Source organism: Methylobacterium terricola (assembly GCF_006151805.1).
Classification (GTDB): domain Bacteria; phylum Pseudomonadota; class Alphaproteobacteria; order Rhizobiales; family Beijerinckiaceae; genus Methylobacterium; species Methylobacterium terricola.
On sequence record NZ_VDDA01000012.1, the window covers coordinates 1 to 57,007 of the forward strand.

Sequence of the window (57,007 nt, forward strand, 5' to 3'; positions counted from 1 at the left end):
TCAACCGTTACATCGCCGAGCACAACGGCAGGCCGAAGCCCTTCGTCTGGACCAAGCCGGCCGCCGCCATCCTCGATGCCGTCAACGGCAACGCTGCACCATCCGTTTGAGTCAAGGCACTAGATAGCGATCAAGGCCCTCCGCTAGACGGTCAGCCGGCAGGCCGCGTCAGAAGCGTTCGCCACCCTGCCGGAAGTGGAACGCCCGCTTCGGGACGGAGGCCCAAGCCCGCTTCCCACCCATAGCAGCGGTAACCGCTCATGTATCGGCGGTCTCACCGAGCGGCCGCGCTCACCATCGGCACCTCGCTCAACCGCGCGGTGAACCGCGGGGAGCGCAATGCATAGCGGCAGGGCGCAAGAACCCTGCCACTATACCGATCAACTCTTTGTGCTCAAATACAGCGCAACGTCCCGTCTGGCATGCGGACTGCGGGGTGGCCCTTTGTCCGCAAGCACCAATTCTGGCGCTGGCCGCCGAATACACATTGCCCCCGATAGTTGCGGTGGCCGTTAGGGCCGCACCCACCAAGTGCAGACGCCGGGGTAGGCATCATCGACGCCACAGTCGAGAGAGCGAAGCCCCCAAGAACTAGCACAGACAATTTCTTCACAGTCGGCTCCCTACGTTCCGCTTCGAGGATTGGCGGATTATCATTCGTAGCGCGGCAAAACGATTGAAGTCTATGGTTGAAATTGTGTCTAATTGTAAATCTATCCAGCAATCGCACTGACCGTCGGCACGTCGCTAAGTCTAGTTGTGAACCGCGGCGAGCGCATCTCGAACTTCGTCGACCAGGGGCGCTTCTCGACCAGCCCCGCCCGTGCCGGCACGACAGCGCCGCGGCCGAACCGGCTGTTGCAGGTATCCATCGCGGCCATCAGCGCACCGGACAGCGGGCGCCGAACAGTGGGCGGGGCGCTCCATCCAGCGGCACGAGATCCTTCGTGACCAGCCCCGCCTTGCTGTAGCGCCTTGGCTGCAGCTCCTGCTCCTTCTAGGCCTACAGCCGCCGCACTGGCAGGGTCCAGGCCAGCACGGCGTTTGCGATGGCAAAGAGCGCTATGGTCGAGAAGGCAGCAGAGAAGCCGCCCTGAATGTGTGTCACCGCCGAAACGCGCGACGCTTCTGACAAACTCGTCAGAGCGGCGGGACCGTGTCGAACGGCGTCGGCGAAGACATCAGCAATCGCAGCATCCCGGCCTAACGTGACGAACAGCACGGCCATCGCGACGGTGACACCGATGGCCGAGCCAACCGACCGCGACAGTTGCACGGACGCAGACGCAGCCCCCAGCAAGGCGGGTGGAGCCTGGGACTGCATTGTGATCTGAGCAACCGGCATGGCCGAGCCTTGGAACACCGCCACGACCGCCAGCATCGTCGGAAGACCCCACGGGCCGAATACAGCCCCGACTGGACCCATCCCGAACGCCACGAGCAGCAAGCCTATCGCCGCTGCGGTCTGACCCACAGCGGGAAAGATGGCGACACGCCCAGTTCGTGAGACCAGCCGCCCCGTGATGAGCGACCCCACCCCGACCGTCGCCGTAAGCGGCAGCATCATCAGCCCGATCTCTCCGGCCGATGCGCCGTCCACCGCTCGCAGGTGGATCGGCAGGATCGTCGCTTCGCTCACCAGCAACGCACCGGAGCAGGCTGCCATGGCGTTCGCTCGCCACATGGCCGGGCGACGCAGCAAGTCGAGTGGGAACAGCGGTTGCGCCGCTCGCCGCTCCTGCCGCTCTAGCAGCACGAGACAGACCAGGGACATCCCGATCCCGAGCAGCGTCGCAGGTTCAACGCGCTGCAGTTGCTCTAGCGCCAACAGGAGCGGCACCACCGATCCGGCGAACAGGAACAGGCCCGGCCAGTCGAATTTCCCGCGCTCGCCGCTGCCCTGGCGGCCGGGTAGCTGCACCAACAGCGCCATTGCCAGTAGACCAAGCGGCAGGTTCACCAGAAAGACCGAAGGCCATCCGAACGCCTGCGTCAGCGCCCCGCCTGCCACCGGACCGAATGTCGAGGAAGCCACGATCACCGCGGCCATAAACCCTTGGGCTCGGCCGAGTTGATGGCGCGCGATGTTCTCGGCCAGCACTGCTTGGCTCAGCACCATCAAGCCGCCGCCGCCGAAGCCCTGCAGAATGCGGGCGCCAACCAGCGTCAGAAGGCTATGAGCTAAGGCGCACAGCACGGACGCCGTGACGAACAGCGCCAAAGCCAGCAGCAGCATGCGTCGCCGCCCGAGAGCATCCCCCAGCCGGCCGTAGACGGGTGCAGCAACGGTGCTGGCCACCAAGTAGGATGCAACCACCCAGGAGACCCGCTCCACGTCGCCGAACTCGCTCGCCATCGCAGGCAGCGCCGCCGTGATGATGGTGCCGTCAACCACAGCTACGAATGTCGGGAGCAGGATTGGCGGAAACACTCGCCGGAGTGGCAAATTCATCGGTGCCATTCTTAGATCGGACCAGCTGGAAAGGGGCTGGCGGTGGCGGTTGAAGAGAGCGGTACACGGATGTGGCAGGCGGAGATATGGCCCCGCTGCTCGCCGCCGTTGCACGCACATCAAGACCTGATTGCGCGCGGGTAGCGGGAGTTGCCGATCATCGCGGTGGAGTGTGTGGCTTCGGCCGGGTATGGGAACGAGCGCGCCGCCAGGATGCATCCCGGGGGTAACCGGGTCGGCGTGATGCAAACTGATAGGTCGCACGACCTCGGCGGATCGGTCGCCGAACTACGACCGCACCCCACTGCTCCAAAAGGCGAAGGGTAGGAAACCGTGGCTGTGAGTATGGGGCGTGCCGTCGTGCCCGTGGGCACCATCGGCGGCATCATGATGATGCTGCTCGGCGTGCTGTTCTTCGCCTTGAACGACACGATGGGCAAATGGCTGCTCGGCACCTACGCGGTTGGTCAGCTCATGCTCGTGCGCAGCATCTCCGGCCTGTGCGTGATGGCGCCTGCTATTCACCGGGTCAGGCTCGGCGGGTTCCGCGATGCACCGCGCCCGGGGTTGCAGCTCGTGCGAGCAGGCTTCTCTACACTGGAAGCATCCCTTTTCTTCTGGGGGGTCAGTACGCTGCCGCTGGCCGAGGTCATGACCTACTACATGGCCGGCCCGATCTACGTGACGGCCCTCTCACCCCTGCTGCTGGGCGAGCATGTGGGCTGGCGTCGCTGGGGCGCCATCGGGATTGGCTTCTGCGGGGTTGCCCTTGCTCTCCACCCCTCCCCGGGGTCGCTGTCCGTGGGAGCGGTGTGCGCCCTCACCGGCAGCTTCTTCTACGCGCTGTTCCTCATCACCACCCGCAAGCTCGCGGCTGTGCCCGGCACCGTACTGATGACGGGCCAACTCGTGTCGTCCCTGATTTTCGGGGCGGCTCTTGTGATGGCCTATGGGTGGACCTCAATAGGACCCACGGACTTCGCGCTGATGCTGCTGCTGGGCGTAGGATCACTACTGGGCAATTTATGTGTGAACCAATCCCTTAGGTTGGCACCTGCAACGACGGTCGTGCCGTATCAGTACACGTTGATCCTGTGGGGGATGCTATTCGGCTACGTCTTCTTCGGCGAGATGATCGGCCCGCTCACAATGGCTGGCGCCGGCATTATCATTGCCAGCGGCCTCTTCATCTTCCTGCGGGAGCAGCAATTGGGACGGAGATCGAAGGCTCGTGATGTACCAACTGAGCTAGTGATCGCGAAGCTGCACGATCTCGACTGAGTGAAAGCAGCTCATTGCCTCTGCCCGCGTAGCCAGTGTCCGAACCGCGCGCGGCGCCGAGCACGTCCGTGATGACAGGGGTGCGGGTAGTCAAGTACACGTTCATCGACGATGGCGGCCAACGTCACGCGAATGGGAGGAACTGTCGATGCAGGGAATGATGCGCGCGATTGCGGCCGTCGCCCTCTGTACCATCCCCTTGGCAGCTCGGGCCGAGTACCGCGTGCGTGAGATCGGCAGCTTCCATATTGGCGGGCACGAGGTCGTGCTCGAAGGGCTGCCAAAGTCGCAGATAAGCTTCACTGCGGGCATGGCACCAATCACTGTCGATCCGAATGGCCAGTTCGAGACCGGACAGATGTACGTGCAGTACGTCAAGCTTGCAGAGCCCTCCGCGCCGCTGCCGATCCTGCTATGGCATGGGGGCGGGCTGTCAGGGGTAACTTGGGAGACGAAACCCGACGGCAAGCCGGGCTGGCAGCAGTTCTTCCTCGAGCACGGCTACGACACCTACGTCTCAGACGCTGTCGAGCGAGGGCGCGCCTCGTGGTCGCGCTACCCGGAGATCTACACCTCTCCCCCGCTCTTCCGCACAAAACGCGAGGGCTGGGACATCTTCCGCATTGGCCCCGCCGACGGCTGGGCACAGGAGCCGAACGCACGCCAAGCGTTTGAAGGCACGCAGTTCCCGATCTCAGACTATGATCAGTTCGCCAAACAGGCGATACCGCGCTGGGCGACGAACGACGCGGCGACACAAGCCGCCTACGACGCCTACGTGCGCAAGGTCTGCCCCTGCGTGATCGTGGTGCACAGCCAGGGCGGCAATTTCGGCTACACCGCCGCGCTTCACAACCCGGACTTGGTCAAGGCTCTCGTGCTCGTCGAGCCATCCGGCGCGCCCGACCCCGCGAAGGCGGACGCAAGCGCGGTGAAGGGCATCCCGCACCTCGTGGTGTGGGGCGACTACCTCGATCGGGTGCCATTCTGGACGCCGCTGGTGAAGGCGAACGCCGCGTGGCGCGACGCGGTGAACAAGGCCGGGGGACACGTCGAGTGGCTCGAGCTACCTAAGGCCGGCCATCACGGCAACACGCACATGCTAATGATGGATCGGAACTCGGACGCGGTTGCCGCGCGCGTCTCCGATTGGCTCGGCCAGCAGAAGCTGACGCGGTGACGATGCCGCGGCTCCGCAGCGATTCGGCGGCCCGCCGGTCCGCAGCCGTCTCCTCGTGCCGCTGCTCGGCGGTCTTCTCGGGTACCTTCCGCGCCGGCCACCGGCGCTTTGGGTCGAGGCCGGCGGCGCGGCTCGACTCTCCTCATGGGCGGGCCGCACCTGCCGCTCGCCCACCACCGTCAGGGATTGCCGGGCTGAGCGGGGCCGACAGTGTCCGCCGCATAGGCGTCCCGCGATCCGAGCGGCCGCGGCCGCCCGGTCGTACTGTCCAGTGCCGTCTGCCGCTCCAGCTCCGAATTCAGCTCTGCGCCGATCAGCACGATGGCCACCGACAGCCACATCCACGTCATGAAGCCCACCCCGGCTCCAAGCGATCCGTAGGTTCGGTTGTAGCTGTCGAAGCTCGACACGTACCAGGAGAACAGCACGGAGGTGCAGACCCACAGCAGCGCCGCCAGAACGGCGCCCCAGGTCACCCAGCGCCACTTCGCCTCCCGCCGGCTGGGACCGTAACGGTAGATCAGGGAGAGTCCCGCGCCGACCACGATCAACAGCAGCGGCCAGCGCGCCACTCTCAGGACCGTGTCGGCCAGCGGACCGAGCCCGACTTCGCCGAGCACCACCGGCAGGACGACCACGATGCCGATGGCGGCCACCACGAAAACGATGCCGCTGAACGTGAACAGCAGCGATGTGGAATAGAGCTGCAGCAGCGTGCGCTTCTCCCGCTCCTTGTAGATGACGTTCAGCGCGTCGAAGAGATACATCACTCCGGAGTTCGCGCTCCAGAACGCGATGAGGAAGCTGACGACGGACGCTGAGCTGAGGGCGCCCGTGCTCTTCTGGGCGATGCGGGTCATCTCGTCGGTGAGCAGCGCCAACACGCCGGCGGGGAGGATGCCGGTCAGCAACGTGAGATGCTGGCTGATCGCGCGGGGATCCGAGAGCAGGCCGTAAAGCGAGACGACGGTCGCGATGCCGGGGAAGGCCGCCAGCAGGGTGAAGAAGGAGACGCCGCCCGCCGTCGCGAGCACGCGGTCCTGCGGCATCGACCAGAACACCCGCGCCAGGATGTCGAGCCAGCCGCGCGCCGGGATCTGCTCGGGTCGGGCCGCGGTGCGGCCCCGGTCGGGCTCGCGGGCACGTCGGATGGTGCGGGCGAGCGAGATGTCGTCGTGGGGACGCGTGCTGCGTGAGCGCCAGTCCTCGCCGTCGTCGTCCTGCCTCATGGGATGCCCTCCCTGGTGGAGTGGCCCGCGAAGGGTCGCCGTCGATCAATCAGTGCACCGCCTTCGCTCTGGTGGGCATGCAACGGAGATGGAGGGGCTACCCCACGGGCGGCCCTATCATGCTCCAAGATGCACTTGGCAGGCGAGCGGCCGCCTCAGGGCTTGCCGGAATTCTTCCTGCTCGGATCGTCCGCCGGATTTACGTGATCGGCCCGAACGGACCCACCCCGGACACCTGTGCCGTTGCAGGTTCAGCCGACGTCCAGAAAGAGTAGGGCAACTTGGACGGCAGGAACACGAAGCCACCCTGCTCCATCGGTTTCCCGCGCGCCTTGTCGACGGTCTCACCCATGGCATGAATCAGCGAGCCCGAGAGCAGCGTCACGCTCTCGTCGGTCGCGTGCGTGGGAGGGGCACCGCAGGCCCCTCCCACGAAGCAATCATCGTGGTGTCGGCGACTCGCCGGGCTTCAGGTGGCGGTCCTCGCCGTCAGGGCCGCTTTGCGACACATGGGAGTGAAGCCGGTCGAGGTGATCGAAGACGTGCTCGAAAGCCCGCGTAACCGCCTCCTCGAACGAGCCGTCACCCCTGCCCTGTGCGGCTTTGGGGGCGCTGAGGAGTTGCTGATGCTTCTCGGTTTCGCTCGACACGGCATGCTCCTGCCGGTGAGATACCGACTTGGACGGCAAGCCCTTGCCATCGGCTCCGGTTCCTGTCGCATCGTTGCAGACCCCGCCGAGAAACAAAGTCGCGGCTCGTAAAGTGCAATCCCGGCACCGTCGTGAATGGTGGATCGTCGTACGGCGACCTCGACAGGGTCGCGACCGATCCCCATAGCTTCATCGGCCAATGCGACGCCTAGGTATGCGATGCGGTTCCTGTTTGCGGCCCTGCCTGTCCTAATGTGCTCGCCGGCTATGGCGCAGGAAGTGCCGAAGGCGATGCGAGGGGTCTGGGCCGCGTCCGGCAACGACTGCGAAGCCTACTATTAGAGCCGCGATACTCCCCCGACCGGCGACAACCTTATCGTAATCACGAGCGGTGAGGTCCGAGGGCGCTCGGCCGCGCCGGTTTCTTGCGCCAGTGCAGCAGCTTTTCAAACTGACGGGTCTGGGTTCGAGGGCGTGAAGATGAACTATCGTCTCCGCAACGGACACATCCTCGCGGAGACGATTGGCGATGCTCGCGCCTCCGGGCTGTTCCTTAGATGCGCCGATTAGCGCACCGCGCCTTGAGCATTCCGCAAGCTGAACTCTTGGAAGCGGGTAAGGGCGCGGGTCGTCGCATCGGCCGTATCCGCCGCCGTTCCGCTGCCCTGGACGTTAACGGTGATGTTCTGCGGCATGTTGAGCGTTCTGGACGATGAGTTGTCGGTGTTGCTGACGCCTAGCGGGCCGGCGTCAGCCCCATGGCGAGCGGTGAAGTCCAACTTGCCCAGAGCGCGACTGAGACGGCTGTAATGCCCGTCGTCGGCCGCCACGACCTGTTCGTCACTGAGGTTCGTGGCCTGCCCGATCGGGCGACCGTTTGAGAGGCGCCCCACGCTGTCGAGGTTCGGCAGCCACCGCCGCGCGTGAGCCGCCCGGCCGCCCTCTTCTCCCGGCCCAAACCGCTCGCTCTCGCGTACGCCATGGATAGCATCATCGATCGACGGATTGTTGCGCAAGATCGCCCCGCCGCGAGCTGTCCGGCGGTGATCGTACATCTCGTCTCCCGGCTTCGCGTCGTGCTCCGCCACCCACGCCTTAGTCTGCCAGCGAACATCGTAGGGATCGCCACCTTGACGCTGGATCTAGCGCGCAATTCGAGGCCAGCGATCCTTGTCCCACTGCCACAAGCCGGTGTGCCCGCCCTTCACGTTGTTTGCGGCTCTGGGGTTGAACCCGCGTTCGGTCTGCATTGAGCCGACAACCGCGGCAATCGCGTTGTCGCTGTAGCCGGCTGTGCGAAGCTCATCGATGATGGCCCTAGCGTTTTCGCTCCGGCCGATCTTCCCCAGGCTCACAGATCCTTGCTTGCCGGTCTGGTAGCCGTGCCGAATACTCGGCGGCTTGTTGCCGGTGATCCAATCCTTAGCCCGGCCGAGCGCACGGGCGATCCGCCCCTGACGGTAGGGCTCAAGAGCACCCTTGCCCGTCGCGCCGCCAGCACCAGCCTCAGGAACGGGCGAGGTCCAATCGGGCATACCGCCGCCAGTCCAATCGCTCTCGCGGAACCCACTCTTGATGCCAGCGCCTACAGCTGCCGCTACCTTATCCAGCCCGACAAGCTGAATAAGCTTCACGATGTAATCATAATCTCGCTTAACCGTATTGCCCAGGTCCGTGAACGTCTCCTTAAGTTCTTTCATCAGACGAGGCAGTCCGCCCGACTCATTGAAATTGGAAACCATCGTTTCAAACATCAGCTTATAGATGTCGAATAGTGGGCCATAAAAAGCCTTGGCTCCCCTTTCCGCAACTTCTAGACCTTTGCCGACTTGTGTCCAGAAGGCATCGATTTGCGGACCATACCTGACAACCGTATCCGAGAGGTAGTCCATCACCTTTTTAATGATAGGATAAAACGTCTCCAGCGTCCGCGCCGACAAAATCTCAAGCGTCGAAGTCAATCGACGCCAGAAATTCATCAGTTCGGCGCTGCGCTTGCCTAGATCGCCCTGATTTAGGCCGAGTGACCGGGACGTGTGGTCATATTCCTCTTTGAACCGCTTGAGTTGGTCTCCGTGATCGCGGATCGCGCGGAAACTTTCCTCGTCAATCCCAAGCGATTGAGCGTAGGTGAAACCGATGTGATACGGCTTCTTGCGGAAGACCTCTCCAAGATCGCGAAAAATGTCCGTCGTCTCTCGAAGCTTGCCGTTCTCCCGAGTTGCAACACCAAGGCTTTTAACCAAGCCCTCGTAGCCCGGATTTGCTCTCATTTGGCGCGCGAACGCCTCGACAGAGGCTTTGGCACCTTCGTAAGTCCCTCCAAGCTGTGAAACGGCGTAGGCAAGCCCCTTGAGGTTCTGCACCGTCGTGCCGGCCTTCTGAGAGGCGTAGGACAGCCCCTCAAATGAACCCGCCAACTTGATCGCCGCCACCGCCGCGGCAGCCGCCATCGCTGCCAATGCTTCCGATACAGCCTCAATAGCTTTGCTGGCACCAGCAAGGGCGGTCATCATCTTTTTCTGACTGGCTTCATCGGTTTTGAACTCGATTGAGAACATAAATTGCTTTAGAATATCGTCAGCCATTTCAGTATTCCTCTAAATCGTTCTGCTAATTGACGGGGGTCTCACCAAGCGAGATGCCGCGCTGGGCCTGCAAAATTGGAATGCCTTTAGTCGAGCTTGTCGCAACACATGTCGCGATCGTGTACCATTCATTTCCTCTTGTATCCCCAATATGGTCAGTGAACAGGACTTTATAGAACCCATCCATCGTAACATCGGGTATAAGAGAGTTGTTTTTCTCCGCCGTGTATCCCGGATCAAATACTTGCTTTTCGATGCTTTTCTGATCTATGTGGACCAGGGCGCCGATTTTGATGCGCGGGTTCAGCAGGGTTCAAACGACAATCCCGCCAATGGTTTGCTGGGGTCTGCCGACCATGCCGGTTCTGCTATTGAGGACGATGGCGTCGCCCGGAAGCGTGCCGGTGTTCTTCACCATCTGAAACACACCGTTCTGGATGCTCGGCGTGCATTGCGTCGCGAAAGCGATGCTCCTTAGCCTGTCCGCTGCCATACCGGTCAGAACGGCGCCGCGAATGAACCGCTTAGCCCCAAGGTCGGCTATGTGGCCGAGGGTGACGCCGTGTTCTTGGAATGCCTTGAAGCACTCCATCACCTGATCTTTATAGGTGTGGCCGGAGGCGAGGGCCTTGTTGACCACGCCATAATTCAAGGCGGTTCCCGCATCCGAGGCGAGAGTGAACACGAAGCTATCAACAAGGCTCTCTTTGCCGGTTATGGTCTGAATGATTTCACCCTTAAAAATCAGACCCTCATTTCCCTCATACCCGGCAGACAAACTGACCTTGCCAAGCTCTATCTGAAATTTGGCTTCGCTTGCCTGAGACAGATTATAGACCGTGATGCGCGCACTGTTTGGCGTCATCGCTTCGCCGTGCCTTATGTCAAATTTGAAACGGAGTGCCCTCTGGTCTTTCGCGTCGATCGTAATCGTATCGCCGCCCTTCTCAAAAGAAAGCGTTGCGCTGCAAAGGTACTGGCGTGTCATGCGGCCTGTCCATCATCTGGGGGCTGCGGACCAAGGAAGGCGTCGCGCAGCACCCCGCGTTCGCGGATCACCCTGAGGGCGGCGTAGAGGGCATCGGCGAAGACGTGCGCGTCCGGCACGGCGGCGGCGGGGAATAGCTCGCACTTCACGGTGGCGATCTCGGCCACGGCGGTGCCCGCCCGCACGGCGACTACCATCGGCTCGCCGTCATCGCTCTCGGCGTGGAGCAACACCACCTCAAGCCAGCCAACCTCGCCCATCACGCAGATCTGCGACATGGTTCGGCCGGACAGACGGGAGGGGAATTGCAGTACGTCGGTCATCTGCGATCCATGAATGAGGTTGCCGGCCGCGGGAACGAGACTTCGCCCCGCCGGCTGTCGCTGTTACTTGTCGCGCCACTGAACGACTTGGCGCAGCCCGGGAGTGCCGTACCCGGGATCTCTCACTACAGGGCCGCGCTGGCGTCGCCGTCGAGACGGCGCATCAGGTCCGACCACAGGGCGGTGTGTTCCTGGCGCTCCGCGTCAGAGCCGACAGCCGGCATACCCATTCCACCGCCAGCCCCGAGCTTCGCGGTGGTGGGCAGAACCTGGGGCTGGTAGCCGGTCGTGCCGGCTTGGAGAATGCCGTGAACGATGTTGCTAGCCACCTTAGCCCGGTGATGAACCCGCTCTGCCTCCTCGCCCCGGATCGCGATGGCCTCGGCGACGACGCGGACCACTTCACGCTTGGCCGTGGCTACCTCGGTCTCGGCGGCTGCGAGGATGGCCCGCTTTTCCTCCAGGACGGCCGCCAGCTGGCGCGCGGCCTGACGGGCGGATTCGGGCAGCCACCCGGGCCTTGTCGCCCTCCAGGCGGGCTGCCAGGGCTGCGGGATCGGGTGCAAGGTCGGGAACGGCGCCCACGCCACCGGCCGCGGACCACGCTGCGATCCGGGCGGCCAGATCGTCGCCGCCGCGCACCTCGGTCGTCATGGTAACAGCGGCGCGGCCTTCCGCCTCGGCCTCGACGCGCTTGGCGTGGCTCACCGCCGTCTCAGCGCCGTCCAGATCCCGGCGGGCCTGATCCCTGATCCGGATCGCATCGGCCAGCCGAGCGCGGGGGCCTGCCTCGTCGGGGATCGGCGGCAGAGGCGGGAGCGTAGCCACGACAGGGTTGGCCGCCGGCCGTTGCGCTGCCTGATGCCGCTCAGCCATGAGCTTCTGCACTTCGGCCGCGGTTTGCGGACCGGTGTCAGTCGCCCGCGCCGCGAGACGGGCGCTAGGAGGCGCAGCATTGGCCGTGGAGGGCATCGGGCCGGATTGTAGCCCTGAGGCGTGACAAGCCGCTCCTGAGCCCGCTCTGGGGCCACTACGGGCATAGCAGCCGCAGGACCGGAGATACCGGCAGCGCGAGCACGCTCCGCAACAAGGGCGTCCACCTCGGCATGGCTCTGCGGAGCGCGACCGGCGGGTGCGAAGGTGTGAATGGCGGCGCTCATCATTTCGTCCCCCGGCGATAGAAGGCGTCAGCAGCGGCTTGGGTCTCGGCCAGTTGCTTGCGCTGGCGCTGTACGCTGTCGTTCCAGGATCGATCGAAGCTTATTGTATAGGCTAGTCGCGCGGCGCGGGCAGTGAAGGCGCGGTCCTCCACGCGCTGTTGAAGGTTGTCTAGGTGCCGGCCCAGGCGGTTCATTGCGGCAAGGGCGCCCTGCGCGGCTGTGACAGCATCGTTCACCTTGCGATCAAGCGTTCGGGTAGCTCGTGAGGACATATCGGTTTCCCTCAGTTGGCGGCTGTAGTCGCGCTCTTGGCGACCTCGTCTAGGACTGCTTCAGCAAAACCAGGCTCGTTGCCTCCGCCGATCAGGAAGCCGGCCACTACGAACAAGGCGAGGGTCGCGGTCACGTCAGGATCAGCGGGCAGGCCGACGCGCTCCAGCACACCCTTGGCAGCAGCCTCGGCGCCGGCCAGCGGTCGATTGAGCAGGGGATTGGTGAGCTCGACCGCGGCGAAGGCTTCGCGGGCGGTGTCGGTATCGGGGATCACGTTTCGCTGCTCCAATTCAAATCTATCCAGCGAGCCTCGCCCACATGGATGGGTCGTAATCACTCTGGACACCAATAGTCACACAGACTCCAGCCACGGCGTTCGCGACGTCGTCGTGCGCGCCTTTAATTTGCGGATGATCGATGATGTCTCGGCCAGTACCGCGGGTCGTGCGCCGTTCCAGCGATGTCAGCTGAGCCTCAAGCTTCGGCACATCGAGCAGCCGGCAGCGCGCGCTGTTCAGGATCGGCAGCAACTCGCGATAGAGGTCAGACTTGCTCTTCTCGCTCGGCTCATATGTGACCCCGTGCGCCGCGAACCGATCCCGGACCCAAGCCGCCCCGTACCGGTCGCCCGTGATCCTGTGGATGCGATAGGTCTTGCAGAGCGCGGCAAACTCCGCTGTCACTGCATCGGGCGAGCCGCGCACCTCGCGGACTGCGTCGAGCACCACCAGATCGCCGTCCACGTGCGCGATTGCCATTGCATGGCTGTCGGCGCCGCCGCCCGACACGTCGACGAAGGCCGCGTAATGCGTCCCGTGGACCGGCCGTACCTCGCGCACACCCTTAGGCACGCAGGCCTGCACCGTCTCAATGAAAACAAAGGCTTCGCTGTCGGTCCGGAACCGCGCACCCCACTCGGCTGCTGCCGCCACCGGATCGTCCCGATAGGCTTCCTCTTCCTCAGCGAGCACCGTCTCGCTCTTGTGCATCGCCTGGGTCGGCGCCTGGATCACCAGCACCCGAGGGTTGCCCCCGGCGCCGTAGTTCTTCCGGTAGAGGTCCCAGAGTGCCCCACGCCTCGCGTAAGGGCTCGACAGGACGAACAGAGGGCCGCCGAGCGTGCCAAGGCCGGGGCGAAGGGCGCGCAACACCTCCGTGTCGGGATTGGCGCCGTCGACGCTCCAGAAGGCGATTTCGTCCGCTACGGCCGCCACAGGCGTCGGGCCGCGCGTGGTCTTGAAGCTCGCCGTCATCACCTGGATGTCGATGCGGTTCGTAAGCCGGATCGTGTCCGCGATGGGATCGCCTTCCAGGTACTCACGGCAGGCAGGCGACTCCTGAAACACGCCGAGGATGTAGTTCAGGCACTCCTTGGCCGTGTCCTTGGCAGCAGCCATCACGGGGACACGCCCGCGCTGTCCGGGAGCGAAATCGTCCGTGTAGTCGATGCAGCGGGCGAAGTAGGCCGCCGCCGCCGCCATCGCGCGGGTCTTGCCGGCGCGCCGTCCGCAAACCGCGACGATCTCCTTGCAGGGCTTGTCCGGCTCGCGGTCGCGGCCACCGGTCAGCTCACGGAAGATCTCGCGCTCGGCATCGGTCAACGCCTCGCCCTGACTGGCGATCAGCACGACGCGCCAAGCCGCCCAGGACGGCCCTGGAAGCACGGTGCCGAACATCTCGGGATCGGCCAGCGCCTCGCGCATGCTGGTCAGCCGACGCATTGCTCAGGCCTTCCTGGCCGCGTTGCGCTCGTCCCACGTCGAGCCGCGCGCCGCCTTCGGAGGCCCCATCCTTCTGGCCTGGCGGTCCATCCGGTCGCCGATCTGGCCAAGGGCTTCCAGGTCGACATTCTGGCCGCTGGCCAGCGTCGCGTGCAGCTTGGCCAGTTCGACTGCCAACCCGGCGTAGGCGCGAGCTGCCTCGCGCTGAGTGACGGACATGGCAGCCCGGCCGCCCCGCTCGGCCTCAACCTCGTCCAGCACGGATTTGTAGTGCCGCGCCGCCTCGGTGCTGCCCGGCACGGTCACGAAGAACGGCCGACTGCCGTTTGCGAGCGCAGAGCGCTGCTTAGGAGACCGATTGATGGCAGGGGGAGATTGGAACGACATGCAACCGCTCGGAAGTGACCGAGCCAATATAGTCGCTTTAGATCATAATTTCTAGATAGTACAATGTTATGCTATGTTGTCTTTAGTTATGCCTGACCGGCAATGCTTGATGCCGGCTAGTTGGCCAGTCGTGCCAGCACTCGCGAAACCTGCGTCGTGGTCCAAGTGTCGCCGCCCCGGCTGGTCGGGATGCGCTTCTCGGTGAGGGCGCGGGCGATGGCCGTGGCGGACGTGATGCCGGCGGCGCGCAGTTCGGCAATCGTCGGAGCAAGGTCAGCGGTCCGCGCTCGCGCCTTAGCCGTCTGGGCGGCCCTCCCGGCCTCGCTGACGGCCTTCGGCACGGTGGTGCCCCGGTTGCCTCCGAGCTTAGTCCCGCGGGCCTTGGCGGCCGCCAGGGCCGCCTTGGTGCGAGCGCTGATAAGCCCCGCCTCCAACTCGGCCACAGCGACCATCTGGTTGAGCATGAACCGACCGGCCGGTCCTTCGATCTGTGGGAGATCGGCGAAGCGCACCTCAACACCGCTCTCAAGCAGCCGGGACAAGAAGGCTACAGAGCGGGTGAGCCGATCCACCTTGGCCACGACGAGCGGGACGCGATGCAGACGGGCCGCTGCAAGCGCGGTGTCCAGTGCTGGCCGCGCGTCGTTGCGACCGCTCTCCACCTCGACGTGCTCGGCCAGGATCTTCCAGTCGCCTCCGTTGAGGTAGCGGGCGACGGCCTCACGCTGCGCCTCGATGCCGAGGCCGGACTTGCCCTGACGGTCGGTGCTCACGCGCAGGTAGGAGACAAAACCGCCGGCCGCCATCTCGCCCTCACACCCAAGTCAACGTCCGTTGACTGAGTTGTAATGGTCTCAGCGCGGTTGGCAAGCGCTTGGGGCAATGATCGGCGCAGATTTTTTCAGCGGCGAAGGCTGTGCCTCCTGTCGTCCTTCGACCACTGTCCCAGTGCCCGTGCTCGACAGGGGATCGCTCCGCAAGTTTCCAAAAGCTCGTCCAGCCGTAACCACGCGGTGTGGTAACTAGATACCGTCTGTCGGTCATCATGAAGGCATCTGACCGGCTTCGCTGAGCACCCGCGAGCGGAGCGGATAAGTACTCGAAATAGGTGCCCACACGCAGATGAAACAGAAATAATTGGATGTCTCATTCCCTCCATGCGTAGCAGGTTGCGAGAACAACAAGTGGCCGGCGCGGCTGTGTGCTTGAAGCTGCAGATCCGCACGCACCGCAGCCGGACGCAACATACGAAGCAATAACCCCGCAACCAACCTTAACCATAAGCCCGCGTCAGAGCAGCCGGGCAACGGCTGTCGATGATGAGGGGAACGACGATGATCAAGACCATGCGCAACACCATGACTGCTTCGGACTGCATCATTGCCTTCGGCGTGATGACTGGCCTCGCGGTCATGCTGGTGGAGTACGCTCGTATGCTGGCTCTGCCGGCGCACTTCGTGTGAGGGGACCGCGACCGCAGGAGGGGATGCCGCGGCAACCGTCAGGGCTGAACCTCTCCGGTGGTCACGAGGCGGGCTGAACTTTCCTCGAGGGGGCTTGTTGCCGACCCACACACGCGCGAGCCGGAGATCTCGATGCCCACGACCATCACAGCCGATTTCAAATCGCGCCGGGACGCCGAGATGGCGGTCGAGCACATCGTCCAGGAGCACGACCTGGACCGTAAGGCTGTCAGCATCGGACCGGCATCGAGCGAGAACACGGCCGGGACGGAAGCGGCAAGAGCGGATGTCGAGGACGGCCACCTGAAATCTGACACTGACGGCGAGCCCGCGCTGCGCGGGAAGGTCCGGGTTTCGGTTCAGGTCGACGATGCGAACGCGGACAAGGTCATGGATTCGATAGAAACCTTCCACGGGGAGAAGGTCGCCTAAGGGGACGGCTGCCGCAACCGTTCCATGCAGGGCGTCCTTGGTATGGTGCGACAGCCCCACAATGTGTCTCGGGTGTGGGCTTTAGCCCAGTGCCCACGACATACCGAGGACGCCCAAACCACGGCGCACGGCGCACCACGGCGCACATTCCCATATAAGGTGCATAGGCGCACACATACGCGCGTACGCAATACCCCTCGTTGGGAATGTGCGCCGTGGTGCGCCGTGCGCCGTGGTGGTCGAAGGAGGTCAAAGCGGCCCCCAGAACCTGTTGCCCTGCCAATCCTTGGGCTTACGCACCCATCCCAAGCGTTCGAGGGTGGACGCGATCCGGCGCTGATCCGCTGTGCCGACCTTCGGCGTCTCGATGAAGAGAGCGCAGCGCGCCACCTCCATCACGCTAACGCGGTCCTTGCCATCAAGGTAGCGACGGACCGGCTCTTCCCACGCATCAGCTTCAAAGCGGCTTTCCTGCTCCGGTCGGATGTGCTCGGCCTCGAATGCCTCGTCGGGCCACCATCGGGTGCCGGAGCGGTAGCGGCGTACCGCCTCGGCGAAGAGTTGATCTCGGTCCCGGGCTAATGCGTCGGTATCGACACGCCCGACTTTCACCGGCCAGTACCGGCGCCCGCCCGTCTCGTCGCGCAGGTACGTGCTCTTGTTCGTCGTCCCAACAAACACGCACTGGCGCGGCTGGATCACCTCCTTGCGGCCGTAGCTCGGGCGGTAGCGCTCGACAGGCCGGCTGATGAAGGCCTTTAGCGCCGCATCCTCGGCCTTCGACATGGCCGACATCTCGGCGATCTCGATCAGCCACTTGCCCGGCAGGTGCTGCGACACGTCCTTGCCGGCCGTGACGTCGGGCAGGCTGTCCGAGAACCACTCTCCTCCCAGGATGGCGCACGCCGTCGATTTCCGGGCGCCCTGCGGGCCTTCAAGCACCATCATGTAATCGGCCTTGCAGCCGGGCTCGAAAATCCGCGCGACCATGGCGATCAGGAACATCGCACCGATTCCGGCAGTGTACGGCGTCTCCTCTGCGCCGAGGTAGGTCGACAGCCACCCCGACAGGCGCTCCCGTCCGTCCCAGGACAGGCCTTCGAGGTGCTGCCGAACTGGATGGAAGGCTCGCTCGACGGCGCGGTAATCGACGGCCTGGTGCGTGATCTCCTTGCCCAATCGCGGTAGGCCTGCCTTCTGCAGCCACTCCTGCACCTGGCTAATGTCTGTGTCAGTGGCGAGCCGCATCGGCATCGCCCCGCCCGGCGGGGAGCCACATCCCGGCACGACACGACTGATCATCGTGGCGCACTGCATCTGGTCGTAGCTGAAGACCTCAGCGAGTTCGGGTGCAGAGCGCAACGCCGCCATGGCGTTCGCTAGGACAGGCAGAGCCTCGCCCTTGTCATTCCGCAGGCAGGCCTGTCGCCAATCCGCGTCGTTCGCGGCCGCAGCAGGCGGCTCGAAGAACTTCTGAACCACCGTTTCCGGTCTGTACCCGAGCCATTCCGCTACCTTCTTTGCGACGGGCTCGCCGAACTTGTCGGCCAGCATCGGGAAGCCCCCAGCCGTCGAACCTTTTGCGTAGGCTCGAGCAGCGTCCTTAGCGGCTGTCTCTTTTGCAGCCACGTCCTCGGAGCCTCCCACGTCAGCGACCGCACCGACGAAGTGGCCGATGTCGGTTTCACTCCAGTCCAGCCGGGCCAGGAAGCCGCCAAGCGCCAGGGCGGCCTTGTGGCGCGAACCCGTCCCCGGCCAGTGACGGGCGAGTAGGCACCCTGCCGCGATCGCCGCGACGCGCTTCAGCAGTGCCGGCCCGTCAAACTCCGCGGGGTCTCCGCTCCGGCTCCACTCGACTGGCTCGCCGCTGGCGTGAAGGGACCCCGGAAAGACCGTCTGTGCGCTCTTCCCGCCGCCGCAGCGCAGCTCGACCAGCATCTCTCCCGTTTCAGGGTCCTCGTAGGCGTGCGTGGCCTTCTGGCTCGTCTCGCCAAGCCGGGTTACGAACAGGTAGTGCGAATCGGGCTTCGACCTACGCCCGAAGATCGCGCCCGTCTCTGGCAGGAGGAGCGGCGCGAGCGCGATGGCTTCTGGGCAGTCGAGGTCGACATCCGTCAGCCCATTCGATGTCGGCCCTAGCACGACGCCGATGTTCTGTGGGGCGCCGTTGAAGTACCGCGGAGCGTCGGCCTCGCGAATGACGCGCTTGCCCCATCCGGTGCCCACCGGCCCCTTTTTCTGGAACGGGACGGGGACCGGGTTCCAGTTGCGCCGGCAGTACTGAAGCGCCGTCTCAAGCGGAGTACCCATCAGGCATCTCCTGCCATCTGCTCGCGCAGGGCGCTCTCGAACTCCGGCAGGTTTGCGATCGAGCCTGATGCCCACCCGTAGATGTTTGCGGCGACGGCGTCGGACACATCCGTGTCCAGCCCATCACGTCCGATTGCGAAAGCACGTACCCGCACGTCCTGAACGACGTGGCGGATCGCGACGTACCAGCGGTAGCCCGCCGGAGTCTCGGAGCCGCGCCCAGTCAGCCTCAGGGTCTCGACCTCCGCGGCTGAGGCGAGACGCACCCGGTACGTCCGATCCGGCCGGCGCTCAAAGAATCGGCGATCTGCGGCCAGTGTCGGCTCGTTTTTCTCACAAAAGCGATCGAAGCGGCGCCGATCAGCGCGAGAGAGGTTCGCATTCATTAGCGCCTCCCGGTCGTAGCGAACGCCAGCTCGGCAACGGCGCGAGCGCGTTCGGGTGAAAAATCAAAGCGGGCGAGTAGGCGCCGCATCTGGATTTCGCGGGGGCTGTACGGTATATCCCAGGTGTCAGCTGCCGAGCAGACAATTCCCAGGACCCTCGCCGCGCCCACGGCGGGGGTTCTGACGCTATAGGCTATGCTTGTTACGCGGCCTCCTGCTGCGAGGATTGGCGAATTTCGAAATCTTGAATATCGGCCAAGCGCCAGTAGCGGCGGCCGTTGATCCGGATGGGCTTGGGGAAATCCAGCTTGGGATCTTTCTCCCAGCGCCACAGGGTCATGTCGCTGATCGCGTACCGCTGACGCACGTGAGACGCCGGCAGCATCTCGCCGGTTTGGCTCGTCTTAGGAAGTGGCATCACGTCGCTCCGTGTTAGGGGACGTCCGCCATATTGGTACGCTGTTCGGCTAAGTCATTGCAGAACAATGCCGAATTGCATTATTCGATTTTCGCTACATTATTCTACACGGCCTAACTCGGCTTTTTCCGCTCCGATTTATAGAGATTAGAGACGCGCAGCCTGCGGCTTTTGTCGCCTCCGCTGCCTTTAATCTTCTCCAAAATATGCTGGGTAGCACCATACGCGGTATTCGCTTTCCCGGTCGCCAGTAAATCATCGATCAACGGGAATAGCGCACGATCAAGGGGACCATAGCCCGTGTCCTCAGGACGGCCTCTGCGAACTGGCTGATCCCGTGTCGTGTCGTTATGAGCTATGGGTACGAACCTTGGCGGAGCATGTGCAGCGTCAATCCGAAGGGCTGCCTGTGCTGACTGCGGCACAAGCTCTTTATAGTTCGGGTCTTGGCACAGCCACTCGACCGCTGATCGCCGCGCGACCTCAAGCGGGACAACTCGCTCCGTCCCTTGCTTGACAATGGAAAATACGGTTTTCGGATGATATTTCTCTTCAAGGAGAGGTGTCACATCTCCATAGAGCCATGACTCGCCGCGCTTTGCTGCGTCGGTCATCGCGCGGTAGATTTGATCGTGAAACACATTCTCTCTGAAAGCGTTCGACAGCGTCTGTCGCCCTGCGATGAGTAGGCGCTCTTTGGCGTTGTGTATGGCAAGCAGATCTACCAAAACGAATATGTGGTCATGCTCTCTTGTCAGCCAGGAGTCCCAATATTCTTTGCCAGAAGCGTCGTCATAAGCTGCCTCAAACAGCGCCCTTTCACTGACATCCGGATCAAGAAGATGCTCCCTGAGCAGAGCTTTGATCCCATGCCTACGATTTGCGGTACTGAGGTCACGGGAGGAGAGGGCTGCTCTCAAAGCCTCATGCATCGACCAAACTCCGAACCTTGCGCGCCCACGTCTCTAGCGCCGCACGCTTCTCGTCGAAATAGGCGTACCTGTTGTAGACGGCAGCGACGCCGCTGATCGTGCCGGAGCGATGGTTCAGAACCGCCTCAATGACGTGCGGAGTCACCTTGAGCCGTGCCATGCCTGAGCTGCAGGTCCGACGCAGATCGTGGAGGCGCCAGGGAGGGACGCTGACGGCCTTGAGGTCCCTCCCCTGTTCGGGCTCTTCCTTCGTGGCGATCGCCAGCATGGCAGCGTCCAGGCGCTTCTTGCCGGCGGAGTAGTCCGCCGCTGCCGTGGTGCCACTCCGCGTCAAGACGTAGCCGGCGCCCGCGATGCGAGGGGCCGCGTCGAGGATCGCGATAGCCTGCGGCGACAGCGGCACGACGTGCTCAAGGGAGTTCTTCGTGCGAACGGCTGGGATGGTCCAGACGGAGCCGTCCAGCTCCGGCCAGACCATCTTGCCGACCTCGTCGCGCCGCTGGCCGGTGAGGAGGAGTAACTGGACCATCGGGCCGAACGGGTAGCCGACCGCCTCCGCTGCCTTCCAGACGAGCCTGACCTCGGCATCGGTCAGCACGCGATCGCGGCTGGTCTCCGCCAGGGGCGGCTTGAGGCCGAGAAACGGCGTGGTCGGGATCATCCCCCGGGCGAGCGCGAAATTGAACATCGCCCGGGTGGTGGCGAACACGCGGTTGGCGCCGGTCGCCATTCCCTTGTCGGTGAGGCCGTCGACCAGGGCGATGACATCGATGCGGCCGATGTCGCCGATCCGGCGGTTGCCCCAACGTGGCAGCACGTGGTTCGTGATCAGCGCTGCAGCAGTCTCGGCGTACCCCGGTTTCGCATTCGGCTTGAGGTGCCGCTCCACGTAGAGCGTCGCGACGTGCGCGACGCGATCCTTCTCGGCGACGTGAGCCGCTGCAGCGGCTGCCTTCTTCTCTACGTAGGGATCGCGGCCGAGGGCAACCATCTGCAGCGCCTCGCGGGCGCGGGCTCGTGCTGCTCCCAGGTCGAACAGCGGATAGGCGCCGATGGTGTACTTCCGGGGCTGGCCGTTGATGCGGTAGCGCACTGCCCACGACTTCGCGCCGCTCGGCTGCACGACTAGGTAGAACCCGGGCAGCGTCGCATCCGGAATCTCAAGCCGCCGCTCAGGGTTCGGCTTGTGGCGTTCTACACTCTGCACGGTGAGCACCTTCGCTGTCACGAGATGCGCTCCAGGGGTAACACGGGGGTATGCCAAGATGCCCGTTAAGGCGTGTTTGGCAGTGTTACCCTGAGTGGCGCTTTCCGACAAGAAAGCTAAGTGCTGCAAGGGGTTTGAGACCGGGTGATGAGATGGTCTGTGAGGCCGTGTTAGCTCCCATCACAGTTCTTAAAATCTTGCGACCTCTGGTCGTGCGGGTTCGAGTCCCGCCGTCCGCACCACTTTTCTTCAGCACGCACATAGGCTGGCTATAGTCCGCACGCGGGCGCGACAGTGAAATCCTCGTCAATCATCGCGAGGCTGTCGAGGAAGCGCAGGTTGATCGACACGGTGCGGCGGGCCCCTTCCGGGCACCGGACGCCGAAACCCCACCCGACCGATTGGTCGAACGCGTCGATGTGCTGAAGGCCGGTGAGGCCCCGCCCTCAAGCGTCGGAGCCCTGGAGCGTCTGCCCTCCGGCGAGCCATCGTCTGCACGACGGTCCGGCCGATCACGTCGCTCGAACCGCGAGCTCCTCCGGACCAGCGAGGCGGCCATGACCTCCGGCGGCTTCACAGCACGACGTGCGGGCTGAAGGTTTCGTTGCAGAACGGCAGGACGAATCTCACCGCGAAGCCGTCCTCGATGTGGCGCACCACGGTGGCGCGGCGCTTTCCCAACGTGACCTGCTCGCCCATGATCGGTTGCACCGGAGCCTTGATGGCGGCGCCCGACATCGAGAGATCGACGATCGTGCCGGGCACGACGCGGCCGTCGATCAGATGCACGGCCACGGCGGTATGGGTGGGTACGATGCGGACGGCGCTGCGCTGGTCCACGCGCCCCCGGCCGCGGTCAACGAGCCATTCGAGGCGGGCCGCGAGCCGGGCTCGTCGCTCGGGGGAAACGTCGACATCCACCCGGAAGCCATCCGGCAAGATCGACGAGATCACGCCCATGACGGCACCGACTTGATCGAGGTACACCGTGACGTGTTCTCCGACGGCTCCTGAAACGGGCGCGACGATCTCGGCTTCATCCAGGGAGATGGAACGGGATTGACAGGCATATTCCCGGCCATCCGCGAGGAGGTAGCGTCCATCGACCTGCGGTACCGCAACCGACACTGTCGAGTCTTGCGTGACGTTCGACATCATGCGAGCACCCAGATCCGACCTCGACGCAACCTGTAGACGATAACTGTATCGCAAAGTTGCAAAAAGGGCGAGCCCTCGGCGGCGGGCTTCGATGGCCGGACGGGCCTCACCCACAGGCAACGCCTGACGCCGCTTGTCGCGCCCGAGCGGGGAGACGGTGTCGCCAGGAAGCGGCGCTTCTCCGCCTGCACGACGTTCTCCGGTTCCCGCGGAACCGTCGCCGTCCTCACCGGGAGCGGAATCTCACGCCTCTGTCTCTCGAGGCGCCGCCGGAGTGAAGGGGGTGTCGGAAAGAGGCTCCGGCGTCAGGCGAGCGCCGGAATCAGCGCGCCGACTTCCGGCGCCCGCATCACCACCCCCATCACCGCCACGGCAGCGGCCCCCACCTCGCAGCAGGACAATGCCGTCCCGGCATCGATGCCGCCGAGGGCCACGATCGGCATCAAAGCCGCCGCTTCGCGCAACACGTCCAGCCCCAGGGCCGGCCCGTAGCCCGGCTTGCTGGCGGTCAGGAAAATCGGGCTGAGGGTCGCGTAATCCGCTCCCGCCTCGCGCGCCGCCCGCACCTCGGCCAGCGAATGCGCCGAGACGCCGAGGAGCGCTCCCCGCCCCAGCCGCGCCCGGGCCGCCGCCACATCCGCCGCCGCGCCGAGCTGGACGCCCGCCGCACCGACCCGCGCCGCCAGCTCCACGTCGCGCCCGATGGTGAGCGCCCCGCCCGCTCGTGCCACCTGGCCGGCCAGGGCCTCGGCGAGGGCGGCGCGCTCCGGGCCCGGCAGGTCGCGGTCGCGCAGCCAGATCCAGCGCGCGCCCGCCGCGAGGCAGGCGGCGACGCGGGTCTCCAGGGGCTCCGGGCAGCCGTGCCGGTCGGTGACGATCAGCAGGCGGGCGGGCAGGCTCACGAGCCGACGAGGCCGAGCTGCGGGCTCGACGGCTCGGCCCGCGCCCGGCGCGGGATGCGGCCGGCGAGATGGGCCAGACGGCCGGCCTCGACGGCGTGGCGCATGGCGCGGGCCATCCGGACCGGGTCGTCGGCCTTGCCGACGGCGGTGTTGAGGAGCACCGCGGCGGCGCCCAGCTCCAGGGCGATCACCGCATCGGAGGCGGTGCCGATGCCGGCATCGACGATCACCGGTACGGGCGAGCGGCGACAGATCAGTTCGAGGTTCGCCGGGTTGGCCACGCCCATGCCGGAGCCGATCAGCGAGCCCATCGGCATCACGGCGGCAGCGCCGAGATCGGCCAGCCGGCTGCACACGACCGGATCGTCGTTGCAATAGGGCAGCACCACGAAGCCGGATTCGACCAGCTGGCGGGTGGCCTCGATCGTCTCGGCGACGTCGGGATAGAGGGTCTCGCGGTCGCCGATCACCTCGACCTTGATCCAGTTGGTGCCGAGCGCCTCGCGGGCCAGTTCCGCGGTCATCACGGCGTCGCGGGCGGTCTCGCAGCCGGCGGTGTTGGGCAGGAAGCGCGATCCCTTCAGGCGCGCCACGGTGTCCGAGCCGTGGCCGTGCAGCGAGATGCGGCGGATCGAGACCGTCACCACCTCGGCGCCGCTCGCCCGCACCGCCTCGCTCATGATCGCCTGCGTCGGGTAGCCGGCGGTGCCGATGAGGAGGCGCGAGGACAGGCTCGTGCCGGCGATGACGAACGGGTCGTCGGGGGTGTCGGTCATGGGGTGTCTCCGGATCTGCGAATGTCTAGCCGCCCTGCATGGCGCGCACGATCTCGACGCGGTCGCCCTCGCTGAGCGCGGTCGCCGCCCAGTCGCGCTGGCGCACCACCGCGCCGTTGAGCGCGATGGCGAAGCCCTGCGGGCCGGGCAGGTCGAGGTCGGCGGTCTCGGCGCGCCAGAGGGCGTCGAGGGTGGCGGCTCCGCTGTCGCGGGGCTCGCCGTTGACGAGGATCTTCATGAAGTCTCGCTGGATGGGGACGTGAAGCGGGCAAGGCCGAAGGGGGCGGCCACCGGCAGCGTCTCGCCGCGCAGGATCAGGGTGGCGACGGCTGCGGCGGTGACCGGGGCGAGCAGGTAGCCGTTGCGGTGGTGGCCAGCGGCGAGCACCAGGCCCGGGCGGGCCTCGCCGAGGATCGGGGCGTCGTCGTCGGAGGTCGGGCGAAAGCCGCTCCACACGCCCGAGACCTGCATCTCCTCCACCCCCGGCAGGGCGCGCCGTGCGCCCTCCAGCAGGGCGTAGAGGCCGCCGGCGGTGAGGTGCGGGTCGAACCCGGTTTCCTCCACGGTGGCGCCGACGATCAGCGTGCCGTCGCCCTTCGGCGCCATGTGGACCTGCTCGGTCCAGACCACGTGGGAGAGGTGGCCGCTGCGCGGCGTCATCTGCAGGGCCATCGACTGACCTTTCAGCGGACGCACCGGCAGGGCGAGGTCAGGCACCAGGCTCCCCTCCCCGGCCCAGGCACCGGAGGCGAGCACCACATGGCCGGCGCGCAAGGACCCGGACGTGGTCTCGAGTCCGGCGACCCGGCCGCCCTCGCGGGAGAGCGCCGTGACGGTGCAGCCCTCGATCAGCCGCCCGCCGGCGGCGCGGAAGGCCGCGCGGAGCGCCGCCATCACCCGGGCCGGATCGACCTGATGGTCCTCGGGGCAGAACAGGCCGGCGGTGACGGTGGGGCGCAGGCCCGGCTCGCGGGCGCGCACTGCCGGTCCGGACAGCCACTCGGCGGCGAGCCCGTCGCGGCGTTGCAGCTCGTGGCGGAAGCGCAGGCGCTCGACCTCGTCGCGGCCGAGCGCGATGACGAGGGTGCCCTCGCGGCGGTAATCGATGGTCAGGCCGGATTCGGCCTCCAGCTCGTCGCGAAACGGATGCCAGAGGCGCTGGCTCGCGAGGCAGAGCGGCGACAGGGCCTCGCCCCCGGGCTCGTGCTCGGCCGCCGCCGCCAGCATGCCGGTGGCGGCGAGGCTCGCCCCGTCGCCGGCGCGGCCGCGCTCGACCACCGCGACGGCGACGCCCGCCCGCGCCAGGCGCCAGGCGATCGACAGGCCGATCAGCCCGGCGCCGATCACCGCCACGTCGGCCCGTTCCGGCAGCCGGTCGCTCTCGGGGCTCGGACCTGCTCCGCCTCGCCGTCCGATCGTCTGCGCGTGCACCCTCGTCTCCAGCACCCTCGTCTCCACGGTGGCCCGAAGAGAGTGGACTGCGCCCGGTGGCCGGATGATGCGCGGGGGTCTCAAGGACCCTGTCCAATCCCTACGCCGGTATGAGCCGGATCAGGTTCGAAGGATTTCCGCGCCGACCGGAATCTCAAGGCTCTGGGCCTTCGGACTCACGATCCAGCGGTGTCTCAGCCCCTTGCCGGGGATCTCCCTGGAACGGCCGGAATGTGGCGAGCCGGCCCGCCTTCGTCAACCACCCTCGGCCCGCCGCCCGGATTCACCCCCCCTTGCCCGGACGATAGATCGCCATCTCCTCGGCGATGCCGTCGAGGGGGTGGGTGCCGAGCAATTCGGGGTCGCCCCACAGGAAATCGACGAAGGGCTTCGACATCAGGAGCGGTTCGGACAGGACCTTGTTGAGCTTGGCCAACCGGCTCGCCAAATTCACGTCGCGGCCGATCACCGTGAAATCGAGCCGGGCGCCGGAGCCGACATTGCCGTAGGCCGCCTCGCCATGGTGGAGCGCGATGCCGACCTCGATCCGGGTGGGGAAGCGTCCGGCGCGGTTCGCCTCCTCGACGCGGCGGAGCGCGGATTGCGCCGCGGTGAGCGCCCCTTGCGCCGCGCCGCCGAGGTCGTCGCCGCTCTCGCGAAAGATCGCCAGCAGGCCGTCGCCCATATATTTCAGCACCTCGCCGCCCTCGCTCTCGATCGGCGGCACCAGGCAGTCGAAATAGGTGTTGAGCAGCTCGACCGAGGCCTCGGGCGCCAGCGCGTCGCTGAGGTGGGTGTAGCCGCGCATGTCGGCGAACAGGATCGCCGAGCGGATCCGCTCGACCTGGCCGCGGCGGATGAAGCCGGCGAGGATCGCCTGATGCGGCCCGTCGCCGACATAGACCCGCAGCACGTGGTCGAGCCGGGCGTTGAGGCCGCGCATCTCCATCACCGCCGACAGGGTCGGCACGATGAAGCGCAGGATGGCGAGGTCGTCGTCGCCGAAGCCGCGCGGATCGCGGGTCGCGAAGGTCACGCCGTTCTTGGTGCCGTTGGTGAAGAACAGCGGCACGGTGATGTAGTGGGTGTAGCCCGCGCTTTTAAGCTCCGGGACGATGCTGAAGCGGTCGTCCGGCGTCTCGCGCAAGTCGAGGATCAGCCACTGGCCGGTGGCGTAGACATGCGCGAAGGGGCTGCGGGCGAGCGCCTTCTCGGTGACTTCGCCATGCGGGAACAACCGGAAGCTGACGCCGTCCTCCCGGGTCCAGAACCGGCCGACGCCGGAATAATCCGAGTGCAGCGCGTCGATGGCGGTGGTGGCACGATCGACCGGCACGCCGAGGTCGTTCAGCCGCTCGGCCATGCCGGCGAGAAGGTCGCCGGATTCCGGCAACCTTGCGCCCTCGCTCAGGAGCCAGTCGCGCAGGGCCACGCAATCGCGGAACAGGCCGATCGGGATGTCGCTCGCCTCCGACCCGTCCGCCGCGGCCGTGGGCGTCGGGGCGGAGTTGGGGCGAGGCTGGTCGTACATGGCTCTGACATGGGCGTCGCAGCGCGCGAGGGCAAGGCTTGGCCGCGGGCGGCCGGCTTCCCGGCTTGCATGAGACCAGCTTGGCACTTGCCCCGACCCCTGCTAGGAAGCGGATCGTCGTCAGGTCACGTTCAGGACGACCGTAAGCGTCTCACGTCAAGCAACGCGCTCCCTTGGTGGCCTCCACCGGGCGGGTGCGTGCCGCATCGTCCGGGTGGCCTGCCCGCTTCGAAAGACGTGTCATGCCTTCCTCCCCCGCTCCGCGCCGCCTGCCCGCTTCCGCCGCGCCGCTGCTCACCGCCCTCCTGCTGTCGGTGATGATGACCTGCGTCGTCTCCGCCATCGCCACGCTGCTCAGCCTCGGGCCCACCCCCGATGCGCTGTGGCACTGGCCGCGGGCCTGGGTCGTCTCGTGGCTCGTCGCCTTCCCGACCCTGCTGCTCGTGCTGCCGCTGGTGCGGCGCGCCGTGGCGCGCCTCGTGGCACCGTCGCCGTAACAGAAAGGCCCGGGAGGTGGTCGCCTCCCGGGCCTTTCTGGCGATCGCTCGACCGGCTCAGTTGTCGAGGAAGCTCCGCAGCTTCCGCGACCGGCTCGGATGCTTGAGCTTGCGCAGGGCCTTGGCCTCGATCTGGCGGATGCGCTCGCGGGTCACCGAGAATTGCTGGCCGACCTCCTCGAGGGTGTGGTCGGTGTTCATGCCGATGCCGAAGCGCATGCGCAGCACCCGCTCCTCGCGGGGGGTGAGCGAGGCCAGCACCCGGGTGGTGGTCTCGCGCAGGTTCGACTGGATCGCCGCGTCGATCGGCAGGACGACGTTCTTGTCCTCGATGAAGTCGCCGAGGTGGGAATCCTCCTCGTCGCCGATCGGGGTCTCGAGGGAGATCGGCTCCTTGGCGATCTTGAGGACCTTGCGCACCTTCTCGAGCGGCATCGCCAGCTTCTCGGCCAGCTCCTCCGGGGTCGGCTCGCGGCCGATCTCGTGCAGCATCTGGCGCGAGGTCCGGACGATCTTGTTGATCGTCTCGATCATGTGCACCGGGATGCGGATCGTGCGGGCCTGGTCGGCGATCGAGCGGGTGATCGCCTGCCGGATCCACCACGTGGCGTAGGTCGAGAACTTGTAGCCGCGGCGGTACTCGAACTTATCGACCGCCTTCATCAGGCCGATATTGCCCTCCTGGATCAGGTCCAGGAACTGCAGGCCGCGGTTGGTGTACTTCTTGGCGATCGAGATCACCAGCCGCAGGTTCGCCTCGATCATCTCCTTCTTGGCCTGGCGGGCTTCGCGCTCGCCCTTCTGGACCATGTGGACGATCTTCCGGTATTCCTGGATCTCCAGGCCGGTCTCGGAGGCGAGCGAGATGATCTGCTCGCGCAGCGTCAGGATGTTGACGGCGCCGCGCTCGGTGAAGTTCTTCCAGCCCTTGCCGCCGAGCTTCGCCACCCGCTCGACCCAGTGCGGATCGAGCTCGTAGCCCTGGTAGTGGCGCAGGAACTCGTCGCGGGCGACGCCGTGGTTCTCGGCGAGCCGCATCAGGCGGCCCTCGTGCGAGATCAGGCGCTTGTTGATGTCGTAGAGCTGCTCGACCAGCGCCTCGATGCGGTTGGCGTTCAGCGACAGCGACTTCACGTCGGCGACGACGGTGTTCTTCAGCTCCGAGTAGCGCTGGCCCTGCGACTCGGAGGCGGCCGCGCCCTTCAGCCGGGTCTCGGCCTGCTCGGCCTGCACCTTGCGCAGCTTGCGGTAGTTCTCGGCGATCGCGTCGAAGGTCTCGAGCACGCGCGGCTTCAGCTCGGCTTCCATCGCCGAGAGCGACACGTTGTTCTCGAGGTCGTCCTCGTCGCCCTCGCCCTCCGGCGGGGGCTCGCCCTCGGCCTCCTCGTCGCCCTCCCCTTCGACCTCGCCCTCGGCGGGTCCGGCGCGGCCGTCGGGGCCGGCATAGGTCGCCTCGAGGTCGATGATGTCGCGCAGCAGCACCCGGCCGTCGACGAGCTCGTCGCGCCAGATGATGATGGCCTGGAAGGTCAGCGGGCTCTCGCACAGGCCGGCGATCATCGCTTCGCGGCCGGCCTCGATGCGCTTGGCGATCGCGATCTCGCCCTCACGCGACAGGAGCTCGACCGAGCCCATCTCGCGCAGGTACATCCGGACCGGGTCGTCGGTGCGGTCGGTCGGCTCCTTGGTGGTCTCGGCCCGGAGCGCAACGGGGCGCGCCGCGGCGACCTCGGCCACCTCGCCGCCCTCGCTCGCCTCTTCCTCCTCGGCGCCTTCCTGCGGGGCGGCCTCGCCCTGCTGGTCGTCGGCCTCCTCGGCTTCGACCACGTTGACGCCCAGCTCGGACAGCTGGCCCAGCACGTCCTCGATCTGCTCGGAGGTGAACTCCTCCTGAGGCAGCACCTCGTTCAACTCGTCATAGGTGACGTAGCCGCGCTTCTTGGCGAGCTTGATCATCCGCTTGACGGAGGCATCCGTCAGGTCGAGGAGCGGGCCGTCGGTCTGCTGCTCGGGGGCCGCCTCGGTCTCGTCTCGTTCCGTTGCCTTCGTCGCCATGCTCAGCCTATGCTTCCCGGTGTCGGCAGTGCCCGGGCGGGGGAGGCTCCCGCCGTGCCGGCACCGTGATGTCTCGTCGGGCGGCGCACGAGCCGGCCCAGGATCTCACGCAAATGTGCAAGCCATTCGATCGACTTGCCGTTAACTAGTCCGGCGGCAGGCCGCAAGCGGCGCGTCGCATCAGGACGATTCGGTGTCCTCGGCCGCCTCCGCCTCGCCCTCTGCGCCCGCCACGACGGAAAGGCGGGTCTTCACGTCGCGCAGCCAGGCGAAGTTGGCCTCCGTCTCCTCATCCGCCAGGGCGCGTTCAGCGGCCCGGAGTTCGCTATGTAGCGTTCCGGCCTTCCTGTGCAAGATCACGGCCTGCCGGAGCGCGTCCTCCAGCCGCACCGGATCGGCGTGCGGATCGAGGATCCAGCGGTCGCCGGGCCGCACCAGGCCGGCGATCCGGCCGGCCGCGGCGGCGAGCCCGGCCCGTTCGAGCCGCGCATCCAGGAACGCGGCGTCGCCCGCCCCGCCCTCGGCAGCGAGATCGAGGAGCGCGCCGCGCAAGGCCCGCGCATCCGCCCCCTCGAACTCGACCTCGGCCAGATCCTCGGCCTCGCGGGCGAGCAGCTCGGGATGGACCAGGAGGGCGGCGACGATCAAGGCCTCGCGCGAGGACGATCCACCGGAGAACAGCGACGAGCGGGCGAGGAGCGGGCTCGCCCGCGCCGTGAGGCGGGGCGAGACCGGCGCCGGCGGCGCGCCGCGGCCGCGCGGCACGAAGGGCGCGCGCTCGCGATACGGGCGCTCGCCCCCGCCCTGCTGCCGGGCACCGCCATTCGGGCTCAGCGAGCGCAGGCGGGCCTCGATGTCGTCGCGGTAGTAGCGCTTCAGGGTCTCGTCGCGGATGCCGCCGACGATCTCGCGCACGCGCTGGGCGAGGCCGGCGCGGCGCTCCGGGGTGTCGACCGGGCTCATCTCGGTCTCGCGCGACCACAGCACGTCGACCATCGGCCGGGCACCGTCGAGCACCCGGTCGATCGCGCTTGGCCCCCCGGTGCGCAACAGGTCGTCCGGGTCCTGGCCCTCGGGCATCAGCGCGAAACGGAGCGATTTTCCCGGCTGGAGTGCCGGCAAAGCCACATCGAGAGCGCGGTAGGCGGCGCGCCGGCCGGCGCCGTCGCCGTCGAAGCACAGGATCGGCTCGTCGGCCATGCGCCAGAGCAGGCCGAGCTGGTCCTCGGTGAGCGCCGTGCCCAGCGAGGCCACCACCTCCGGGTGCCCGGCCAGCGTCATGGCGATCGCGTCGACATAGCCCTCGACCGCGATCACCCGACCAGTCTCGTGGGCGGGCTTTCGCGCGGCGTGGTGGTTGTAGAGCATCCGCCCCTTGTGGAAGAGCGGCGTCTCGGAGGAATTGAGGTATTTCGGCTTGGCGTCCGGGCTCATGCCGCGGCCGCCGAAGGCCACCACCTTGCCGCGCACGTCGCGGATCGGAAAGATCACCCGGTCGCGGAACCGGTCGAACGGAACCTTGATGTCGTCGCCGGTGGTGAGCAGGTTCAATTCCACCATCATCTCGGCCGGCACGTCCCGGGCGGCGAGATGGTCGCGCAGCGCGTAGCGCTCGGGCGGGGCGTAGCCGAGGCGGAAGGTGCGGCGGATCTCGCCGTCGAGGCCCCGGCCGGCGAGGTAGTCGCGGGCCCGGGCCCCGGCCCGGCCGGCGAGCTGGTCCTCGAAGAAGGCGCAGGCGAGTTCCATCACCTCGAGGGCGCCGCGCCGCCGCGTCTCGCTCTCGCGCGTCGCCTCGCTCGGCGCCGGCAGCGCCACCCCGGCCTCGGAGGCCAGCCGCTCGACCGCCTCGGGGAACGAGACCCCCTCCGTCTCCATCACGAAGGTGAAGATGTCGCCGTGCTTGCCGGACGAGAAGCAGTGGTAAAACTGCTTCTGGTCGTTGACGTAGAAGGACGGCGACTTCTCGGCGTTGAACGGCGACAGGCCACGCCATTCACGCCCCGCCTTCTTGAGGCGCACGCGCCGGCCGACGACCTCGGAGGCCGGCAGCCGGGAGCGGATCTCTTCGAGCAGATGGGGCGGATAGCGCAAGGGCAGGGTCCGATCGGTGGACCTGCCTTGTAGCGCGTCTTGGTCAGCGGAGTCCTAACGATCAGGAGACGGTCGGCCGCGTGCTGTTCGGGTAGCGGAAGTGGCAGGAGAACGCGTCCCCCCCGAAAGCCACGCTCTCGTGAGAGCCGCGCCCCGCCCTACTCCGCGGCGATCCGCGGCGCGTAGCCGAGCCGCGTGTTCAACTCCCCGATCAGCTCCGAGGCGGCCTCGGCGATGACGGTGCCGGGCGGGAAGATCGCCGAGGCGCCGGCCTGGCGGAGCGCCGCGAAGTCGCCGGGCGGGATCACGCCGCCGACGACGATCATCACGTCGGGCCGTCCGGCCTCGTCGAGGGCCCGCTTCAGCTCCGGCACCAGCGTCAGGTGGCCGGCGGCCAGCGACGAGACGCCGACGATGTGGACGTCGTTCTCCACCGCCTGGCGCGCCGCCTCCTCGGGGGTGGCGAAGAGCGGGCCGATATCGACGTCGAAGCCGAGATCGGCGAAGGCCGAGGCGATCACCTTCTGGCCGCGGTCGTGCCCGTCCTGGCCCATCTTGGCGACCAGGATGCGGGGGCGGCGCCCATCCGCTTCCTCGAAGGCCTCGACCAGACCGCGCACCCGCTCGACCGCCGCCGACATGCCGCCCATCTCCCGCTTGTAGACGCCCGAGATCGCCCGGATCTCGGCCCGGTGCCGGCCCCAGGCCCGCTCCAGGGCCTCCGAGATCTCGCCGACCGTGGCCTTCTCGCGCGCCGCCTCGACCGCGAGGGCGAGCAGGTTGCCGCTGCCCTTGGCCGCTTCGGTCAGCGCCGCGAGCCGCGCCTCGACCGCCTGGCCGTCGCGCTCGGCGCGCAGGCGCGTCAGCTTGTCGATCTGGAGCGTGCGGACGTTGCCGTTGTCGACCCGCAGGAGGTCGATCGCCCGGTCGCCGTCGGGCTTGTAGCGGTTGACGCCGACGATGACCTGCTGGCCCGAATCGATCCGCGCCTGGGTGCGGGCCGCCGCCTCCTCGATGCGCAGCTTCGGGATGCCGGCCTCGATCGCCTTGGCCATGCCGCCGAGCGCCTCGACCTCGCGGATATGGGCCGAGGCCCGGGCGACGAGATCCTGGGTCAGCCGCTCGACGTAGTAGGAGCCGCCCCACGGATCGATGATCCGGGTGGTGCCGCTCTCCTGCTGCAGGAACAGCTGGGTGTTGCGGGCGATGCGGGCCGAGAAGTCGGTCGGCAACGCCAGCGCCTCGTCCAGCGCGTTGGTGTGGAGCGACTGGGTGCCGCCCTGCGTCGCCGCCATCGCCTCGACGCAGGTGCGGGTGACGTTGTTGAACACGTCCTGCGCCGTCAGCGACCAGCCCGAGGTCTGCGAGTGGGTGCGGAGCGCCAGGGACTTGTCGGATTTCGGCGCGAACTCCTTGACGAGCGAGGCCCAGAGCAGGCGCGCCGCCCGCATCTTGGCCACCTCCATGAAGAAGTTCATCCCGATCGCCCAGAAGAACGACAGGCGGGGGGCGAACTTGTCGATGTCGAGCCCCGCCGCCAGCCCGGCGCGGATGTACTCGACGCCGTCGGCGAGCGTGTAGGCGAGTTCGAGATCCTGCGTCGCCCCGGCCTCCTGCATGTGGTAGCCGGAGATCGAGATCGAGTTGAACTTCGGCATGTGGGCCGAGGTATAGGCGAAGATGTCCGAGATGATCCGCATCGACCCGGCCGGCGGGTAGATGTAGGTGTTGCGGACCATGAACTCCTTGAGGATGTCGTTCTGGATCGTGCCGGCGAGCTTCTCCGGCGGGACGCCCTGTTCCTCGGCGGCGACGATGTAGAGGGCGAGCACCGGCAGCACCGCGCCGTTCATCGTCATCGACACGGTCATCTGGTCGAGGGGAATCCCCGAGAACAGCGTCCGCATGTCGTAGATCGAGTCGATCGCGACGCCCGCCATGCCGACATCGCCCGAGACCCGCGGGTGGTCGGAATCGTAGCCGCGATGGGTGGCGAGGTCGAAGGCGACCGACAGCCCCTTCTGCCCGGCCGCGAGGTTGCGGCGGTAGAAGGCGTTCGAATCCTCGGCCGTGGAGAAGCCGGCATATTGCCGGATCGTCCAGGGCTGGCTCGCATACATGGTGGGATAGGGCCCGCGCAGGAACGGCGCGATACCCGGATAGGAGCCGGCGAGATCGAGCCCGGCCCGGTCCTGGGGACCATAAGCACCCTTCACCGGGATCCCCTCGGGGGTCATCCACGGCTCGGCGGGGCTGGGCATCGCGGCGGTCGATTGGGCCGCCGCGTAGGCGATCTCCGAGAAATCCGGGATGCGGGTCATCGGCCTGGGGCTCTCGTGGCTGGCGTTCCTTAACGCCGACTTATAGGCCCGGGTGCCGCTGCGGCCAATGGGTGGAAGGTCGAGGGTCGGGCGCGATCAGGGCGCCTCACTCGCTCTCCGCCATCGTCCCGCGCGCCCTTGCCCGCGCCCAGTCGCGCCGCCGCTGGTCCGCCTTCGATTGCAACGCCTCCCGCTCCACCGGCACGGTGGCGTAGAACTCCGCGACCGCGGCTCCGCCATGGATGCGCTGGCCGCGGCCGGCCTCCTGCCGCAGCCGCCAGCAGCCCAGCGCCTGGCGCTCGCCGTCACTCCGGGCGCGGGTGCAGGCCTCGGCCCGGCGGTCGCGGGGCGAGGCTTCGGCGGCCCCCGGGAGGGCCGTCAGCACGAGGGGCGCCATGAGGGCGAGACAGGCAAAGGCGCGAGGAGACAGCGACGGCTTGCGGAGCATTCCGGACCTTTCGTATGGGGAGGACCTCAAGCCTAGAGACCCCGTCCCATGCCTGCAACCTTGCCGGGCCGCCAGCCGTCCGACAGCGCAGCCAGGCTCTGGGCGCCGCTCGCCGGTTTCGCCGCGCGCGAGGAGCGGCTCGGCGCCTGGGCCGAGGCGCGCGGCCCAGTCTGGGCCAAGTTCTACGAGTTCCTGCGCTTCGGGGTGAAGCAGGGCTGGGCCTGCCTGTTCGGCGGTGCCTTGTGCGGGCTCCTGATCCTCACCCACCTCGCCTGGCCGGCCGGCGCGCCGGTCGCCCGCTACGATGCCCTCACCCTCGCGGCGATCGCGATCCAGGTCGCGATGCTGGCCTTCCGCCTCGAGACCTGGGAGGAGGCCAAGGTCATCCTGGTCTTCCACGCCGTCGGCACCGCCATGGAGCTGTTCAAGACCGCGATGGGCTCCTGGGTCTACCCCGAGCCGAGCTGGCTTCGCCTCGGCGGCGTGCCGCTCTTCACCGGCTTCCTCTATGCCAGCGTCGGCTCCTACCTCGCCCGGGTCTGGCGGCTGTTCGATTTCCGCTTCACCCGCCATCCGCCGCTGTGGACCCTCGTCGTCCTGTCGCTGGCGATCTACGTCAACTTCTTCACCCAGCACGCCGTCACCGACCTGCGCCTCGTCCTGTTCGCGGGCGCCGCCGCGCTGTTCGGCCCGTGCGTGATCCATTTCCGGGTCTGGCGGGCCTACCGGCGCATGCCGCTCCTCCTCAGCCTCCTCCTCGTCACCCTGTTCATCTGGTTTGCCGAGAATATCGGCACCGCGACGCGGGGATGGATCTACCCCCACCAGGCCGCCGGCTGGGCGGCGGTGTCGCCCCAGACATTCGGCTCGTGGTTCCTGCTGATGATCATCTCCTACACCCTGGTGGCGCTGGCGAGCCGGCCGGCCCGCCTCTCCGATCCTGGGGCAGCCATTGACGCCGCACCCGTCCCGCCCACTTCCCCGACAGCCATGGCCGAGCCTCGCCCGGCCGGTTCCTTTCCGGAGTGACGAAAAAGGTGCCCGATCGCTTCCTGCGGATCGCCCTGACCACCGCCCTGGTGCTGCTCGCCCTGTTCGTGGCGCAGCCCTACGTCACGAGCCTGCTGTTCTCCGCCGATACCCCCCGGGCGGTGACGGCGCGGGGCGACCTGTCGCCGATCGAGGCCGCGACGGTCGCCCTGTTCGAGCGCGCGGCGCCGTCGGTGGTCTACGTCTTCGCCCGCCAGCCGCAGGCGGCGGTGTCGTTCGATCCCGAGACCGGCGAGCGCCGGCAGGGCGGCGGCGAACAGACCGGCTCGGGCTTCGTCTGGGACGCCGCCGGCCACGTCGTCACCAACAACCACGTCATCCAGGGCGGCGGCGACATCCAGGTCCGGCTCTCCACCGGCGAGGTGGTGCCTGCGACCGTGGCCGGCACCGACCCGAACTACGACCTCGCGGTCTTGAGGCTCGGGCGCGTCGCGTCCGCGCCGCCGCCGATCGCCATCGGCACCTCGGCCGATCTCAAGGTCGGGCAGTTCACCTACGCGATCGGCAACCCGTTCGGCCTCGACCACACCCTGACGACCGGGGTGGTGAGCGCGCTCCAGCGCCGGCTGCCGACCGCGGAGGGGCGCGAGCTCTCCGGGGTGATCCAGACCGACGCGGCGATCAACCCGGGCAATTCCGGCGGCCCGCTGCTCGATTCCGCCGGGCGACTGATCGGCGTCAACACCGCGATCTTCTCGCCCTCGGGCGCCAGCGCCGGCATCGGCTTCGCGATCCCCGTCGACGTGGTCAACCGGGTGGTGCCGAACCTGATCCGTACCGGCCGCACGCCCACGCCCGGCATCGGCATCGTGGCGGCCAGCGAGGATGCGGCGTCGCGGCTCGGCATCGACGGAATCGTGGTGGTGCGGGTGTTGCCGGGCTCGCCGGCCGCGGCGGCCGGGATCCAGGGCGTCGATCCGGCGACCGGCGAACTCGGCGACATCATCATGGGGGTGAACGGCCGCCCGGTGCGCCGCCTCGCCGACCTCACTGCCGCGCTCGAATCCACCGGCCTCGGCCGCAGCGTGCCGCTCCAGATCGAGCGAGACGGGCGGGCGGTGACCGTGTCGGTCACCCCGGCCGATATGGGCCAGCGCCGGCGCTGACGCGACGGAGAACGAGCGAGCCGTCCGGTCTCGGAACGATCGGACGGTCGGCCCGGTCGCGTCCCGGCGACGAAGGCGCTATCCTGGTCGCCGAGTCCTGACCGGAGCCCCTCTGCCGTGACCGTCCGCCTCGTCGCCGCCCTCCTCGTGACGGCCACCGCCCTGCCGGTCATGGCAGGCGAGCGGGGCGCCCCGAGGCCGCGCCTGTGCCCGCAGGACGCGCCGCCCGGCGTGCGCCTGCCCGACCGGCCGGAATGCCGCGAGGCGCCCCCCGCGGCCGTCCGGGCGACGGCTCCGGGCTTCATCGATCTCGGCAACGACACGTCGCTGCGCATCAGCGGACGCGCCGCCTACGAGTTCGGCACTGTCAAACGGTAGGCCTGCCCTCGACCGGTCCTGCCCGTCGGGCGGGACCGCCGCCCCGCTCCGCCGAGAATCGCCCCCGACGCCCTGCCGCTCGGGAACCCCGCCGCCCGCCGGGGCATTCGCTTCCTGAGGCGAAAGGGAGAGCGCGATGATCCTTGCAGCCTGCGAGGGCCGGCACTGGCAATACGAGATCGTCGAGCATGCCGACGGCTACGTCGTGCGGATGCGCGACCTCGAATCCGGCAATCTCGACGATGACGGGACCACGGTCTTCCGCACCATGCCGGTCGCCTTCGCCTTCGCGGAGATGTCGGCGGCCTTCGACCGCTTCACCGCCTCGACCGACGACGAGCCCGACGACGCCCAGATGGCGACCGACTTCGCGGTGACCGAGCGTGCCTTCAGCGACCTCAGCAGCCGCCTGTGCGACGGCGGCGTCGCCGGCAGCATGGTCCAGGCCTGGGAGCGGCAGCCGGAGGGCGGTCCGCGGCTGACGCTGCATTGAACGATCAGGCTCGCGCGGCTCACGAGCCGAGCCGCTTGAGCACCTCCCCGGCCGCCCGCTCGCCGTCGAGCGTCGCGCCGCCGACCGTCATCGCGCCGCCGCCGGCCAGAGCTTCGCCGGCGAGGAAGATCCGCTCGGCCACCGGCGCCCGCAGGGCCTCGCGGGCGGAAAGATGGCCCGGCCGTGCGATCGAGTAGCTGCCGCGGGCGAACGGGTCGGTCCACCAGGCGGCGAGGCGCCCGGCCGTGATGCCTGAGCGGATCCCTGCCCCGAAGACGCTGACCAGATGATCGGTCGCCGCCGCGACCGCGGCCGCCTCCCCGGCCTCGCAGAGGGAACGGGCGCCGTCGCCGCCACAATGGAACACCGCCAGCGGCTTCCCGAACGGCTGCATCTCCAGATAGGCGGTCAGGCCGGGCGTGCCGCTCCGCAGGATCACCGCGTCGCGCAGGTCCTGGCTGCCGAGGCGGGCAGGATCGAGGGCGAGCCCGATCTTGGTGTAGGAGCCCATGCGTAACCCCGCCACCGCGGCGACGGTCGCCGCCGGCAGGTCGGGGACGAAGCGGAGCGCGCCCGCCGCCAGCACGCCGACCGGCACCGTGACGATCGCGCAGGCTGCCCGCAAGGTGCCGCGGGGCGTCTCGACCGCGACCCCTGCGCCGCGCCAGTCGATCATGGTGGCCGGGGTGCCGAGCCGCACCGGCAGGTCGGCGTAGTGGCCAGCGACGAGGGCGCCGTAGCCGTCGACCCAGATGTCGTCGCCGGACCAGAGCTGGTCGTAATCGGCGCAGGAGACCCGGTCCGGCTCCTCGCCGAGGGTGAGGCGGGTGAGCCCGGTGGCGGCGGCCCGTGCCGCCTCGTCCTCGCCGGACACCGCATCGGCGACCGAGCGGTCCGGCGCGGCCGGATGGTCGAGGAGCAGGCTGACGCGGCCGAACCCGGCCCGACGCTGGCGCCGCTCGGCCTCGCTCGCCCGGACGCCGTCCTTGACCAGGACCGGCCAGGGGCTGGTGGCGTCGTCGCTGGTGCGGACCTTGGCCGCCCGGGCGATCTCCCGCCACGGGTTGCGCTCGGCCCAGTGGACGTATTGCCCGCCGGCATCGAAGCTGCGGCCCGCGCCGAGCGCGGTCTCGGTGAAGGCCCGCCCGCCGGTCCGCTCGCGCGCCTCCAGGACCACGACGCTGTGGCCGCTGCGCCGGACCGCCGCCGCGGCGGCGAGGCCGGCGGCGCCGGCACCGACCACCACGACATCGGCATCCGCCGCCGCGCGGGCCTTCGGCAACGCGGCCAGCACGGCCGCCCCGGCCATGAGGGAGCGACGCGACAGCGTCATCCCGGTTCTCCGTCTCGTTCCTGTCCGATCTCACCTCGGCGGCGGCGGAGCATCGGCAAGGCACGCGCGGCGAAATATCGCCCGACCGGCGCCCCGCGCTTCCGGACCGGCGCCGGCCTCGCTATGACGGCCATCATGCTGATTCGCCCTGCCCGCCCCGAGGACGCCGCCGCCATCCGGTCGATCATCGCACCGGTGATCCGCGCCGGCGAGACCTACACCCTCGACCCAGACATGACCGAGGCCGACGCCCTGGCCTACTGGACGGGGCCGGACAAGGAGACCTTCGTTGCCGAGGAGGCCGGGGAGGTCGTCGGCACCTATTACATGCGGCCGAACCAGGCCGGTGGCGGCCGCCACGTCTGCAATTGCGGGTACATGACCCGCGCGGGGGCGACGGGCCGCGGGATCGCCCGGCGGATGGCCGCGCACTCGCTCGACCACGCCCGTTCGCACGGCTACCGGGGGATGCAGTTCAACTTCGTCGTCAGCACGAACGAGCGCGCCGTGCGGCTGTGGCATTCGCTCGGCTTCGCGACGGTGGGGCGCCTGCCGCTGGCCTTCCGGCATCCGGTGCAGGGGTATGTCGATGCGCTGGTGATGTTCCAGGCCCTGTAAGGCCGAGCGCGGTCATTTCCGGGGTCTTCGCGGTCTGATCGGCAGAGCGGCAGGCCGGCATCGTCGATCAGGAGCAGCGCCGCGGCGCCCGGACGCCATGCGCGAGCCGGTTGCCCTGGCCGACACGAGTGGAGCGCACCGCAGGTCGCCCTCTCCTGAACCGTCAGGGGTTCCGGGCTGCGGCGCCGGAGCGGCGGCGTGTCCGTCACCGCCGGTCGAGGTCGACCTCAGGCGCCGACACCCGCGCCACGAACGCCATCCGGCCCTGATTGTGCCCGAGATTCCGCGGCATTCGCTCGGCCTGGAAGCCGGCGGCCCTGAGCCGCGCCAGCATCGCCGCCTCGTCGTAGCGGGCGAGCCCGAGCCGCTGGCGCAGCGTGCGGTAATCCGACAGCAAGGTACGGGCGAGGCCGAGACCGGCCGCCATGAGGAAGCCCTCACGCCGGGCGAAGGCAAGGAGGGCCGCCGCATCGGCGACGGCGCCGAGCTGCGGCGGAATCACGTCGGCGAGGATCAGCCGGCCGCCGGGCTTGAGCGCGCGGCGCCAATCCGCGAGGCAGGCCTCGAGCTCGGCCGCGGTGAGGTACTGCGCCAGGGAATTCGCCACCACGAGGTCGAGGCTGGCCGCGGGCAAGGCGGCGACCGCCTCGGGCGCCAGGACGACGATGCGGGGCTGGGCGGCGAAACGCTGCGACAGGGCCGCGCGCTGGCGCGGGGAGGCGTCGCAGAGGAGGAGCCGGCCGCACGATGCCGCGACCCGGTCGGCGGAGAGAGCCTCGCCGCACCCGTGGTCGAGCACCACGGCGCCGGAATGCGGCACCAGGGCCGCCATCTCCTCGGCCAGCCCGGCATAATGCCGGGCCTTGTGGCGCGCGTTGACGTAGATCGGGGTGTCGCGGTCCCAGAACTCGCGCCAGGAGGCGACCATGACGGTGCGACCGCCGGCTCAGCCGCCGATCAGCAGGACCGAGACGGCCCGGTCGATCGAGAGGTAGAACACCGCGAAGGCGACGAGGGCCGCGAGGGCGAACTCGGCGGCATCGTTCGGCAGGGCGCGCAGCTCGCGCAGGGTCTCGCGGCCGTAGACGGCGCCGAGCCAGGCCAGGGTCAGCACTACCGGCATCGCGAACAGGAACGACCACGTGCTCTCGACCCGGCTCGCCATCGGGTCCATCAGCGCGCGGATGTTGCGCACCCACGGCGCCTGGACCGCCGCCGCCAGGGTGGTGACCCAGGCCAGACCCACGGCGATGCCGAGATGGGTCGTGAAGGTGCGGTGCAGGCGCGAGAAGCTGTCGGTCGCGGCGTGGTCGGTCACTGGGCAAGCCCCCGAAATCGCGGCCCCGCGACGATCGTTGAACCGTCGTCGCTCCGGGGCGGGTACGGCCGGGAGAATCGGCCGCGAGTTCGGGTTTTTTGTGGCTGCGGCCGGAACCGGCCGCAACCTTTTTCGACGTTAGGCGTTGCTGCTCTTCGTCTCGCGCATGAGCGTCACGAAGCGGTCGAACAGGTAGTGGCTGTCCTGCGGGCCCGGCGAGGCCTCGGGGTGGTGCTGCACCGAGAAGGCCGGGCGGTCGGTCAGCGTCAGGCCGCAATTCGAGCCGTCGAACAGCGAGACATGGGTCTCGACGGCGTTCGCAGGCAGGCTGTCCGGGTCGACCGCGAAGCCGTGGTTCATCGAGACGATCTCGACCTTGCCGGTGGTGCGGTCCTTCACCGGATGGTTGGCGCCGTGATGGCCCTGGCTCATCTTCACCGTGCGGCCGCCGAGGGCGAGGCCCATCAGCTGGTGGCCGAGGCAGATGCCGAAGGTCGGGACCTTCTGGTCGAGGAGGGCGCGGATCACCGGCACGGCGTATTCGCCGGTCGCCGCCGGGTCGCCGGGGCCGTTCGACAGGAAGACGCCGTCGGGCTTGAGCGCCAGCACCTCGTCCGCGCTGGCGGTGGCCGGCACCACGGTGACGTCGCAGCCGGCCTTGGCCAGGAGGCGCAGGATGTTGCGCTTCACGCCGTAATCGATCGCCACGACCTTGAGGCCCTCGCCCGCGGCGCGGCTGCCGTAGCCGGCCGGGTGCTGCCAGACGGTCTCGCCCCAGTTCTGCGATTCGCGGCTCGTCACCGGCGGCACCAGGTCGAGGCCTTCCATCGGCGGGAGCGACGCGGCCTTGGCGCTCAGGGCCGCGCGGTCGAAGCGGCCCTGCGGATCGTTCGCCAGGATCGCGTTCGGCATGCCGCGGTCGCGGATGAGCGCGGTCAGCGCCCTGGTATCCACGCCGGTGATGCCGATGATGCCGCGCGCCTTCAGCCAGCCGTCGAGATGGCTGGACGACCGCCAGTTCGAGGGATTGGTGACGGCCGAGGCGATCACCGCGCCGCGCACGCCGGAGGCCGGCGCCGCGTCGAGGCTCTCCAGGTCCTCGTCGTTGGTGCCGACATTGCCGATATGCGGGAAGGTGAAGGTGACGATCTGCCCGGCATAGGACGGATCGGTCAGGATCTCCTGGTAGCCGGTCATCGCGGTGTTGAAGCAGACCTCGCCGGCGGCCTCGCCGGTGGCGCCGATGCCGAAACCCTCCAGGATCGTGCCGTCGGCGAGCACCAGAAGGGCGGTCGCGACGGGCTCGGCCCAGCCTTCGGGTTGCGCGGGGGCGGCCGCGTCGTCTTGCAGCATGATCGTGATCTCGCTTATGTCGCGGCCGGGCACGGCCGACGGGCGCGGCCGGCTGTTTACGAGGCCGGCAGCGGCCCGGTCAATCTGGGGATGCCCCGGTATCCCCTCAAGTGCCTCGCCTTTCAAGTGCCTTATCGGGCACGACTTGCCCCATGCGACAACACCAGGAGACCGGCATGCTGCGCCAGCGCCTCACCGCCGAGATGAAGGAGGCCATGAAGGCCGGCGACAAGGCGAAGCTCGCCACCGTCCGGCTGATCCAGGCCGCCCTCAAGGACAAGGACATCGAGGCCCGCGGACTCGGCAAGGAGCCCCTCGTCGACGAGGACATCTTCGCCCTGCTCCAGAAGATGATCAAGCAGCGCAACGAATCGGCCACGGTCTACGACCAGGGCGGCCGCCCGGAGCTCGCCGAGGGCGAGCGGGCCGAGGCCGCCATCATCGCCCAGTTCCTGCCCCAGCAGATGGACGAGGACGAGACCCGCGCGGCGATCCAGGCCACCATCGCGGAGACCGGCGCGACCTCGCCGAAGGACATGGGCAAGGTCATCGCGGCGCTCAAAGGGGCCTATGCCGGCCGGATGGATTTCGGCAAGGCGAGCGCGCTGGTGAAGGCGGCCCTGGCCTGAAACCGGCCGGGGGCTCCCGGCCCCAACGCAACCGGACGATGCGGGCCGCCCGTCCCGGCGGGTCCGCATCGTCCCCGCGCCCGGCCTTCTTCCGCAGGATCGCCCCGCAGCATTGCCCAGACGACATTCCGCGCGACACTGGTTTCTCTGTCCGCCCTCGTCCGGCCACCCGACGAATACATGATCTAGCGGTTACTCGGCGCCATCGTTAGATCCCCATTAAGCAAGCCGTCACCAGATTGCCCGGATATCCATGGGAGCCCGTGCCGGGTTCCGGCCATCCAGGGGTTCGTCGTGCCGTCGCTGTTGTCCATCAGGGTCCTGGTGCTCGGGATCACGCTCGCGCTTGGGGCGATCGTCGGGGCGATGACGCTCGACGGGGTCCTCGGCGCCTGGACCAGCCACCGTCACGCCCAGACCGTCGCCACCGCGGCGAAGCTCGACCAGCGCATCCTCGAGGCGATGCAGGCCTTCCGCTCGGAGCGCGGCGACACCGCCGCGACCCTGAGCCTGTCGGGCGAGCAGGTCGGGGCGATGCGCACGATCATCGCCGGCCATCGCGGGCGGGTCGACGCGGCGTTGCGGGCGCTGCTCGCCGCCCCCGCCGATCTCGACGTGCCGGGGCTGGCCGCGGCGCTGAAAGACCTCGAAGCCGGCTACCGCGACCAGGTCGCCCTGCGGGCGAGGGCCGACGAGGCCTACGGCCGCGAGGCGGGCGCCCGCGACAAGGCCCTGGCCCCGCTCGTGCTGCAGACCGGGGACGCGGTGCTGGGCCGCCTCGACCAGGTCTCGACGGTGCTCGAGCGGCGGATGGCGCAGCTCGATCCGGCGACCCGGCTCCTGACGAGCGCGAAGAACGACGCCTGGACCGCCCGGGCCACCGCCGGCTCGGCGGCGGTGGTGGTCAACACCGTCCTGTCGAGCGGGAGGCCGCTGACGCCGGAGCAGGCCGCCTCGGTGCAGAACCTGCGCGGCCGCTACGAGGCGGCGTGGGCCCGCGTCGAGCGGGCCGCCGCCGAGCTGCCGCCCGCCGTGACGACGGCGATAGCGACGGCGCAGGCCACCTACTTCACACCGGAGGTGACGGCGGCGGTGCAGCGCAACCTGCGCGCCTTCGCGCCCGGCGCCGAGCCGGCGATGACGCTGCCCGAATGGCAGACCTTCATCACGCCCAAGCTCAACACCCTGGTGGCGGTGGCGGCCGAGGCGCTGAGCACCGGGGTGCGTGCCGCCGATGCGGCGGCCGTGGCCGCGGAGCGCCGGCTCATCGTCAACGCGGTCCTGTTCGCGGCGGCCCTCGCCCTCGTGGGCCTGGCCTGCGCCGTAGTGCATGTCCGCATCGCGGTGCCGATCCGGCGCATGACCGGGGCGATGCAGGCGCTGGCGGACGGCGACACCGCCGTCGCCGTGCCGGCGATGGGCCGGGCCGACGAGATCGGCGCGATGGCCGCCACCGTGCAGGTGTTCAAGGACAACCTCGTCCGCACCCGGGCACTGGAGGCGGAGACCGCGCTCGCCCGGGCCTCGGCCGAAGAGCAGCGCACGGCCGGCATGCGCCAGATGGCCGACGCCTTCGAGCACGCGGTCGGCGACGTGATCGAGCAGGTCGCCGCCGCGGCGACCGAGCTCCAGGCGACCGCCGAGGTGATGTCGCAGGGCGCGAGCCAGACCGCCGGCCGCTCCACCACCGTCGCGAGCGCCGCCGGCCAGACCGCGGAGAATGTCGGCACCGTCGCGGCGGCGGCGGAGGAGCTCGGCGCCTCGGTCGGCGAGATCGGCCGCCGGGTCTCGGGCTCGGCCGCGCTCGCCCGCAGCGCCGTCGACGAGGCCGCCGGCACGGCCGGCCATATGCGCGACCTGAGCGAGGCGGTGGCGCGCATCGGCGACGTGGTCGGGCTGATCTCGTCGATCGCCAGCCAGACCAATCTCCTGGCGCTGAACGCCACGATCGAGGCGGCCCGGGCCGGGGAGGCCGGCCGCGGCTTCGCGGTGGTCGCCGCCGAGGTCAAGGAGCTTGCCGGCCAGACGGCCCGTGCCACGGAGGAGATCACCAGCCAGATCGGCCGGATCCAGGGCAAGACCGGCGACGCGGTCGCGGCGATCGAGGCGGTCACCGGCCGCATCGCCGAGATCGACCGGGTGTCGGTCGGGATCGCGGCGGCGGTGGAGCAGCAGGGCGCGGCGACGCAGGAGATCGTCCGCAACGTCGCCGCGGCCGCCTCCGGCACCCAGGCGGTGACCCGCACGATCGAGGCCGTGGCCGGGGCGGCGGAGGAGACCGGGGCGGCGGCGACGCAGGTTCTGGCGGCCTCCTCCGAGCTGTCGCGGCAATCCAAGCAGCTCTCGGCCGAGGTGGCGCGCTTCCTCGCCACCGTGCGGGCGGCCTGACCCGGGGATCCGGCTCCGAAACCGGGCCGGTCTCAAAACCGTCAAGGTCCTGGCGCCAAGCGGGGCGCGTCCGCCCCCGGGACTCCCCCGGGGGGCGGTGCCCGTCCTCCTGCCAGAATGCCCAGAGTGTCCGTCGACGCGCCCTCCCTTCTCGGTTCCGCCGCCGCGGCGCCGCCCCGGCAGGCCCTCAACCTGCGCTGGCTCGCCGGCAGCCTGCTCACCGGCGTCACCGGCGCCGGCCTGATCGGCGTCGCGCTCTACCTCGCCGCCGCCGACGGCATCGTGCCGGCGGCACCGGAGCGGGCGCTGGCGCCGCATGGCGACGGGGGCACCGGCGACGTCGGCCGCAAGGGCGACCGGCTGGTGCGCGACGAGATGATCGTCGCCGCCAAGACCGCCTTCAAGGCGCCGATGACCGAGCGCGCCGGCGAGCGCGAGGTGATCCGCGTGCATTCCTACGTGCAGATCGCCACCGAGCTGCCCTTGCGCGCGCCCGACCTGCCGGTGCCGCCCTTCGACCCGCTGCGCAGTGCCCGGATCGAGGTGCCGGCTCCGGCCGACGGCGATTCGGACCCGGCCGAGACCGCCGTGACCCTGGTGCGCAGCCCGCTCGCCGACGCGGCGATCGAGACCGGCGCGCCGGCCCTCACGGAGGCCGAGGTCGATGCGATCGTGGCCGAGACCCAGACGCTCTCGGCTGGAGCGCTTGCCGGCGGGACGCTTGCCGGCGGAACGCTGCCGCCGGCCTTCCCGGCCGAGCGCCTGCTGTCCCGCGCCCTGCGGCCGGCCGCCGTGCCCGACGAGGACAGCGCGGAGGCCCGCTTCCGCAACATCGAGGTGCGGATCCTGCCCGAGAACCTGACCGAGATCGCCGAGAGCAGCACCGGCGCCGGTCCGGGCACCGCCCCGCCGCTCTTCGAGGAGCGCGACCTGGTGCTGGGCAAGGACCAGAGCCTCGAGAACCTCCTGAAGCGCAACGGCGCCGAGCCGGCGCGGCTCTCCGCCATGATGGCGAGCCTGAGCGCCCGGGCGAAGGGCGACCTCCCCGACGGCCAGCACGTGCGCCTGCTGATCGCCCCGCAGGGCGACGGCCACGCGCCCGAGAGCCGCGGCATCGCCCGGGTCACGCTCTACGGCGAGGACGGCATCCAGGAGATCGTGGCGGCCAACGACCGCGGCGGCTTCGTCTCGGTGGCGCCGCCGCGGCCGGGCAACACCCCGGAGGAGGACGAGGAATCCGGCGTCACCCTCTACGAGAGCCTGTACGGCACCGCGCTCAAGAACGGCGTGCCGCGCCCGATCATCGAGGAGATGGTCATGGCGCTGGCGACGAGCACCGACCTGCAGCAGCGCACCAGCCCGGGCGACCGGGCCGAGCTGTTCTTCATCGAGGACGAGGATGCCCGGCCGGAGCTGCTCTATGTCGGCTTGCGCATCCACGACGACACGTTCGGCCTCTATCGCTACCGCGTACCGGGCTCGGGCGAGATCGACTATCTCGATCCGAACGGCCGTTCGAGCCAGAAATTCCTGATGCGGCGCCCCGTGGCGGAGGGGCGGATCTCCTCGCCCTTCGGCGCCCGCCTGCACCCGATCCTCGGCTATTACCGGCCGCATAACGGCGTCGACTGGGCGGCGACCCGCGGCACGCCGATCATGGCGACCGGCGACGGCACCATCGTGTCGGCCGGAGCCCGCTCCGGCTACGGCAACCGGGTCGAGATCCAGCACGCCAACGGCTACACCACCGCCTACAACCATATGGCCCGGATCGCCCGCGGCATCGCCCCGGGCGCCCGGGTGCGGCTCGGCCAGGTGATCGGCGCGGTCGGCACCACCGGCCTCTCGACCGGCCCGCATGTCCATTACGAGGTCGCGATCAACGGCCGCTTCGTCGACCCGATGAAGATCCGCCTGCCGAGCGCCCGCGAGCTGACGGGACAGACCCTCGCCACCTTCCGCCAGGCCGAGGAGCAGATCGACGCCCTGCGCCAGAAGCACGGGGGCAAGACGGTGGCGGAGCGCACGTGAGCGGGCGGTCGATCGCCTGACGGATGCCGGCGCTCTCCGGCGGGCCGGCGGAGGTCGAGGACGCCCGGGCGTCTCCCGTCCCCGCGGGCGGCAGGGCCGTCCGGGGAAAACCCGCACCCTGCCTTGCCTCGCATAGTCCCGTGCAGCGGCAGGACCGGGAAGCGACGCCCTACGCCACGACCTCCCCTTCCCGCAGCGCCCGCCGCAGCACCTTGCCGACATTGGTCTTGGGCAGGCTGTCGCGGAAGACGATGCGGCGGGGCACCTTGTAGGCGGTCAGGCCTTCGCGGGCATGGGCCCGCAGCGCCTCGGCGGTGAGGTCGGGGTCGCGGCGCACCACGTGGGCGACGACGCACTCGCCGGTCTCCTCCGAGGTCTCGCCCACCACCGCCACTTCGAGCACGCCCGGATGGGCGGCGAGCACGTCCTCGACCTCGTTCGGGTAGACGTTGAAGCCCGAGACCAGGATCATGTCCTTCATCCGGTCGACGATGCGGATCTGCCCGTCGGGCTCGATCACCGCGATGTCGCCGGTGCGGAAGAAGCCGTCCTGCGTCATGGCGCGGGCGGTCTCGTCGGGCCGGCCCCAGTAGCCGGCCATCACCTGCGGCCCGCGCACGCAGAGCTCGCCGGGCTGGCCCATCGGCAGGGTCGCGCCGGCGGCATCGCGGATGCAGACCTCCGTCGAGGAGACCGGGTAGCCGATGGTGCCGGACCAGTCGTGCAAGGTCGGCGGGTTGATCGAGACGACGGGCGAGGTCTCGGACAGGCCGTAGCCCTCGATCACCGGATTGCCGGTGACGGATTTCCAGCGTTTCGCCACCGGCCCCTGCATCGCCATGCCGCCCGCGATGGCGTGTTCGAGCCGCGACCAATCGACCTTGCCGATGTCGGGGTGGTTGAGGAGCGCGTTGAACAGCGTGTTGACGCCCGACAGGTTGGTGAACCGGCTCTTGCGCAGCAACGCCACGAAGCCTGGAATGTCGCGCGGGTTCGGCACCAGCAGGCAGCACGCGCCGAGCCGCATCATGAAGAAGAAGCAGCAGGTCAGCGCGAAGATATGGTAGAGCGGCAGGGCCGTCACCATCACCCGGCCCGGACCCTCGTCGTCGCGCATGCCGAACCAGACCCGGCTCTGCTCGACATTGGCGGCGACGTTGCGATGGGTCAGCATCGCTCCTTTCGACACGCCGGTGGTGCCGCCGGTATATTGCAGGAAGGCGAGGTCGTCGGGAGACACCGCGACCGGACGGAACGTCGCCTTGCGCCCCGCCGCGAGCGCGGCCTTGAAGCGCGTGCGGCGCGGGGCCGGCAGGACGAAGGGCGGGACCGCCTTCTTGAGGTGGCGCGCCGCCAGGGTGATCAGCGCGCCCTTCGGCCCGAGCCCGTCGCCGGCGCCGGCCACCACCACCCGCTCGAGGCCGGGCAGCTCGGGCAGCGCCTCGGCGACCGTGCGGCCGAAATTCTCCAGCACCACCAGCACCCGGGCGCCGGCATCGCGCAGCTGGTGGATCAGCTCGCGCGGGGTGTAGAGCGGGTTGACGTTGACGACCGTGGCGCCGGCGAGCAGCGCGCCGACGAGGGCGATGGGGAAGGCCGGCACGTTCGGCATCATCAGGGCGACCCGGTCGCCCTTGACCACGCCCTGCGCCTGGAGCCAGGCCGCCATCGCCTCGCCCTCGCGCCTCAAGGTGGCGTAGGTCAGGGAGACACCGAAACAGGTGATGCCCGGGCTGTCGGCGAAACGCCGCGCGCTGGTCTCGATCAGCTCGACCAGGGTGCCGAGGCGCTCAGGTTCGATCTCGGCCGGGACGGATTCCGGATAGGCGGCGAGCCAGGGCCGCGGCGGGGTGTTCGGATCCATCACGCTCGGCCCCGTGCCCATGAATTCCACCCTTTCGGTGCCGGATACCTCGACGGGCTCCCGCTTTCCTTCCGGTTAGCCTCTCCTCCCGGGCGTTTCAACCGATGGGCGGGACACGGCAGAGGAGAGGACGGCATGCGGCAGGAACGCCGCGAGCACGAGGCCCCCGGCCAGAGCCGCCTGTCCCCCGGAGAGCGGCACGCGCAGGAAGTCCGACAGCCCGAGGTCCCGCGCGGCCGCCAGCAGGGCGAAGGCGAAGGCGAGCGCGACGAGGCGCAGGAGCCCCCGGCCGAAGCCGCGCCAGCGGTCGCCGCGGCGCGGCAGGCCGCGGGCGACGAGGACCGGGACGCCGATGGCGAAGCCGAAGACCATGGCGGTCATCGTCAGCCCGAGGCCCTGGGCCGCCAGCATCGTCTGGCCGGACAGGAAGGCGACGCTGCCGACCGAGTAGCCGGTGCGCAGCACCAGCCCGCCATAGGTCGGGTGCAGCGACAGGCCCAGCACCAGGGCGAGGCCGAGGAGCGCGCCGAGCCAGCCGCGCCATCCGGGGGCGGCAACGGGCAGGAGCGCGACGCGCGCCGCCCCGTAGGCGATGGCCGGGAAGAACAGCGGGTAGCGGTCGGCGAAGAAGCCGTAGGCGTACTGGCCGAATCCGGCCGCGTCGAGGCGCGCCTGCGTCACGCCGGCAGCGGCAACGAACGCCACCGCCGCCAGGGCTGCCAGGAGAGGCGCGAGGGCGGCGAGCCGCCCCCGCCTGCGGGATGACCGGAAGGTCATCGAACCGGCAGGGACCCCGAAACAGGGACGCCGGCGCTCACGCCTCGTAATGGTCGCGCACGAGCCGATCGAGGAGGCGCACGCCCCAGCCCGAGCCCCAGGAGCGGTTGATCTCGCTCGCCGGCGAGCCCATCCCGACGCCGGCGATGTCGAGGTGGATCCACGGCACGTCGTTGACGTAGCGCTTGAGGAACTGCGCCGCCGTGGCCGAGCCGCCGTGCCGGCCGCCGGTGTTCTTCATGTCGGCGAATTTCGACTCGATCAGCTTGTCGAAGCCCGGCGCCAGCGGCATGCGCCAGACCTTCTCGCCGGTGGCCTCGCCCGCGGCCGAGAGGCGCTGCGCCAGCTCGTCGTTGTTCGAGAACATGCCGGCGAATTCCTGGCCGAGCGCCACCAGGATCGCGCCCGTCAGGGTCGCGAGGTCGATCATGAAACGGGGCTTGTAGGTCTGCTGGACGTGCCAGAGCACGTCGGCGAGCACCAGGCGGCCTTCCGCGTCGGTGTTGATGATCTCGATCGTCTGGCCCGACATCGAGGTGACGATGTCGCCGGGGCGCTGGGCCTTGCCGTCGGGCATGTTCTCGACGAGGCCGATGGCGCCGAGCGCGTTCACCTTGGCCTTGCGGCTGGCGAGAGCGTGCATCAGGCCGACGACGCAGGCGGCGCCGGCCATGTCGCCCTTCATGTCCTCCATGCCGCCGCTCCCCTTGATGGAGACGCCGCCGGAATCGAAGGTCACGCCCTTGCCGATGAAGGCCACCGGCGCCGCGGAGGCGTCCTCGCCGCCGTTCCAGCGCATGATGACGACCCGGGCCTCCTTGGCCGAGCCCTGCGCGACGGCGAGCAGCGCCCGCATGCCGAGCTTCTTCATGTCCTTCTCGTCGAGGATCTCGATCTCGACGCCGAGCTTCTCGAGGCCTGCGGCGCGGCGGGCGAATTCCTCCGGGTCGAGGACGTTCGGCGGCTCGTTGACGAGTTCGCGAGCGAGGGTGACGCCCTCGGCCAGCCCCTCGGCGCCGCGCAGCGCCTTCTTCAGCCCGGCATTCTCCGGCACCAGCAGGGTCAGGCGCCCTCCCCCGCTCGTCTCCTCGCCCTCCGGCGACTTCTTGCTCTTGTAGCGGTCGAACTTGTAGGCGCGAAGCCGCGCCCCCAGCGAGAAGGCCGCGACCTCGTCCGAGGTCGGCGCGGTGCCGGGCCATTCGAGCACCACGGTCGCCGACCGGCTGCCGAGCTTGCCGGCGGTGAAGCCGCCGAGCGTCGCCCAGTCGCGCGAGGCCGCCTCGTCGGAGCCGGTGCCGATCACCACCAGCCGCTCGGCCGACAAGCCGGCCGGGGCGGTGACGACGAGGGCGCTTTGCGCCTTGCCCTTGAACCGCTCGACGCCGGCCGCGCGGGTCACGAGCTCGGCCGCGCCGGGCCCGGCGATCTCGGCCGCCCGCGCCGACAGGGCGAGGTCCTCGCCGACGAACAGCACGAGGTCGCCGCCGGGCCTGGCCTGCGCGCCCGACGCGGCGAGGGATTCGATCTCGATGCTGATGCCGTCCGCCATGGCGTTGCTTTCGTCCCGTCTCGGTTCGCGCGTCTTCTCGAGGCGCTGCGTCGGCCCTGTGTAGCGGGGCGGGCTGCCGGAACGCAACGCGGCCGGGCGTGCGACCGCCTGCCTCCGGCGGGCGGACCTCCTGTGGCCGCCGGTCGCGCGCCCGGCTGCGCGCCGCTGTGACCGCAGCAGCGCGCCTGCCCGCAAAAGGCCGCACTTGCCGTGCTTGAGGGCAGCCGATGCTTGTGCGGCCGGCGGGGGGCGACTAACCAGCATCGACGCGGAAGGGGGCCCGACCGCAACCGGCCGATGAAGCAGATCGAGCGATACATCTTCCGCATCGCCCTGGGGGCGTTCCTGTCGTGCCTGATCGGCCTCACCGGCGTGATCTGGGTGACGCAGGCCTTGCGCGAGCTGGACCTGATCACCGCCAAGGGCCAGACGCTGCTGATCTTCTTCCTGATCACCGGCCTGTCGCTGCCGACGCTCATCACGGTGATCGCGCCGGTCGCGCTGTTCATCGCGGTGGTCTACGCGCTCAACAAGCTCAACGGCGATTCCGAGCTGATCGTGATGAGCGCCGCCGGCATGTCGCCGCGCCACCTGATGCGGCCGTTCCTGACGCTGGCGCTGATCGTCAGCGCCGCCATCGGCTTCCTGACCATCCAGGTGATGCCGTCGAGCTTCCAGGAGTTGCGCGACGTGCTGACCCGGGTGCGCGGCGACTTCATCGCCAACGTGGTCAAGGAAGGGCAGTTCACCACCCTTGATAGCGGCATCACCTTCCATTTCCGCGAGCGGGCGCCGAACGGAGCCTTGCTCGGCATCTTCATGCAGGACCGGCGCGAGGCCGGGAAGACGGTGGTCTACCTCGCCGAACGCGGCCAGGCGGTCGATCTCGACGGGCAGACCTACCTGGTGCTCGAGAAGGGCAGCATCCACCGCCAGCAGCCGAACAGCCGCGATTCCTCGATCATCACCTTCCAGCGCTACGCCGTCGATCTCGCCGCCTTCACGCCCCCGGACGCCGACACGATCTACAAGCCGCGCGAGCGCTCGACGGTGCAGCTGCTGTTCCCGGACGCCAACGAGACCTACTACAAGCTGACCAAGGGCCGCTTCCGGGCCGAATTGCACGACCGGCTGTCGTCCTGGCTCTATCCCCTGGCGCTCGGGCTGATCGCCTTCGCGGCGCTCGGCGATCCCCGCACCACCCGGCAGGGCCGCGGGCTCGCGGTCGCCGGCGCGATCGCCGCCGTGGTGGGGTTGCGCATCGCGGGCTTCGCCGCCGCGAGCGCGGCGGTGCGCAGCCAGGGCGCGGTGGCGGCGGTCTATGCCGTGCCGGTCATCGCCATCCTGCTCTCGCTTCTCGTCGCGTATCAGGGCAGCCGGGTGCGGGCGTTCAACGCCGCGCTCGCCGCACGTCTGCGCCGCCTCTCGGAGGCGCTGCCGGCCCGGGCGCCCCGGGTCCGGGCGGGCTGACGCCGCCATGCTGATCGGCGTCACCCTCGGCCGCTACCTGGCGGCGCGCTTCCTGCGCATGATCCTGGGGGTCTTCCTCACGGTCTTCGCCCTCGTCTACACCCTCGACTTCGTCGAGCTGATGCGACGCGCCGGCGACGCCGAGGGCGCCTCGGCCGCCGTGATGGCGCGGCTCGCCCTGTTCCGCACGCCCGCGGTGGCCGAGCAGGTCCTGCCCTTCGCGATCCTGTTCGGCGCCATGGCGGCCCTCCTCCAGCTGAGCCGCAAGCTCGAACTGGTGGTGGCGCGGGCGGCCGGCATCTCGGCCTGGCAGTTCCTGCAGCCCGGCGTGATGGTGGCGCTCGGCATCGGCGCCTTCACGGTCGGGGTCTACAACCCGGTCTCGGCCGAGCTGAAGCAGCGCTCGACCGAGATCGAGGCCAAGATCTTCGCCCGCTCGTCGAAGGCCGGCTCCGGCAAGGACCTGTGGATCCGCCAGCGCAGCATCGACGGCCAGGCGGTGATCCGGGCCGAGACCGCGATCGAGGGCACCACGACGCTGGCCGGCGTCTCGGTCTTCACCTTCGACGAGGCCGGGGCCTTCACCCAGCAGATGCAGGCGGCCCGGGCCACCCTGCACGATGGCTACTGGGAATTGCAGGACGTGCGCGTCCAGGGGCTCGACCAGGAGCCGCAGAGCTACGACACCTACCTGATCGCCTCGACGCTCGATCCCTCGCAGGTGCGCCAGCGCTTCACCCCGCCGGAATCCGTGCCTTTCTGGCAACTGCGCCAGACGATCGCCCGGACCGAGCGGGCGGGACTCGACGCCACGCGTTACCGCCTGCAGTACGACGTGCTGATGGCGCGGCCGGTGCTGTTCCTGGCGATGGTGCTGGTGGCGGCATCGGTTTCATTAAGGTTCTTCCGCTTTGGTGGCATCGGCAAGATGGTGCTCGGCGGCGTCGCGGCGGGCTTCGTGCTCTACGTGGCACGGCAGGTGATGGAGGGCTTAGGAGCCTCTGGATTGGTCGCGGCGCCGGTGGCGGCGTGGTTCCCGGCCGTGGTAGGAAGTCTTCTCGGAACGCTCGCGCTTCTGCACCTGGAGGACGGCTGAATGCCCAACCTCCGGAACAGCGTCGCGGGCATAGCGGGTGCGGGGATGGGTCGAGTCGTGCGTAAGGCCGCGGGTGCCGCGGTCACGGGATCCCTGACGGTTCTGCTGGCCGCCGCCGCGACGGTGGGCGCGGGCGCGCCTGCGCGTGCGCAGGGAACCCTCAACGACCGCCTTGCGGCGGGCTCGGCCAAGAATGCCGCGAAGGGCAACAGCGAGCGCCTGCTCGTCGAGGCCAAGGAACTCGTCTACGACAACGACCGCAACACGGTCTCGGCGGTCGGCAATGCCGAGCTGCATTACGGCCCGCGCACCCTGCTGGCCGACCGCGTGCGCTACGACCGCAACACCGGCCGGGTGTTCGCCGAGGGCAATGTCCGCCTCACCGACGAGACCGGCGCGGTGGTCACCGGCGACCGGATGGAGCTGACCGACGACTTCAAGTCCGGCTTCATCGATTCGCTGCGCATCCAGCAGACCGTCGAGCAGCGCGGCCGCCCGGCCCGGGTGCGGTTCTCCGCGCCGCGGGCGGAGCGCGTCGCCGGCGAGACCACGACCTTCGAATACGGCACCTACACCGCCTGCGAGCCGTGCAAGGACCATCCCGAGCGGCCGCCCCTGTGGCAGGTCAAGGCGGCGCGGATCATCCACAACAACGAGGAGCGCCGGATCTACTACGAGGATTCCTACCTCGAAGTCGCCGGCATCCCGGTCGCCTACCTGCCGTATTTCTATTCGCCCGATCCGACGATCCGGCGCGACACCGGCTTCCTGGCGCCGCACTTCGTCTCCTCGAACGTGCTCGGCTACGGCATCGGCACGCCGTTCTTCTGGAACATCGCGCCCGATTACGACCTGACGATCGAGCCGACCTTCCTGTCGAAGCAGGGCGTGCTCGGCCAGGCCGAGTGGCGCCAGCGCCTCGCCAACGGCTTCTACAACGTCCGGGTCAGCGGCATCTTCCAGTCGACCCCGAGCGCCTTCCTGCCCGGCCCCCTCGGCTCGGGCGACCGCGACTTCCGCGGCTCGATCGAATCGGCCGGACAGTTCTATCTCGCCCCGAACTGGCGCGCCGGCTGGGACGTCGTCGGCGTCACCGACAAGTGGTTCCTCGACAATTACCGCATCCGCAACCAGACGATCAGCACGGACTACTTCCGCGAGGCGGTGTCCACCGCCTACCTGATCGGCCAGGGCGACCGCTCGTGGTTCGAGGCGCGGGGCTACTACTTCAAGGGCCTGTCGACCTTCGACTGGCAGAAGCAGCAGCCGATCGTCGCCCCGGTGATCGACTACGACAAGCGGCGCGACGGGCCCGACCCGATCGGCGGCGAGGTGCGGTTCCAGGCCAACTTCACCCACCTGACCCGCGAGGCGACGCAGTACACCCAGATCCCGCGCACCGGGACCTACCTGCTCAGCCCGAGCGTCAACGGCATCACCTTCCCGCTCTACAGCACCTGCTCGGTGTTCGAGCGCGGGCAGTGCCTGGTGAGCGGGCTCGCCGGCGACACCACCCGGGCCACCGCCCAGGTGTCGTGGCGCCGCACCTTCACCGACGAGTTCGGCCAGCGCTGGCAGCCCTTCGCCTATCTGCGCGGCGACGCGTTCTTCGTGAACCCGAACACGACCGGCTACCAGAACCCCGAAGTCACCAACCTGTTCTCGCCGGAATCGAACTTCTCCGGCCGGGTGATGCCGGCGGTCGGCCTCGAATACCGCTACCCCTTCGTCGCCGATTTCGGCCCGCTCGGGGTCCACACCGTGTCGCCGGTCGCCCAGGTGATCGCGCGGCCGAGCGAGAGCCGCATCGGCCGCCTGCCGAACGAGGACGCCCAGAGCCTCGTCTTCGACGACACCTCGCTGTTCGCGTGGGACAAGTTCTCGGGCTACGATCGGGTCGAGGGCGGCGTGCGCGCCAATCTCGGCGCCGAGTACTCGGTGACCGGCCGCAACGGCTTCTACATGAACGCGATGTTCGGCGAGTCGATCGCGCTTGCCGGCGTCAACTCGTTCCGCCGCGGCGACATCGCCAATGTCGGCCGCGATTCCGGCCTCGAGACCACCCGCTCCGACTTCGTCTCGCGGTTCCAGGTCTCGCCGAACCAGAACATCAGCTTCATCACCCGGGCCCGGTTCGACAACGCCACCTTCGCGCTCAAGCGGTTCGAGAGCGGCATCACGGCGAAGTTCGCGCCGTTCCTGCCGCTCGAGACCTCGCTGATCTACGCCCGCTACGAGGCCCAGCCCGAGCTCGGCTTCGACCGCCGCCGCGAGGGCCTGCAGGCCTCGGCGCTCTACAACATCACGCCGAACTGGTTCGTCACCGGCTCGGTGCTGTTCGACCTCTCGCACTACCTCCAGGTGCGCGAACTCTACGCCTCGGCCGCGCAGTCCTACTTCCTCAACCCGACCGTCGGCGGCACCGCGCCGACCTACGACCGCGCCGACAAGTTCTACGTCTCGTCGTCGGGCCTCGGCTTCGGCTACCGCGACGAGTGCACGACGATCTCGCTCAACTACCTGTCGTCGCCGATCGAGACGGCGTCGGGCCTGCGCGAGCGCAACCGCACCTTCCTGCTGCGGATCGAGCTGCGCACCCTCGGCGAGGCGAATTTCCGCCAGAACCTCAGCACCACCACGACGGCGGACGGCATCGCGACCGCCCGGTGACGGGCCGGGCGCTCGGCGCGGGCGCGCCTGGCGCGCTTGCTCACCGTGAGCCGGAATGCGATGGCGCGGGGATGCGCCACCACGGACGGGGATCCCCGCGATGACCACAGCCCTCGCGCTGACACAGGGCGATCCGGCCGGGATCGGCCCGGAGATCACCCTGCGGGCCTGGCTCGCCCGGGAGGAGCACGGACTGGCGCCGTTCTTCGTCATCGGCGACCCGGATTTCCTCGGCCGCATCGCCGCCCGGCTCGGCCTCGCGGTACCGCTGGCGGCAGCCACCCCCGAGACTGC

General features: G+C 68.7%; 54 protein-coding genes and 1 pseudogene (1 of these 55 cut by a window edge). 17 read left to right on the plus strand and 38 right to left on the minus strand.

All coding sequences use genetic code 11. From position 1 onward, the window contains the following. Positions 1-394: 394 nt before the first annotated feature. From FF100_RS38675 to FF100_RS22305, 3 genes and pseudogenes are all read right to left on the minus strand, one after another. Entirely contained in the window at positions 395-613 is a 219-nt protein-coding gene (locus tag FF100_RS38675) for a GCG_CRPN prefix-to-repeats domain-containing protein (RefSeq protein WP_139037966.1), read from the minus strand. A 100-nt stretch (positions 614-713) separates the two neighbouring features. Further along, positions 714-979, minus strand: a pseudogene (locus FF100_RS22300) (DUF4113 domain-containing protein); the annotation flags it as partial. A gap of 24 nt (positions 980-1,003) precedes the next feature. Continuing rightward, entirely contained in the window at positions 1,004-2,452 is a 1,449-nt protein-coding gene (locus FF100_RS22305; RefSeq protein WP_171070290.1) for an MFS transporter, read from the minus strand. Positions 2,453-2,785: 333 nt separating this feature from the next. Between FF100_RS22305 and FF100_RS22310 the strand changes: the two genes are divergently transcribed. Both FF100_RS22310 and FF100_RS22315 read left to right on the plus strand, forming a co-directional pair. Then, complete coding sequence (locus FF100_RS22310; protein WP_246102227.1) at positions 2,786-3,733, plus strand: DMT family transporter; 948 nt, start codon at positions 2,786-2,788, stop codon at positions 3,731-3,733. Positions 3,734-3,881: 148 nt separating this feature from the next. Next, positions 3,882-4,913 carry an alpha/beta hydrolase gene (locus FF100_RS22315; RefSeq protein ID WP_139037968.1) on the plus strand — a complete coding sequence of 344 codons (1,032 nt, stop codon included), beginning with the start codon at positions 3,882-3,884 and terminating at the stop codon, positions 4,911-4,913. 179 nt (positions 4,914-5,092) lie between these two features. Here FF100_RS22315 and FF100_RS22320 read toward each other — a convergent pair whose 3' ends face one another. The 13 genes from FF100_RS22320 to FF100_RS22380 form a co-directional block, all read right to left on the minus strand. Further along, positions 5,093-6,142 carry a YihY/virulence factor BrkB family protein gene (locus FF100_RS22320; protein ID WP_139037969.1) on the minus strand — a complete coding sequence of 350 codons (1,050 nt, stop codon included), beginning with the start codon at positions 6,140-6,142 and terminating at the stop codon, positions 5,093-5,095. Positions 6,143-6,341: 199 nt separating this feature from the next. Continuing rightward, a complete protein-coding gene (locus FF100_RS22325) occupies positions 6,342-6,527 on the minus strand; it encodes a cupin domain-containing protein (RefSeq protein ID WP_139037970.1) in 186 nt (61 codons plus the stop codon). Between the two features lie 55 nt (positions 6,528-6,582). After that, positions 6,583-6,792, minus strand: coding sequence for a hypothetical protein (locus FF100_RS22330; protein ID WP_139037971.1), 210 nt, complete (start codon positions 6,790-6,792; stop codon positions 6,583-6,585). Positions 6,793-7,358: 566 nt separating this feature from the next. Further along, positions 7,359-7,847, minus strand: coding sequence for a hypothetical protein (locus tag FF100_RS22335; protein ID WP_139037972.1), 489 nt, complete (start codon positions 7,845-7,847; stop codon positions 7,359-7,361). Between the two features lie 87 nt (positions 7,848-7,934). Next, the gene (locus FF100_RS22340; RefSeq protein ID WP_139037973.1) at positions 7,935-9,380 is read right to left on the minus strand and encodes a phage tail tip lysozyme; all 1,446 of its coding nucleotides are present in this window, start codon (positions 9,378-9,380) and stop codon (positions 7,935-7,937) included. A gap of 313 nt (positions 9,381-9,693) precedes the next feature. Continuing rightward, positions 9,694-10,368 carry a hypothetical protein gene (locus FF100_RS22345; RefSeq protein ID WP_139037974.1) on the minus strand — a complete coding sequence of 225 codons (675 nt, stop codon included), beginning with the start codon at positions 10,366-10,368 and terminating at the stop codon, positions 9,694-9,696. Then, positions 10,365-10,691, minus strand: coding sequence for a hypothetical protein (locus FF100_RS22350; RefSeq protein ID WP_139037975.1), 327 nt, complete (start codon positions 10,689-10,691; stop codon positions 10,365-10,367). Before FF100_RS22350 ends, FF100_RS22345 begins: the two co-directional genes overlap by 4 nt. A 125-nt stretch (positions 10,692-10,816) precedes the next feature. Beyond that, a complete protein-coding gene (locus FF100_RS22355; RefSeq protein ID WP_139037976.1) occupies positions 10,817-11,281 on the minus strand; it encodes a hypothetical protein in 465 nt (154 codons plus the stop codon). Between the two features lie 569 nt (positions 11,282-11,850). Further along, positions 11,851-12,087: a hypothetical protein gene (locus FF100_RS22360; protein ID WP_139037977.1), complete on the minus strand. Its 237-nt coding sequence runs from the start codon at positions 12,085-12,087 to the stop codon at positions 11,851-11,853. Between the two features lie 47 nt (positions 12,088-12,134). After that, positions 12,135-12,398: a hypothetical protein gene (locus tag FF100_RS22365; protein ID WP_139037978.1), complete on the minus strand. Its 264-nt coding sequence runs from the start codon at positions 12,396-12,398 to the stop codon at positions 12,135-12,137. Positions 12,399-12,420: 22 nt separating this feature from the next. Further along, positions 12,421-13,845, minus strand: coding sequence for a hypothetical protein (locus tag FF100_RS22370; protein WP_139037979.1), 1,425 nt, complete (start codon positions 13,843-13,845; stop codon positions 12,421-12,423). Positions 13,846-13,848: 3 nt separating this feature from the next. Beyond that, positions 13,849-14,232, minus strand: coding sequence for an NAD(P)/FAD-dependent oxidoreductase (locus FF100_RS22375; RefSeq protein WP_139037980.1), 384 nt, complete (start codon positions 14,230-14,232; stop codon positions 13,849-13,851). Between the two features lie 116 nt (positions 14,233-14,348). Further along, positions 14,349-15,038 (minus strand): recombinase family protein, encoded by a 690-nt coding sequence (locus FF100_RS22380; RefSeq protein ID WP_139037981.1) that lies wholly within the window; start codon positions 15,036-15,038, stop codon positions 14,349-14,351. Between the two features lie 528 nt (positions 15,039-15,566). Between FF100_RS22380 and FF100_RS38390 the strand changes: the two genes are divergently transcribed. Both FF100_RS38390 and FF100_RS22385 read left to right on the plus strand, forming a co-directional pair. Continuing rightward, positions 15,567-15,695, plus strand: a complete 129-nt coding sequence (locus FF100_RS38390; protein ID WP_281287309.1) for a hypothetical protein — start codon at positions 15,567-15,569, stop codon at positions 15,693-15,695. 132 nt (positions 15,696-15,827) lie between these two features. After that, positions 15,828-16,127: a hypothetical protein gene (locus FF100_RS22385; RefSeq protein ID WP_139037982.1), complete on the plus strand. Its 300-nt coding sequence runs from the start codon at positions 15,828-15,830 to the stop codon at positions 16,125-16,127. Between the two features lie 249 nt (positions 16,128-16,376). Here the strand turns inward: FF100_RS22385 and FF100_RS22390 are convergent, their stop codons facing one another. The 11 genes from FF100_RS22390 to FF100_RS22440 all read right to left on the minus strand — a co-directional run bounded on the left by FF100_RS22390 (position 16,377) and on the right by FF100_RS22440 (position 27,178). Further along, the gene (locus FF100_RS22390) at positions 16,377-18,437 is read right to left on the minus strand and encodes a VapE domain-containing protein (protein ID WP_139037983.1); all 2,061 of its coding nucleotides are present in this window, start codon (positions 18,435-18,437) and stop codon (positions 16,377-16,379) included. Continuing rightward, complete coding sequence (locus tag FF100_RS22395; RefSeq protein ID WP_139037984.1) at positions 18,437-18,823, minus strand: hypothetical protein; 387 nt, start codon at positions 18,821-18,823, stop codon at positions 18,437-18,439. The genes FF100_RS22390 and FF100_RS22395 overlap by 1 nt, the downstream gene beginning before the upstream one ends. A 202-nt stretch (positions 18,824-19,025) precedes the next feature. Then, the gene (locus tag FF100_RS22400; protein ID WP_139037985.1) at positions 19,026-19,241 is read right to left on the minus strand and encodes a helix-turn-helix transcriptional regulator; all 216 of its coding nucleotides are present in this window, start codon (positions 19,239-19,241) and stop codon (positions 19,026-19,028) included. A gap of 113 nt (positions 19,242-19,354) precedes the next feature. Further along, positions 19,355-20,173, minus strand: coding sequence for a hypothetical protein (locus FF100_RS22405; protein WP_139037986.1), 819 nt, complete (start codon positions 20,171-20,173; stop codon positions 19,355-19,357). Continuing rightward, positions 20,166-21,401 carry a tyrosine-type recombinase/integrase gene (locus tag FF100_RS22410; RefSeq protein WP_171070291.1) on the minus strand — a complete coding sequence of 412 codons (1,236 nt, stop codon included), beginning with the start codon at positions 21,399-21,401 and terminating at the stop codon, positions 20,166-20,168. The genes FF100_RS22405 and FF100_RS22410 overlap by 8 nt, the downstream gene beginning before the upstream one ends. 552 nt (positions 21,402-21,953) lie before the next feature. Beyond that, positions 21,954-22,538 carry a PilZ domain-containing protein gene (locus FF100_RS22415; protein ID WP_246102230.1) on the minus strand — a complete coding sequence of 195 codons (585 nt, stop codon included), beginning with the start codon at positions 22,536-22,538 and terminating at the stop codon, positions 21,954-21,956. Positions 22,539-22,843: 305 nt separating this feature from the next. Next, complete coding sequence (locus FF100_RS22420) at positions 22,844-23,440, minus strand: thiamine phosphate synthase (protein WP_139037988.1); 597 nt, start codon at positions 23,438-23,440, stop codon at positions 22,844-22,846. Further along, positions 23,437-24,216: a thiazole synthase gene (gene thiG / locus FF100_RS22425; RefSeq protein ID WP_139037989.1), complete on the minus strand. Its 780-nt coding sequence runs from the start codon at positions 24,214-24,216 to the stop codon at positions 23,437-23,439. The genes FF100_RS22420 and thiG overlap by 4 nt, the downstream gene beginning before the upstream one ends. 25 nt (positions 24,217-24,241) lie before the next feature. Then, complete coding sequence (thiS, locus tag FF100_RS22430) at positions 24,242-24,454, minus strand: sulfur carrier protein ThiS (RefSeq protein WP_139037990.1); 213 nt, start codon at positions 24,452-24,454, stop codon at positions 24,242-24,244. After that, positions 24,451-25,647, minus strand: coding sequence for a glycine oxidase ThiO (thiO, locus tag FF100_RS22435; RefSeq protein ID WP_139038117.1), 1,197 nt, complete (start codon positions 25,645-25,647; stop codon positions 24,451-24,453). The genes thiS and thiO overlap by 4 nt, the downstream gene beginning before the upstream one ends. A gap of 283 nt (positions 25,648-25,930) precedes the next feature. Further along, positions 25,931-27,178 carry an adenylate/guanylate cyclase domain-containing protein gene (locus FF100_RS22440; protein WP_139037991.1) on the minus strand — a complete coding sequence of 416 codons (1,248 nt, stop codon included), beginning with the start codon at positions 27,176-27,178 and terminating at the stop codon, positions 25,931-25,933. Between the two features lie 242 nt (positions 27,179-27,420). Here FF100_RS22440 and FF100_RS22445 point away from each other — a divergent pair, with 242 nt between their 5' ends. Then, a complete protein-coding gene (locus FF100_RS22445) occupies positions 27,421-27,675 on the plus strand; it encodes a DUF2798 domain-containing protein (protein WP_139037992.1) in 255 nt (84 codons plus the stop codon). 57 nt (positions 27,676-27,732) lie between these two features. On the opposite strand, the gene rpoD is transcribed toward FF100_RS22445, so the two are convergent. From rpoD to FF100_RS22465, 4 genes are all read right to left on the minus strand, one after another. After that, positions 27,733-29,730, minus strand: coding sequence for an RNA polymerase sigma factor RpoD (rpoD, locus tag FF100_RS22450; protein ID WP_139037993.1), 1,998 nt, complete (start codon positions 29,728-29,730; stop codon positions 27,733-27,735). 180 nt (positions 29,731-29,910) lie between these two features. Beyond that, the gene (dnaG, locus tag FF100_RS22455) at positions 29,911-31,821 is read right to left on the minus strand and encodes a DNA primase (protein ID WP_139037994.1); all 1,911 of its coding nucleotides are present in this window, start codon (positions 31,819-31,821) and stop codon (positions 29,911-29,913) included. A 158-nt stretch (positions 31,822-31,979) separates the two neighbouring features. After that, positions 31,980-34,142 (minus strand): methylmalonyl-CoA mutase, encoded by a 2,163-nt coding sequence (gene scpA, locus FF100_RS22460; RefSeq protein WP_139037995.1) that lies wholly within the window; start codon positions 34,140-34,142, stop codon positions 31,980-31,982. 106 nt (positions 34,143-34,248) lie between these two features. After that, entirely contained in the window at positions 34,249-34,590 is a 342-nt protein-coding gene (locus tag FF100_RS22465) for a hypothetical protein (RefSeq protein WP_139037996.1), read from the minus strand. Between the two features lie 48 nt (positions 34,591-34,638). Between FF100_RS22465 and FF100_RS22470 the strand changes: the two genes are divergently transcribed. The 4 genes from FF100_RS22470 to FF100_RS22485 all read left to right on the plus strand — a co-directional run bounded on the left by FF100_RS22470 (position 34,639) and on the right by FF100_RS22485 (position 37,617). Then, complete coding sequence (locus FF100_RS22470; RefSeq protein WP_139037997.1) at positions 34,639-35,619, plus strand: DUF817 domain-containing protein; 981 nt, start codon at positions 34,639-34,641, stop codon at positions 35,617-35,619. Between the two features lie 8 nt (positions 35,620-35,627). Beyond that, positions 35,628-36,746, plus strand: a complete 1,119-nt coding sequence (locus FF100_RS22475) for a S1C family serine protease (RefSeq protein WP_139037998.1) — start codon at positions 35,628-35,630, stop codon at positions 36,744-36,746. 117 nt (positions 36,747-36,863) lie between these two features. Continuing rightward, positions 36,864-37,124: a hypothetical protein gene (locus FF100_RS22480; protein WP_246102232.1), complete on the plus strand. Its 261-nt coding sequence runs from the start codon at positions 36,864-36,866 to the stop codon at positions 37,122-37,124. Between the two features lie 136 nt (positions 37,125-37,260). Next, entirely contained in the window at positions 37,261-37,617 is a 357-nt protein-coding gene (locus FF100_RS22485) for a hypothetical protein (RefSeq protein WP_139037999.1), read from the plus strand. 19 nt (positions 37,618-37,636) lie between these two features. On the opposite strand, the gene FF100_RS22490 is transcribed toward FF100_RS22485, so the two are convergent. After that, positions 37,637-38,950: a flavin monoamine oxidase family protein gene (locus FF100_RS22490; protein ID WP_139038000.1), complete on the minus strand. Its 1,314-nt coding sequence runs from the start codon at positions 38,948-38,950 to the stop codon at positions 37,637-37,639. Positions 38,951-39,085: 135 nt separating this feature from the next. Here FF100_RS22490 and FF100_RS22495 point away from each other — a divergent pair, with 135 nt between their 5' ends. Then, positions 39,086-39,568, plus strand: a complete 483-nt coding sequence (locus tag FF100_RS22495; protein ID WP_139038001.1) for a GNAT family N-acetyltransferase — start codon at positions 39,086-39,088, stop codon at positions 39,566-39,568. Between the two features lie 205 nt (positions 39,569-39,773). On the opposite strand, the gene FF100_RS22500 is transcribed toward FF100_RS22495, so the two are convergent. The 3 genes from FF100_RS22500 to carA form a co-directional block, all read right to left on the minus strand. After that, positions 39,774-40,496, minus strand: coding sequence for a class I SAM-dependent methyltransferase (locus tag FF100_RS22500; RefSeq protein WP_139038002.1), 723 nt, complete (start codon positions 40,494-40,496; stop codon positions 39,774-39,776). Positions 40,497-40,514: 18 nt separating this feature from the next. Then, positions 40,515-40,886, minus strand: a complete 372-nt coding sequence (locus FF100_RS22505; RefSeq protein ID WP_139038003.1) for a hypothetical protein — start codon at positions 40,884-40,886, stop codon at positions 40,515-40,517. 138 nt (positions 40,887-41,024) lie between these two features. After that, positions 41,025-42,239, minus strand: a complete 1,215-nt coding sequence (gene carA, locus FF100_RS22510; RefSeq protein ID WP_139038004.1) for a glutamine-hydrolyzing carbamoyl-phosphate synthase small subunit — start codon at positions 42,237-42,239, stop codon at positions 41,025-41,027. Positions 42,240-42,415: 176 nt separating this feature from the next. On the opposite strand from carA, the gene FF100_RS22515 reads away from it, so the two are divergent. The 3 genes from FF100_RS22515 (at position 42,416) to FF100_RS22525 (ending at position 47,287) form a co-directional block, all read left to right on the plus strand. Continuing rightward, positions 42,416-42,868: a GatB/YqeY domain-containing protein gene (locus tag FF100_RS22515; protein ID WP_139038118.1), complete on the plus strand. Its 453-nt coding sequence runs from the start codon at positions 42,416-42,418 to the stop codon at positions 42,866-42,868. Between the two features lie 306 nt (positions 42,869-43,174). Beyond that, positions 43,175-45,256 carry a methyl-accepting chemotaxis protein gene (locus tag FF100_RS22520; protein WP_139038005.1) on the plus strand — a complete coding sequence of 694 codons (2,082 nt, stop codon included), beginning with the start codon at positions 43,175-43,177 and terminating at the stop codon, positions 45,254-45,256. Between the two features lie 126 nt (positions 45,257-45,382). Then, on the plus strand, positions 45,383-47,287 hold the full coding sequence (locus tag FF100_RS22525) for a M23 family metallopeptidase (protein ID WP_246102233.1): 1,905 nt from the start codon (positions 45,383-45,385) through the stop codon (positions 47,285-47,287). A gap of 169 nt (positions 47,288-47,456) precedes the next feature. On the opposite strand, the gene FF100_RS22530 is transcribed toward FF100_RS22525, so the two are convergent. The 3 genes from FF100_RS22530 to FF100_RS22540 all read right to left on the minus strand — a co-directional run bounded on the left by FF100_RS22530 (position 47,457) and on the right by FF100_RS22540 (position 51,477). Beyond that, positions 47,457-49,151, minus strand: coding sequence for an AMP-binding protein (locus tag FF100_RS22530; RefSeq protein ID WP_139038119.1), 1,695 nt, complete (start codon positions 49,149-49,151; stop codon positions 47,457-47,459). A 75-nt stretch (positions 49,152-49,226) separates the two neighbouring features. Continuing rightward, entirely contained in the window at positions 49,227-49,928 is a 702-nt protein-coding gene (locus tag FF100_RS22535) for a hypothetical protein (protein WP_139038007.1), read from the minus strand. A 37-nt stretch (positions 49,929-49,965) separates the two neighbouring features. Continuing rightward, positions 49,966-51,477 (minus strand): leucyl aminopeptidase, encoded by a 1,512-nt coding sequence (locus tag FF100_RS22540; protein ID WP_139038008.1) that lies wholly within the window; start codon positions 51,475-51,477, stop codon positions 49,966-49,968. 297 nt (positions 51,478-51,774) lie between these two features. Between FF100_RS22540 and lptF the strand changes: the two genes are divergently transcribed. The 4 genes from lptF to pdxA all read left to right on the plus strand — a co-directional run. Further along, positions 51,775-52,947 carry an LPS export ABC transporter permease LptF gene (gene lptF, locus FF100_RS22545; protein ID WP_139038009.1) on the plus strand — a complete coding sequence of 391 codons (1,173 nt, stop codon included), beginning with the start codon at positions 51,775-51,777 and terminating at the stop codon, positions 52,945-52,947. A gap of 7 nt (positions 52,948-52,954) precedes the next feature. Then, positions 52,955-54,043: an LPS export ABC transporter permease LptG gene (lptG, locus tag FF100_RS22550; RefSeq protein WP_139038010.1), complete on the plus strand. Its 1,089-nt coding sequence runs from the start codon at positions 52,955-52,957 to the stop codon at positions 54,041-54,043. Next, on the plus strand, positions 54,044-56,713 hold the full coding sequence (locus FF100_RS22555) for an LPS-assembly protein LptD (RefSeq protein ID WP_139038011.1): 2,670 nt from the start codon (positions 54,044-54,046) through the stop codon (positions 56,711-56,713). Between the two features lie 100 nt (positions 56,714-56,813). Continuing rightward, positions 56,814-57,007 carry the beginning of a 4-hydroxythreonine-4-phosphate dehydrogenase PdxA gene (gene pdxA / locus FF100_RS22560; protein ID WP_139038012.1) on the plus strand. Its footprint extends 829 nt past the window's final position, so only the first 194 of its 1,023 coding nucleotides appear in the window; it begins with the start codon at positions 56,814-56,816; its stop codon lies off the right edge, out of view.

Coding starts and splice junctions, on each gene's coding strand:
- FF100_RS22305 (WP_171070290.1), bottom strand. CDS start 2,452: ATGAATTTGCCACTCCGGCGAGTGTTTCCGCCAATCCTGCTCCCGACA.
- FF100_RS22315 (WP_139037968.1), top strand. CDS start 3,882: ATGCAGGGAATGATGCGCGCGATTGCGGCCGTCGCCCTCTGTACCATC.
- FF100_RS22320 (WP_139037969.1), bottom strand. CDS start 6,142: ATGAGGCAGGACGACGACGGCGAGGACTGGCGCTCACGCAGCACGCGT.
- FF100_RS22335 (WP_139037972.1), bottom strand. CDS start 7,847: ATGTACGATCACCGCCGGACAGCTCGCGGCGGGGCGATCTTGCGCAAC.
- FF100_RS22340 (WP_139037973.1), bottom strand. CDS start 9,380: ATGGCTGACGATATTCTAAAGCAATTTATGTTCTCAATCGAGTTCAAA.
- FF100_RS22345 (WP_139037974.1), bottom strand. CDS start 10,368: ATGACACGCCAGTACCTTTGCAGCGCAACGCTTTCTTTTGAGAAGGGC.
- FF100_RS22350 (WP_139037975.1), bottom strand. CDS start 10,691: ATGACCGACGTACTGCAATTCCCCTCCCGTCTGTCCGGCCGAACCATG.
- FF100_RS22370 (WP_139037979.1), bottom strand. CDS start 13,845: ATGCGTCGGCTGACCAGCATGCGCGAGGCGCTGGCCGATCCCGAGATG.
- FF100_RS22375 (WP_139037980.1), bottom strand. CDS start 14,232: ATGTCGTTCCAATCTCCCCCTGCCATCAATCGGTCTCCTAAGCAGCGC.
- FF100_RS22380 (WP_139037981.1), bottom strand. CDS start 15,038: ATGGCGGCCGGCGGTTTTGTCTCCTACCTGCGCGTGAGCACCGACCGT.
- FF100_RS38390 (WP_281287309.1), top strand. CDS start 15,567: ATGATCAAGACCATGCGCAACACCATGACTGCTTCGGACTGCATCATT.
- FF100_RS22385 (WP_139037982.1), top strand. CDS start 15,828: ATGCCCACGACCATCACAGCCGATTTCAAATCGCGCCGGGACGCCGAG.
- FF100_RS22390 (WP_139037983.1), bottom strand. CDS start 18,437: ATGGGTACTCCGCTTGAGACGGCGCTTCAGTACTGCCGGCGCAACTGG.
- FF100_RS22395 (WP_139037984.1), bottom strand. CDS start 18,823: ATGAATGCGAACCTCTCTCGCGCTGATCGGCGCCGCTTCGATCGCTTT.
- FF100_RS22400 (WP_139037985.1), bottom strand. CDS start 19,241: ATGCCACTTCCTAAGACGAGCCAAACCGGCGAGATGCTGCCGGCGTCT.
- FF100_RS22405 (WP_139037986.1), bottom strand. CDS start 20,173: ATGCATGAGGCTTTGAGAGCAGCCCTCTCCTCCCGTGACCTCAGTACC.
- FF100_RS22415 (WP_246102230.1), bottom strand. CDS start 22,538: ATGATGTCGAACGTCACGCAAGACTCGACAGTGTCGGTTGCGGTACCG.
- thiG (WP_139037989.1), bottom strand. CDS start 24,216: ATGACCGACACCCCCGACGACCCGTTCGTCATCGCCGGCACGAGCCTG.
- thiS (WP_139037990.1), bottom strand. CDS start 24,454: ATGAAGATCCTCGTCAACGGCGAGCCCCGCGACAGCGGAGCCGCCACC.
- FF100_RS22440 (WP_139037991.1), bottom strand. CDS start 27,178: ATGTACGACCAGCCTCGCCCCAACTCCGCCCCGACGCCCACGGCCGCG.
- FF100_RS22445 (WP_139037992.1), top strand. CDS start 27,421: ATGCCTTCCTCCCCCGCTCCGCGCCGCCTGCCCGCTTCCGCCGCGCCG.
- rpoD (WP_139037993.1), bottom strand. CDS start 29,730: ATGGCGACGAAGGCAACGGAACGAGACGAGACCGAGGCGGCCCCCGAG.
- scpA (WP_139037995.1), bottom strand. CDS start 34,142: ATGACCCGCATCCCGGATTTCTCGGAGATCGCCTACGCGGCGGCCCAA.
- FF100_RS22465 (WP_139037996.1), bottom strand. CDS start 34,590: ATGCTCCGCAAGCCGTCGCTGTCTCCTCGCGCCTTTGCCTGTCTCGCC.
- FF100_RS22470 (WP_139037997.1), top strand. CDS start 34,639: ATGCCTGCAACCTTGCCGGGCCGCCAGCCGTCCGACAGCGCAGCCAGG.
- FF100_RS22485 (WP_139037999.1), top strand. CDS start 37,261: ATGATCCTTGCAGCCTGCGAGGGCCGGCACTGGCAATACGAGATCGTC.
- FF100_RS22490 (WP_139038000.1), bottom strand. CDS start 38,950: ATGACGCTGTCGCGTCGCTCCCTCATGGCCGGGGCGGCCGTGCTGGCC.
- FF100_RS22495 (WP_139038001.1), top strand. CDS start 39,086: ATGCTGATTCGCCCTGCCCGCCCCGAGGACGCCGCCGCCATCCGGTCG.
- FF100_RS22500 (WP_139038002.1), bottom strand. CDS start 40,496: ATGGTCGCCTCCTGGCGCGAGTTCTGGGACCGCGACACCCCGATCTAC.
- carA (WP_139038004.1), bottom strand. CDS start 42,239: ATGCTGCAAGACGACGCGGCCGCCCCCGCGCAACCCGAAGGCTGGGCC.
- FF100_RS22515 (WP_139038118.1), top strand. CDS start 42,416: ATGCTGCGCCAGCGCCTCACCGCCGAGATGAAGGAGGCCATGAAGGCC.
- FF100_RS22530 (WP_139038119.1), bottom strand. CDS start 49,151: ATGGATCCGAACACCCCGCCGCGGCCCTGGCTCGCCGCCTATCCGGAA.
- FF100_RS22535 (WP_139038007.1), bottom strand. CDS start 49,928: ATGACCTTCCGGTCATCCCGCAGGCGGGGGCGGCTCGCCGCCCTCGCG.
- FF100_RS22540 (WP_139038008.1), bottom strand. CDS start 51,477: ATGGCGGACGGCATCAGCATCGAGATCGAATCCCTCGCCGCGTCGGGC.
- lptF (WP_139038009.1), top strand. CDS start 51,775: ATGAAGCAGATCGAGCGATACATCTTCCGCATCGCCCTGGGGGCGTTC.
- lptG (WP_139038010.1), top strand. CDS start 52,955: ATGCTGATCGGCGTCACCCTCGGCCGCTACCTGGCGGCGCGCTTCCTG.
- FF100_RS22555 (WP_139038011.1), top strand. CDS start 54,044: ATGCCCAACCTCCGGAACAGCGTCGCGGGCATAGCGGGTGCGGGGATG.